The following is a 57671-nucleotide window of genomic DNA, read 5'->3' as shown; positions in this document are numbered from 1 at the left end:
ATCGCTGAACAACAGGCCGGGGCGCGGCTAATCGTGTCCTCGGTACGCCGCTTGCCGGCCGACGGCCTCGATCCGCGCATCAAAAGCCTGAATTATTTGAACCACATTCTGGCCAAAATCGAAGCCAACCATGCCGGTGCCGACGAAGCGATATTACTGAATGCCCAAGGGCGGGTGGCCGAAGGCACCGCCGACAACATCTTCCTCGTCCGCGACGGCCGCTTGCTGACGCCGCCGTGCAGCGAAGGCGCGCTGGAAGGCATCACCCGAGAATTGGTGTTAAAGTTGGCGCAAGACAATGGTATCGAAACCAGGGAGCAGCCATTGGGCGTGTACGACCTCTACGCCGCCGACGAATGTTTCTTGACCGGCACCGGGGCGGAACTGATTCCGGTCGCCAGTATCGATTGCCGATCATTGCCTGGTTGCCCCGGCCCGGTATTCCAACGCTTGCAACAGGCTTTTCGGCGGATCATAGACCAAGAGTGCGGAGTGGTCTTATGAATTTATTGGAAAATTTGCAGTTGCAGGCGCGATACAGCCAGTGGGTCAATCAGCGTCTGTACGACACCTGCGCTACTTTGAATGACGATGATCGCAAACAGGATAGGGGCGTATTTTTTCGTTCCATCCACGGCACCTGGAACCATTTGCTGCTGGGCGATTGCGTCTGGCTGGCCCGTTTGCAAGGCCAACCGGTACCTTACTAACGCTTGGATTTGCAGCTTTACGCCGATTTTGCCGAATTGCGGGTGGCGCAAACCGATTGCGACCAAGCCTTGCTGGATTGATGCTAGGCTTGCAAGCCGACGACTTGCAACGGCGCATCGCCTTGTCTAGCGGGCTGGACAAAGTGCTAAGCGTAGCGATTGTGTTGACCACTTTGTTCAACCACAAAACTTGCCCAAGGCCAGTTGCCGTTTCCCAGAGCCATTCAAGCCAGTGTCCGCGAAATTGTCCTGTTGGAAGAAGGAGAAGGCTGGAAGTTATACGGCAAGACCGGCTGGCAAAATGCGCCGGGTCCGGGAGTCGGTTGGTGGGTCGGATGGAGAAGCAAGACCGCGTTTACACCTTTGCATTGAATATGAATATGCGCAATGCGGCCGACGCCGGCAAGCTCGTAGAGCTGGGTAAAAGCGCGCTTAAAGCGTTGGGGGTAATGTGAGAACGACGACGCCTAACCGGACAACGATTGGGATGCCGGTAAATTTGCCGCGACGATTGTCGATGCGCCGTATCTTTTAGCACCTGGAGACTTACCATGATTGAACAATCAACTCTAAAAGACGCCGAACGCGTCGTTCGCGTGCTGATGGCGATCATTCTGCTCACTGCCGGCACCAGCAAGTTTTTCAGCCACGGCGGTTTTTTCGAATACTATGCGGGGTTGTTTCAAGGCGGACTGCGAATCCGGCTTCCCGCATGGCTGGTGAATGCTTATCTGCAGGCCATACCGTTCATCGAAATCGGACTCGGCTGCGTGCTTCTCAGCAATCGCCATAAAGTACTCGCCATTTACGGCTGGTTCGCCTTCATGCTAAGCCTGCTCATCGGTCACTACATCCTGCAAGAATGGTCTTCCGTCAATCAGATGCTCGACTATTTCTTTCTAGGATTGCTTTGCCTGGTATTGCCCAGGCATCAATCGTGGCTTAGACGGGACATTGCATGACTGACCGGCGGATCCGGACGCTAGGGTTTGCTCTAGGTGTGCAGCGTGAATTTTAGACCACTGACGCGTGTTGTCGCGGTCCTGCTTTTGCTTTCCGGCGCTGTGTTGACTGGCTACTATGCCAACGAAATCCGTGTTGCGCGTAGCGAGACGCCCAAAATTCTAGCCGTAGCCTGGCAAACCCACGGCAAACGGATCAGCTTACGGGATCTGCCGCTCCAACGTTTGCAATGGCTGCTGGCGATCGAGGATCCGGCCTTTTTCGAACACCATGGGGTGGACCTCTACACACCGGGTGCGGGCATGACGACGATCAGCCAGGGCTTGGTCAAGCTGTTATATTTTCCAGACGGATTTCAGAAGGGTATCGCCAAGATTCGCCAAACCTTGATAGCCCGGTACGCATTCGATACGCTGGTGTCGAAAGAAGAACAACTGGCGTTGCTGCTGAATACCGCATACCTGGGGCAAGTGAACGGTGTCGCGATTTATGGTTTTTCCGCCGCCGCCGAAACCTATTTTCACCGGAATTTTGCCGCCCTTTCGGATGGAGAATTCAAGTCGCTGGTAGCCATGCTTGCCGCTCCGGACCGGTTCGTTCCCGGTTCTTCCGCGCTGCTTGAGCGCACCGCACGAATCAACGCATACCTGTCGGGCGCGTACCAACCGGCGAGCGTTCTGGATACAGAGTACGACGGTAAGACTAAAGGCTCGCTCGGAGAAGAGATCTTTATGGCTATGCTACGGCTCATCACTGACGCAAAACCGCAGATTCAAGCCAATTCAGCGGTCGGACACAGCCAACCCGTAATTCCGTCAGGCCCGTCACATTAAGTCAGGCTCGGTGAGTCACATTTGAAATGGTCTAATAATCCCGGACGCTTCTAAAGGCAGAATTCATACTACTTAAAAAGGTGGTCATAAGTAACGACAAAAACGCCGGATTCAGGATCAACGTTTGTCATTAAAACCGTCAATGGCAAGGTTCGAAAAAAAGGCAAAGGCTTGAGCTTTTTATACAATGTCGCCACGGCTTCGATCGCCGCCGTACCGGTCAGTGCTCAGGAAGCTCCCTTCATTTTCAAGCTGTTGACTGCAGACTTTCAATCTGTGACTGTGCAAGGCCAGATGACGTATCGTGTGGCCGAGCCGGAAAGCATGGCCGAGATGCTGAATTACAGCCTGAAAAACGACGGTCTGACTTATGTTTCGGAAGACCCATTGAAACTGTCGGATATCAGCGGCGTCTGCAAGAGGCCGAACGGACGCTGAAAGCATTGGGCCGGTTTCAACTGCTGGAACGGCGTTTGCTGCCCAATTACCAGTTTGGACCAACTGATATCGTGGTCACCATCGGCCAGGATGGACTGGTAGCCAATACCCTGAAATATCTCGAAGGCCAGCCGGTCATTGCCATCAATCCCGATCCTGGCCGATGGGATGGGAAACTGCTGCCCTTCGAAATAGGGGAGTTACAATCAGCGGTGACGAAAACGATAGCCGGAAAATCGGCTTGTAAAACCATTACCTTTGCTGAGGCAAAGACCAATGATGGTCAACGCATTCTGGCAGTCAATGACCTGTTTGTCGGACCGAAAAGCCACACTTCGGCCCGATACCTGCTGTCGTGGAATGGCCGAGAGGAAACTCAATCATCGTCGGGCATCATTATCTCGACAGGCTTTGGCTCGACAGGCTGGTTTCAGTCGATCTTGGCAGGGGCCTTAGGCGTTTCCGGCAGCGAGTCCCATCCGCTTAAGAAGGGTTTTGCCTGGCATGAACAACGCTTGCAATTTACCGTTCGTGAACCGTTTCCGAGCCTGACTACCGGTACCAGCTTGGTATTCGGCGCCATCACACTCGCCACGCCGCTCAAACTGGAATCGCAGATGCCTGAAAATGGCGTGATCTTCTCGGACGGTATTGAAACCGACTACTTGGCATTCAATTCCGGTACCGTGGTGACGATCAGTTTGGCAGCGACTCAAGGGCAATTGATCGTTTGAATTTGGAATTTGACACATATTTAGGTATTTCAACGCCCCCGCCGGTTTCAAATTGAAACCAATCTGACGCCAACAACAAAAGACCAGCTTTGGCACTGATGGGTTTTTGAAGTATCAAATGCTCGGAACCGGCCATAGGACTAAGAGAAATAGTCAAATCTGGTGTACGGCTGAATTGAATCAGGCGGCCATCTGCTGGGTTTCTTCAGTTTTCCACGTTTCCGTGATGACAGCGATGCCGTCCTGAAAACGGATGCCCTCAATCACCTCTGGCAGGCGTTTAAATCCGCGTATCTTGCGCCAACTTTTTTCGGCGACCAGCGCCAGTCGGAACACCAAACCCAACAAGGTATTGCGGGACAGGCAATTCTTAGTGCAGGTCGTTCGATGGCAAATAAAATCAACAACTTGTTAATGCAAGTTTGGCTTTGAAGGAGGGTGAATGTTTTCTTCTGGGTTTTTGGACATCTTCTAATGGACTGTTCAATTTCTCGGCGCAAGCCCTCCCAACTGCATCATCCGGGCAAAAACGGACAGATTGCAAGGGTGCTTTTGACCTGTTGCTACGCCAACACTATGGTGGGGAAATTATTTCCGTTAGTCGTCTCCATTTCAAATAACCGGTTTCAAGGAACGTTAGGTTTCTATTGTCAACCGACTAAAGCGCTCAAGCGCTACCGGTTTTACGCCACTTAGTAACAAGACAAAAGCAACACGCGATTATGAATTGCATTTGAAATTAGGGGCGGAAATTCAAAGACGAAATTTCATTCAATATTGGGTTGGATAGAACCGGAGGCAAGATGTTAAACGAGCGACATTATTTTGATGGTTCCGCCAATGATGTTTTAAAGGTAGAAGGAGCCACTTCTCTGGCGGGTGTGTTGCAGCGACGCGCAGAATGTCATCCTCACCGGATTGCGTATACATTTTTGGATTATGGCGCATCAGGCCAGCATTCGCTGACCTATGGCGAACTGAATGCAAAATCCAGGCAATTAGCCGCATTGTTGCAGCAGATGGGTTTGCAAGGTGAGCGAGCCTTATTACTCTATCCGCCCGGCCTAGATTACATCGTAGCCTTTTTGCTTGCCTTTGTGCAGGGGCGATTGCTGTTCCGGCCTATCCGCCGAGTAATAATCGGCATATGCCCAGACTACAGGCCATTCTCGATGACAGCAAAGCCAAAATAATTCTTACCACCCAGCAAGTTGCCAAGAACATTCGTCATTTCCCCGGCGCCACGGGTAATTTGTTAGACAAGCATTGGTTGCAAACTGATGTCGTCGAACACAATGTCGATGCAAGCTCATGGCAGGCCCCTATCTTACAAGCGAAGGATTTGGCCTTTCTACAATACACCTCGGGCTCTACCGGCGACGCAAAGGGGGTGATGATTAGCCACGGTAACCTGATGGCTAATCAACAGTTAATCAAACGCCGATTTGGCCACGACGAACGGTCGACTGTGGTCGGTTGGCTCCCGCTTTATCACGACATGGGCCTGATCGGTAATGTCATGCAACCCCTGTATTGTGGCGCCAGTGCAATTTTGATGGCGCCGATGGCGTTTTTGGAAAAACCGCTACGCTGGTTGCAAGCCATTAGCGATTACCGTGCGCATACCAGTGGCGGTCCTAACTTTGCTTACGATTTGTGCGTCCAAAAAATCAATCGCGATGAATTGATGGGGATTGATCTGAGCAGTTGGCAATTGGCATTCAATGGCGCCGAGCCTATCAATCCGCTGACCTTGCAACGATTCAGCGACGCATTTAAGGCATGTGGATTCCAACGGCGTTCATTTTATCCCTGCTATGGCCTGGCCGAAGCAACATTACTGGCGACTGGCGGCGCTAAACAATCCCTTCCAAAGATTCGCGCATTCGATAAAGCCGCCTTAGAGCAAGGCATAGTCCATTCGATTGGTGATCATCAATTGAATGCCAGAAGCCTTGTAGGATGCGGAACCATCGATATTCATGATGGACAAGACTTGCGTATTGTCGATCTTGATAACGCCGCTTGTTGCCCGAATGGTCGAATCGGAGAAATTTGGCTGAGCGGTCCCTGTATCGCCCGGGGCTATTGGCAGAATCCTGACGTTAGCGGAAAAACATTTGTTTACGATGCCCATGGCCAACCCTGGTTACGCACGGGTGACTTGGGATTTATCGACGGTGGAGAATTGTTCGTTTCCGGGCGCCTGAAAGATCTGATCATTATTCGTGGCCGTAATTATTATCCGCACGATCTTGAGTACGCTGTCGAAGCTGCAACCGATGCTTTGAATCCTGCATCGACAGCGGCATTTTCGGTTGATGAAGGCGATGGCGAAAGGCTGATTGTGTTAGCCGAATTAAAACGAAATCGGGTCAGACAAGGTGATTATCGAAGCGAGTTCTCGGCTATCCGTGCCCGGTTGACCGAAGAATGCGGTATCCAAGCCGACCAGATTTTGTTTCTAAAACCCGGTGCCATTTTAAAGACCAGTAGCGGAAAACTTCGGCGAAACGCTTGCCGTGAGCTTTTTATCCAGCATGGGTTTGAATTTATCGCCATCGACAACTTACAAGTGACGAGTGAAATATCACAGTCTTTAGTGAGTGTTGATTCGGGGGCAAGCGAACGCCGCTTATTGCGCCAAGCGTTACTGGCGATAGATAGCGGCAACGCCGCCGATTTATTGGCGGGACATCTTGCGCTGAAAGCCTCGGCATTATCCGGATTGGCCGCAGGTACCGTCGAAACAAACCATACGCTATCGCAACTGGGCTTAGACTCGTTGAAAGCCGTGGAAATGAAATATTTCATTGACGAGTTGCTAGGCATCGATCTACCCATCACTGATTTACTCGGCAGCTCAACCTTATCTGTTTGTGCTGCAACTGCGCTGAGTCTGGCCAAACGTGCCGCCAACGCGCCTGTTTCGCTTGCCAACGCTGACATAGATGGGGCTTTGAACTCCGAGATGTCATACAACCAACAGGCATTGTGGACACGCGCGCAAATAGCGCCCAACAATGCATCGCATCACATGTTCATTGCATTGCAAATCAGGGACGAATTAAACCGCGAAGCGCTGGGGCGCGCACTGATTGAATTGCATCAGCGACATTCGCAATTGCGTGTTGGGTTTAAGCTAGGCACCGATCAACATCCGGTTTGTCTACCTCGTGATCGACTAGAGCCATGGCTGGAACAGGTTGACTGCCGTGATCACTCGCAGCAAATGAAGAATCTGCATAGTTTCTTCAACAAGCCGTTTGACCTAGAGCATGGACCGCTATTGAGATGCGGGGTATTCAGTTGTGATGATGACTATCCTGTTCTGGCATTTTGTGCGCATCATTTAATCGTCGATTTTCGTTCTCTGCAAGTATTGCTGACGGAGTTACAAACACTCTATTTAGCTCAAAGCGCCGGTCAGACATCTCTATTGCCATCCTCTACGTCGGTTTACTCGGATTATGTCGCATGGCAACGGAATTATCTGGACAGCGCTGCCGCCGAACAAGACTTGAACTATTGGCGGCGGCAGCTGGCTGGTGAGTTACCCAGGGTGGAGCTGCCAGGTGAACGATTATCTGCCGGTGCTGATTCAACCCAAAGCGCTGCGGAAACGCTACATATTTCGACTGAAACGTTGAATAAACTTAAGTGCTTGGCCGCAATTCATCACACCACGCTGTATACGCTGTTATTGAGTGTCTTTAAGACCCTGCTGTACCGCTATAGTGGTCAAACCGATCTAATCGTCGGCAGCCCAACCTTAGGACGACCCAAGCGCGAATTTGCAGATTTAGTGGGCTATTTCGTCAATCCAGTCGCATTACGTAGCCGACCTCATGGCGAACAGCCATTCTGCGATTACTTGGCTCATGTCAGTACCACCGTGCTGGAAGCACTCGATCATCAACATTATCCCTATGCGTTGTTGGTGGAAAAGGTTTTGCATCGCACTGCCAACGATATAGCACCATTTCGGACCTGGTTCGTGTTGCAATCCGCGGATGATCCTTTGGCGGCGGCACTTGCCTTGGGACAATCGAGTATTGCCGGCCAGTGGGGTGATGTTGCGGTTGCAACGGTTGCCTTGCCGGAAAGATCGGAAGAGTTCGATTTGGCCTTGTTATGCGCGGAAATTGATCAGGGTTTGAAGGTCGTGTTTAGCTATCGTTGTGACGTCATGAGCCGATTGACAGCACTGCGTATGCTGGGACATTTTCAATGTCTGCTGAACGGCATATTGGCGGAACCCACCGCCCGGTTGAGTCAATTACCGTTTTTGACTGTGCCGGAAAAACAGCAGCTGGCTGCATGGAATAGCACAACAACTTGTTACCCAGAGCACCCGAGCATCGTTGATCTATTTGAAGCGGCTGTAGATCGTCAACCCCAGGCAACGGCTTTGATATTTGGCGAGCAGCGAATTTCCTATGTCGAGTTAAATCAGCGAGCCAACCGGTTGGCGCATTATCTGATCGCACAAGGTGCCGGTCCGGAGCGTCGCATCGCATTAGGCATGCCCCGTTGCTCTGCCTTATTGATCGGCATGTTGGCCATCTTGAAAGCAGGTGCGGTCTATGTGCCGGTTGATCCAAGCTATCCCCAAGAACGGCAGACTTATTTGTTTCAGGATGCTGGGGCTGATTGGTTATTAACTGTGATGTCCTTGGCACCGGCTTTGGATTCCGGCCACTTAGTGAAAATCTGCGTCGACGAACCGCATGAGTTCGGCGCATACAGTGCGACTAACCCATCTGTTAAGCGATTTCCGACATCCGCTGCCTACCTGATTTACACCTCCGGTTCGACCGGTCAACCCAAAGGTGTGGTGGTCAGCCATGCCAATCTGTTGCATTCAACATTGGCGAGAAGCACTCACTATCGTGAACCGCTTGATTGTTACCTGCTATTACCGTCGTTTGCATTCGATAGCTCGGTGGCTGGCATTTTCTGGAGTTTAAGCCAGGGAGCTGCCCTTTGTTTACCTAACGACAACTTACTGAAAGAACCGCTTGGATTGGGTGCCTTGATTGAGCAAAACCAGGTCACTCACCTTTTAACCTTGCCTTCGTTATATCAAGTGTTACTGGAGCACGTTCCCAGCGTTGCTTTGCAAAGCCTGCATGCCGCCATTGTCGCAGGCGAAGCTTGCCCAGGCGTCTTGGCTGAACTCCATCACACGCGTTTACCGAACGTCGAGTTATTCAACGAATACGGTCCGACCGAAGCCACCGTTTGGTGCAGCGTATATCGCGTACAACCGACCGATTGCGATGCGACTCTGCCGATAGGCACTCCCATTGCCAATATGCGCATTCATATTGTCGATGCGGCGATGCAGCCTGTTCCAGTCGGTGTGGCAGGCGAGTTGCTGGTTGGCGGCGAGGGTATTAGCCGTGGTTATCTCGGCCAACCCGGTTTGACCGCAGAACGATTTGTACCTGATCCGTTCGCGCACAACGGCGGACGCTTATACCGAACTGGCGATCGGGTGAGGTATCGCGCGGACGGAAATATTGAATTTTTAGGGCGTTTCGATCAGCAAGTCAAAATCAGAGGCTATCGCATTGAACTCGGTGAAATCGAAGCCTGCTTATTGCGTCATCCAGGCGTGAATGCCGCCGCCGTCATCGTTCGAGAAGACACACCGGGTATGAAGCGTCTGGTCGCCTATTGGAGCGGTGATGCTTTGGTTCAGGATGCACTGAGGTCTCTGCTTAAGGATGGACTGCCCGACTACATGCAGCCATCGGCTTGGGTATGGCTTGAGTCCATGCCGTTGAATGCCAATGGCAAGCTGGATCGCAAAGCCCTGCCAATGCCGGAAATTCGGACCGACGATCAAGACACCTTTGTGGCGCCGCGCGACGAGGCAGAGGAAGCGGTAGCGTCTATCTGGCGTGAAGTCCTGGGTATTGATCGTTTGAGCATTCACGATGACTTTTTCGAGCTGGGAGGACACTCATTGGCGGGCGTGCAAGTGATGGCAAAAATACAGGAAATATTCGCAATCGATCTACCCGTCAACGTGTTGTTCGAGGCAACGACGCTAGCCAAATTCGTTGATCGCATGGCTGAGTGTCAGAGTGAGGAATGATGACGAATTGCATAGATTGTTGGGGCGAATTGGTTCGCATCCAATGGCTTGATAACAAATTAATGAATAGGAAACGGAAGCCATGAACGACAGAACCCTATACCGACTTGCTGACTCCACTGCAGTAGAAGCGCTGGTTGATCACTGGGTTGCCTGGCCGCACACTTTTTCGCCGGTCCCCTACAGCCTGCATATGCTGAATTATCAGAAGAAGAACCTGACCTCGTACCTGCAAAATCCGGAAATTCATCTTAAATCCAGCGCTAATCCAAAACTGCTGGGTGGTCCTTTTGTGAACGTACCGCTCGACAGAGTGGCCGACATTGCGCAAATGTTGGAACGTATGGGCGGTGAGCATGCGGAAAGTCTGCAAATGGCCGAAGATCTCATCGCTTTTCAGAATTTGCTGGATCGTGAAGCTATCGGGCAAAGTCTGGAAGTTTATTACCCTCTATTGCCTCAGTCATTACGCGGTTACGTCGAATTACTCTATGACTATAACAACCGCCCGATTGTCCGCTGTATCGAGAGCCTATTTTACAAAAGCCGGCATTATAAAAAGCACCTGCAATCGTTACGGCTTTTTACCCAAACCCACGACAGAGTCCGTGCGTATTATATGAGTACGCCACGCCTGCCCGATGACGATAGCGTATCTTGGCAGATTCCGTTTGCCGAGTCGGCCGTCGACGAATTATTCAAACTGGATAGTCAGCCTCAATCCCTGGGCTATATCCGGGAGGTTCTGGGTTTGGACGCTTGCGACGAAGATAAACTGATCCGTTTATTAACCGAGCAATCGGCGCGCACTGCCGAACCCTGGCAGGGTCCAGGTCCGCGCCTCCGATATCTTGGTCATGCCGGCGTTTTAATCGAAACCGCTGGTATTGCCGTGCTGATTGATCCCTTCATTGCTGTAAAACCCAGTCAGGGTGGAATAGACCGTTATAGTTTTCAAGATTTGCCGGCACATATCGATTACGTGCTAATTACTCATGTTCATCACGACCATTATGTCTTCGAAACCCTATTACGGTTACGGCACAAAATTGGTTGCCTAGTTGTACCTAAAAGTTCGGGCATTTTTTATGCCGATATCTCGATGAAACTGTTGGCCAGAGAATTGGGTTTTCAGCAGGTCGTTGAAGTTGATCCGTTAGACAGCATCTCGTTTACCGGTGGTGAGATCGTCGCGGTACCTTTCCTGGGCGAACACAATGATTTGCCTTTTGCGAAAAGCGCGTATTTAGTTCGCGCCGGGAACCGGAAATTGTTGTTTGCTGCCGATTCGAACTGCCTGGATAAGCACATGTACCAGAATCTATGTGCTGAATATGGATCTATCGACACGGTGTTTTTAGGCATGGAATGCATTGGCGCACCGCTCTCCTGGGTTTACGGCGCTTTATTACCTAAGCTGCCGGATCACAAGCACTGTCAGGCCAGACGCTCCAACGGCAGCAATGCCGAAGGCGCATTGCAATTACTGGAAGCCGTCGGCGCCAATCGCGTCTACGTCTACGCCATTGGTCGCGAGCCGTGGCTGCAATATTTCATGGCGCTGGAGCCGGAAGACGACGATGCCTACATTCGCGAAATCAACAAAATGTTAACGGTTTGTCATGAGCGTGGCTTTAGCGATGCCCGGCGTCTATATGGATGCGACGAGATTTTTCTAGGCCAGGATTAAGTCGGCTCTCTTTTATCAACTTAAGGATTCGACAAGACATGACGATCTCAACCGCTAACCCTGTTTCCGTAACAACTGATCGCTCGCGTTTGATTGCCCGCCTCGGGCAGAATACCACGGCTGACTCGATAGCGAAGCGCGCAGCTGGTGAAACGGCGCCTTTATCCTATTCGCAAGAGCGGCTATGGATTATGTCGCAATTGGAGCCGGACAATCCGATTTATAACGTTGCCGGAGCCGTGCGGCTTGATGGCGCTTTACGCGGCGAGCTGTTGGCGCAAGCCTTGAGCGAAGTGGTCCGGCGCCACGAAATTTTGCGCAGTCGTTTTTTGGCGTTGGAAGGGGGGCCCGGCCAGCAAGTCGAAACCGAAGCGCAATTGCCGCTGGAAGATTGGGATTTGTCGGCGTTGGCGGAAAACGAAAAAATGCCGGCTTTCGAGACGCGGGCGCAAGACTTCATTCGCCGCCCGTTCCGGCTAGACCTGCAGCCGCCGCTTCGGGGAGCATGGGTTGACTTGGGCGGCGAGCGGCATATTCTGTTGCTGGTCTTACACCATATGGTGTCCGATCGTTGGTCGGTCGCGGTGTTGATGCAAGAAGTCGCGACCCTTTACCAAGCCTTCGCCGAAGGCCGGCCGTCGCCTTTACCGGAACTGGCGATTCAATACGCCGATTATTGCGTTTGGCAACGCGGCCGCGACGCGCAACGGCAAAGCCAATTGGAATATTGGACGGCCAAGTTGGCCGGCGCGCCGCCGCTGCTGGAATTGCCCTTGGACCGTCCGCGGCCGCCGCAGCCTAGTTACAGCGGCGAAGTTTATCGCTTCGAATTAAGCGAGGATTTGAGCCGGCAAGTCAAGCAATTGGCCGGGCAACACAAGGCCACATTGTTCATGGTCATGGCGGCGGCGTTTTCGGCGCTGTTGCACCGCTATTCCGGCAGCCGGGATTTTTGCATCGGCTATCCGGTGGCCGGCCGCAATCGTAGCCAGGTTGCCAGTTTGATCGGTTTTTTCGTCAATACCTTGGTCTTGCGTTGCCGGGTCGACGACGAAATCTCTTTCGCCGACTGCTTGGCTCAGCTTCGCGAGCAAGCCTTACAGGACCAAAATCACCAAGAATTAGCTTTCGGCCAATTATTGGATGCCCTGAATCCGCCCCGCAACCCCAGCCATGCGCCCTTGTTTCAAGTGATGTTGGCGGTGCAGAACGTGCCGGCGGCGGATTTTCGGATGGGGAATTTGAATGTTTCGCCTTTGACGTTAAACAACGGCGCCGCTCAGTTCGATTTGACCTTGTTCGTCGACGAAGGGGAGGGGCGTTTAGCATGCAGTTTCGAGTATGCCAAAGACTTATTCGCCGCCGAAACGATAGAGCGGATGGCCGGGCATTTACGGGTTTTGCTGGAACAAGCGGCGGCCGAGCCGAAGCAATCCTTATGGCAATTGACGGCTTTGCCGGCCGAACAGTACCGCAGGATCGTCGAGGAATTTAACACCACGGAGCGCGATTATCGAAGCCGGCCGCGATTGGTTCATGCCTTGATCGAGTCTCAATCGGCCAAGACCCCCAACGCCGCAGCCTTACGTTTCGAGGCCGATTGCCTGAGTTATGCCGAGTTGAATGCCAAAGCCAATCGCTTGGCTCACGAGCTGATCGGGCGAGGCGTGGGGCCGGAAGTCCTGGTCGGCGTTTGTCTGGAGCGTTCGCTGGAAATGGTGGTCGCGTTGTTGGCTATCCTGAAAGCCGGCGGGGCTTACGTGCCGCTAGATCCCGATTATCCGGCCGAACGGCTGCGATTTATGCTGGCCGATTGCGAGCCAAGATTGCTGATTGGCCGGCAAAGTTTATGCGGAGCTTGGCCGGAGCCGGCGCTTGCCGGCGTTAGGAAGCTGTTGCTCGACGATGCCGATACCCAGGCCGCGATCGCTTTACGTTCCGATGTCAATCCCGATGCGGCGGCCATGGGCTTGGCGCCGGTCAATCTTGCTTACGTTATTTATACCTCCGGTTCGACTGGCCAGCCCAAAGGAGCGATGAACCAGCACGACGCGGTAGTTAACCGTTTGTTGTGGGCGCAAGACCAATATCGGCTGACGGCTGGCGATAAGGTGATGCAGAAAACGCCCTTCAGCTTCGACGTGTCGGTTTGGGAGTTTTTTCTGCCGTTATTGGCGGGCGCCGAACTGGTGCTGGCTCGCCCCAAAGGCCATCAAGAGCCCGACTATTTGCAGGACTTGATCGAAGTGGCCGGCGTGACGACCTTGCATTTCGTGCCGTCTATGCTGCAGGCCTTTTTGCCCGGTTTGGATGCGGCAAAATGCCGTTCCTTGCGGCAAGTGCTATGCAGCGGCGAAGCCTTACCGGCGGCTTTGACAGCAAGGTTTCACGAAGCCTTGCCGAACGTGGCCTTACATAATCTGTACGGGCCGACCGAGGCGGCGGTCGACGTGACGGCCTGGCCGTGCCAACAAGACGATGGCGCTACGCCGCCTATCGGCCGGCCGATTGCCAATACTCGGTTATACATTCTCGATTCCGCGTTGCAGCCTGTGCCGTTGGGGGTTATCGGCGAAATTTATATCGGCGGCATTGCGGTCGGTCGCGGTTATTGCCGCAAGCCGGCCTTGAGCGCCGAGCGTTTTCTACCCGATCCGTTTGCAGAAGGGGCGCGGCTTTATAAGACCGGCGATTTGGGGCGCTGGCGCGCCGACGGCGGCATCGATTATCTAGGCCGCAACGATTTTCAAGTCAAGTTGCGCGGTTTTCGCATCGAATTAGGGGAGATCGAAAGCCGTTTGGCAGCCTGTGACGGCGTCGGCGAGGCGGTCGTGGTAGCCCGTGGCGATCGTTTAGGCGACAAGCGTTTGGTGGCTTATTTGACCAGCCGTTCCGGCGGCGAATTATCGCTTGGCAAATTGCGCCAGCAGTTGGCGGCCGATTTGCCCGATTACATGTTGCCGGCGGCCTTCGTGCTGTTGCCTTCCTTGCCGTTGAACGCCAATGGCAAGCTCGATAGAAGCGCTTTACCGGCACCGGACACGGAGACTGTATTAGGCCGGGAATACCAAGCGCCGCAAGGCGAGGCGGAAGCGGCTTTGGCCGAAATTTGGCAAGACTTGTTGGAACTCGAGCGTGTTGGCCGTAACGATCATTTTTTCGAATTAGGCGGCCATTCCTTGTTGGCCTTAACGCTAGTCGAGCGCCTGCGGCAACGAGGTTGGAATTTGCCGGCCCGCGAGGTATTCGCCCGGCCGCTATTGGCGGATCTGGCGGCAGCGATCGCCGAGGATGAGGCGACCGACTGGATACCGCCGAATCTTATTTCCGATGCTTTTTCATTATCCGCTAATACGCCGACGGAGGAATTCCGGCTATGAGTTTGAACGCTGTTTTTTCGCTGCTGAAATCCCGGAATATCGCCTTATTGGAAGAAGAAGGCGAACTGGTGATACGGGCCCCGCAGGGGGCGATGGACGAAGACTTGCTGGCGCGGTTGAAACTACATAAGCAGGGTTTGCTGACTGCCTTGCGTAACGGCCGAGATGTATCGATTACGCCGCAAATGCTGACCCTGGTCGAATTAAGCCAGGAAGAAATCGATGCCATCGTCGCAAACGTCGACGGCGGTGCCGCCAATATTCAAGATATTTATCCCTTGGCGCCGTTACAGGAAGGTATCTTGTTTCATCATTTGCTGGAAAGCCAAGGCGATCCTTACGTTACGCGGACCCAAATCGTCTTCGAAAATCGGCGCTATTTGGATCATTTTCTCGCGGCCTTGCAAACCGTGATAGAGCGGCACGATATTTTACGCAGCGCTATGCATTGGCAAGGCTTGCGGCAGCCGGTGCAGGTCGTGCAGCGCCGGGCGAAATTGCCGGTACACGACTTATACGGCGGCGACGCAGAAGCCCGTTTGTCGGCGACAACGGACCCCAGACAGTGCCGGATGAATTTGCAACAAGCGCCTTTATTGCAGGTTTACATCGCCGCCGAGCAGGACGGTTTGGGTTGGCGTTTGGTGTTACTGAATCATCACTTGATCGACGACAACTATACCTTACAGTTGGTGTTGTCGGAAATTCGCTTGTTGCTGGCCGGGCGCGGCGACGAGTTGCGGGCGCCTTTGCCGTATCGCAATTTTATCGCCAGGATGCGCCGCACTTCGCAGGCCGAACACGAGGCTTATTTTCGAGAGCAACTGAGCGACGTTTATGAGACTACTGCGCCGTTCGGTTTATTGAACGTGCAAGGCGACGGCGGTAAAGTCGAAGAAGCGACCTTGCGCTTGGACACGGAATTATCGCGGCGGATACGCGATACGGCGCGCAGTTGCAGCGTTAGTCCGGCCGGTTTGCTGCATGCCGCTTGGGCGGTGGTGATGGGGCGTTGCAGCGGCCGCGACGACGTAGTGTTCGGTACGGTTTTGTCGGGGCGTTTGCACGGCGGTGCCGGCGCCGAGCGTGCGGTGGGAATGTTCATCAATACCTTGCCGATCCGCGTGCCGTTAGGGCGGCACGCTTGCCGCGAGGTGGTTGCGTTGACGCATCGGCGCTTGAATAGCTTATTGGCTCACGAACAAGCCTCGTTGGCGACGGCGCAACGCTGTAGCGGCGTGCCGTCCGGCACGCCGCTGTTTACGACCTTGATCAATTATCGGCATGCGGCCATCGTCGAGGCGGACGATAAGGCCTTGATGGCCTGGGAGGGGGCGCGGGTCTTGTTCAGCGAGGAGCGCAGCAATTATCCGTTGACGCTGGCGATCGACGATTTCGGCGATGATTTCGCATTGACCGTGCAAGCGGCGCCGGGAATCGATCCTTTGCGTATCGCCGACTATATGAGAACCGTTGCCGAGGGTTTGGACGATGCTTTACGCCACGATCCCGATAAAACGGTTGCCGAAATCGCCATGTTATCCGCGGCCGAGAAGCGGCGATTATTGTTCGATTGGAACGCGACCGAAGTCGACTACCCTGAGTCGTCTTGCTTACAGGCCTTATTCGAAGCTCAAGTCGAGAAAACGCCGAACGCCGTTGCATTGAGCTTCGAAGACAACAGTCTGACTTACGCCGAACTGAATGCTAAAGCCAATCAACTAGCGCATTATTTGATCGAGCACGGCGTCGGCCCGGACGTGCTGGTGGGTATCTGCATCGAGCGTTCGTTGGAGATGGTGATCGGCCTGCTGGGCGTCTTGAAGGCAGGCGGCGCTTACGTGCCGCTCGATCCTCACTATCCCGAAGAACGGCTGCGTTACATGCTGGACGACGCCAGTGTCAGCCTGCTGTTGACCCGTTCCGGTTTGGCGGAGTTAACGGATTTCGATCGGCAACGCAGTTTTTATTTGGACGCCGATTGGCTGCAGGCGGCGTTTTACCCGGCACACAATCCCGCCGTTCGCAACCGGTCGCAGGACTTGGCCTACATCATCTACACCTCGGGCTCGACCGGCCAGCCCAAAGGTGTGGCGGTGGCGCACGGCAATGCGCTGCATTCGACCCAAGCGCGGTTTGCTTATTATGCCGATCCGGTTCGGGCCTATCTGTTGCTGTCGTCGTTCGCCTTCGACAGCTCGGTGGCCGGCATCTTCTGGACGCTGGGGCAGGGCGGTTGTTTGTGTTTGCCGAGCGAGGAGGCGGGTAAAGACCCTGCGGCTTTGGCCGCTTTGATCGAACGCCAGCGGGTTTCGCATCTGTTGGCCTTGCCGTCGCTGTACGGCTTGTTGCTCGAACAAGCCCCCGAACGAATGAGTAGCCTAAAGGCCGCCATCGTCGCCGGCGAAGCCTGCGCCACCGAAGTCGTTAAGCGTCATTTCGCTATTTTGCCGGTAGTCAAACTCTACAACGAATACGGCCCGACCGAGGGCACGGTGTGGAGCAGCGTTTACCAAGTCGGTTTGGACGACCTCGATCGGACGTTGGCGATCGGTAGGCCGGTCGCCAACGTCCGCCTGTATATTCTGGACAAATCGCTCAATCCGCTGGCGGTCGGCGTCGCCGGCGAACTTTACATCGGCGGCGCCGGCATCGTGCGCGGCTATCTGAACCGCCCCGAGCTGACGGCCGAACGTTTTATCCCCGATCCCTTCCTGGCCGACGGCGGCCGTTTATACCGAACCGGCGACTTGGCTCGCTACCGGGCCGACGGGGCGATCGAGTTTTTGGGGCGCATCGATCACCAGGTAAAGATTCGCGGTTTCAGGATAGAACTCGGAGAAATCGAAGCCGAGCTGCTGAAACAGCCGGCGGTCAAAGAGGTGGTGGTCGTGGCGCGCGAAGAGCAACCCGGCGACAAACGCTTGGTGGCTTATCTGGTGGAAGATCAGCATGGCACCTTGGTCATCGACGAATTGAAAGTCCAACTCAAACAAGCTTTGCCGAACTACATGGTGCCCAGTGCCTTCGTGGTGTTGGAGGAGATGCCGCTTTCTGCCAACGGCAAATTGGACAGGAAAAAACTGCCGGCCCCGGACATCGGCGAACAATTGAAAAAGCCATACGTCGCGCCGCGCACCGAAACCGAAACCCTGTTGGCCGAAATTTGGCGGGAAGTGTTGGGCGTGGAAAAAGTCGGGGTCGAAGACGATTTCTTTGAATTGGGCGGGCATTCGTTGTTGGCGACCCAGCTGGCGTCGCGGGTGGCTAAATGCTTTTCGATCGATTTGCCGCTGCGCAGCGTGTTCGAGGCCGGCAACGTCGCTACGTTGGCGGAAATAATCGACGACGAAAAACGCGCTCATCCGGGCGTCGCAATGAATGAGGACAAATTTACCATCGCGGCGGCCATGCGTTCGGCGCCCATCCCATTGTCCTTCGCCCAGCAAAGGCTATGGTTTCTGGATCAACTGGAGCCTGACAGTCCGCTCTACAACATTCCGGTGGCGTTGCGTTTGTCCGGCCGTTTGGATCTTGCCGCCTTGAGGCAAAGTTTTAGCGAGATCGTTCGTCGCCACGAAGTATTGCGGACGATATTCGAGACGAGCGAGGACGGCGAGCCGGTGCAAAAAATATTGCCGAGTTTGACGCTCGAGATCGACAGTGTGGATTTGACCTCTACCGACCGGCCCTGCGTTTGGCAGGCGCTGTGCCGCGACGAAGCCGCCAAGCCTTTCGATTTGCGCCGGGGGCCGTTGATTCGGGCCGGCTTGCTGATGCTGGACGACAGCGGCGACAGCCAGGACGCCATCCTGATGCTGACCGTGCATCACATCGTCTCGGACGGTTGGTCTTCGGCGGTCTTGGTCAAAGAGTTTGCCGCGCTGTACCGGGCTTTTGCGCGGCATCAAGCCTCGCCGCTGGCCGAATTGCCGATCCAATACGCCGATTTCGCCTGCTGGCAACGCCATTGGCTGAGCGGCGAGGAATTGGATAGGCAAATAGGCTACTGGCGCGAGCGCTTGCAAGGCGCGTCCGGTGTCTTGGAGCTGCCAACCGACCGGCCAAGGCCGGCGCTGAAGACTTACCGGGGCGCTCATTTCGGTTTCGAAATCCCGCCGGCATTGGCTTTGCCAGCCAGAGCCGTGAGCAATCGATACAACGTTAGCTTGTTCATGCTCTTGCTCTCGGTATTCAAACTCTTGTTGAGCCGCCATAGCGGCCAGACCGACCTCTGCGTCGGCACCCCGTTCGCCAACCGTAACCGCCAGGAAATCGAAGATTTGATCGGTTTCTTCGTCAACACCCTGGTGTTGCGTAGCGACTTATCGGCCAATCCGCCCTTTGCCGAGCTGTTGGAGCAAATCAGGGCGACGGTATTGGACGCGCAAAATCACCAGGATTTGCCGTTCGAAAAGCTGGTCGAAGCCTTGCAACCTACGCGCGATCCCAGCCGCAGTCCGTTGTTCCAAGTCATGTTCGTGCTGCAAAACCGCGACAACCTGACCTTGAGTTTGCCTGATGTGGAGGTCGCCGTGCTCGAAGACGACAGTCGAACCGCCAAGTTCGATCTGACCCTGCACATCCAGGACTGGCCGGACGGTCGCTTGGGCGGCAGCTTCGAATACAACAACGATTTGTTCGACGCCGAGACGATGGCAAGATTGGCGCGGCATTACTTGATACTGTTGCAAGCGGCGCTCGAGTGTCCGCAAACGCGGATTTTTGAATTGCCGTTGCTGACCGATGGCGAAAAACGGCAACTTTTGCAAGAGTGGAACGCTACCGAAGTAGAGTATCCGCAAGGCCGTTGCATTCACCAGTTGTTTGAGGCTCAAGTCGAGAAAACGCCGGATGCCGTTGCATTGAGCTTCGAAGATAGCAGCCTGACTTATGCCGAACTGAACGTCAAAGCCAATCAGCTGGCGCACGCTCTAATCGATCGGGGCGTCGGCCCGGATGTGTTGGTGGGTATCTGCATCGAGCGTTCGTTGGAAATGGTGATCGGTCTGCTGGGCATTTTGAAGGCCGGCGGGGCTTACGTGCCGCTCGATCCTCACTATCCCGAGGAACGGCTGCGTTACATGCTGGACGACGCCGGCGTTAGCCTGCTGTTGACTCGGCAAGGCTTGACGGAGATGTTGGCGGGGAATAATCGAGGCGTAGGGTACGCACCGCGTGCCTTGGCTGAACCCGGTGTTGGCGCCGGACCGGTACGCGGTGCGTACCCTACGGACGACGTCGGCCGGCGCCCTCTCCCTCTCCCAGCGGGAGAGGGCCGGGGTGAGGGGGCATTAAAAACGCTATGTCTGGACAGCGATTGGCCGGCCATCGCCCCATGTCCTGAGCATAACCCCGAACCGTGCAACCACCCGCTGGATTTGGCCTACATCATCTACACCTCGGGCTCGACCGGCCAGCCCAAAGGTGTGGCGGTGGCGCACGGCAATGCGCTGCATTCGACCCAAGCGCGGTTTGCTTATTATGCCGATCCGGTTCGGGCCTATCTGTTGCTGTCGTCGTTCGCCTTCGACAGCTCGGTGGCCGGCATCTTCTGGACGCTGGGGCAGGGCGGTTGTTTGTGTTTGCCGAGCGAGGAGGCGGGTAAAGACCCTGCGGCTTTGGCCGCTTTGATCGAACGCCAGCGGGTTTCGCATCTGTTGGCCTTGCCGTCGCTGTATACTTTGTTATTAGAGCAAGCGTCCGAAAAATTGAAGAGCCTGAAGGCCGCCATCGTCGCCGGCGAAGCCTGCGCGACCGAGGTGGTCAAGCGTCATTTCGCCGCTCTGCCGGCCGTCAAACTCTACAACGAATACGGCCCGACCGAAGCCACGGTGTGGAGCAGCGTCTATCAAGCGAGTTTGGACGACCTCGACCGGCCGCTGGCCATAGGCCGGCCTATCGGCAACGTCCGTCTCTATATCCTCGACAGCTACCTAAATCCGGCGCCGGTCGGTGTGGCCGGCGAGTTATATATCGGCGGCGCCGGCATCGTGCGGGGTTATCTGAACCGTCCCGCCTTGAGCGCCGAACGCTTCATTCCCGATCCGTTCCAAGCCGGCGGCGGCCGCTTGTACAAAACCGGCGACTTGGCCCGTTACCGGGCCGACGGCGCGATCGAGTTTTTGGGCCGCATCGATCACCAAGTCAAAATTCGCGGTTTTAGGATAGAGCTGGGCGAGATCGAGGCTCGGTTGCTGCAACACCCGGACGTCAAGGAAGCTGCTGTGTTGGCGAGGGAAGATCAACCGGGCGACAAACGACTGGTGGCCTATTTGGTGGAAGACCAGCTTGGAACCTTGGTCATCGATGAATTGAAAGTTCAACTCAAACAAACTTTGCCGGACTACATGGTGCCCAGTGCCTTCGTGATGTTGGACGAGATGCCGCTTTCTGCCAACGGCAAATTGGACAGGAAAAAACTGCCGGCCCCGGACATCGGCGAACAATTGAGAAAACAATACGTCGCGCCGCGCACCGAAACCGAAACCCTGTTGGCCGAAATTTGGCGGGAAGTGTTGGGCGTGGAAAAAGTCGGCGTCGAAGACGATTTCTTCGAACTGGGCGGGCATTCGCTGCTGGCGACGCAGTTGGCCTTTGCCGTTCAAAATAGGTTGCGACTGCCATTTCCGGTCAAAGCCGTGTTCGAAAAACCGACCGTAGCGGAGCAAGCCGGCTGGTTAAGCGGCGAGGCTGACGAAGAAAGTCTCGATCTGCAGGTCGAAGCTGGGCTGGGTAGCGATATTCTGCCCTTGCCGGCCAAACCGGCCGAGCTTGGGCAATCTCGCGCTCTGCTGCTGACCGGAGCGACCGGATTTCTCGGCGCATTTTTGTTGGCCGATTTATTGGAACAAACCCAGGCCCATGTTTATTGCCTGATCCGCGCCGCCGACGAAGCGCAGGCCTTTAGCCGACTGGAAAAGCAATTGGCACGTTATGACTTACTCGAGCGCATTGATTGGCGGCGAGTGATTCCTGTGTGTGGGGATTTGGCGTCCGAATGCCTGGGGCTTAGCGAAGATCGTTACCGAGAAATCGCCGCCGGCGTCGATGCGATCTTCCACAACGGTGCATTGGTCAATTTCGTTCAGCCCTACCGGGCCTTGAAGGCCGCCAACGTGTCCGGCAGCGTCGAAGTCTTGCGTTTGGCGGCGACGGAGCGGCCGAAAGCGATTCATTACGTTTCTACCTTGTCGGTATTCGCCGGCAATCCCTCGAATCCGCAAGGTTTTACGGAAACAGACGAACCACGACTTAGCGACGCATTGGTCGGCGGTTACGCGCAAAGCAAATGGGTGGCGGAGGCCATATTGCGCAAGGCAAGCCTGCGAGGCTTTCAGGTAGCCGTCTACCGGCCGGCGACGGTTGCCGGCGACAGCCGTAACGGCGTCTGGAATACCGACGATTTTTTATGCCGCGTCTTCAAGGGCTGCATACAGATGGGCCTGGCGCCGGAAGTCGACAGCCGTTTGGACATGGCGCCGGTGGATTTCGTCAGCGGGGCGATCGTGGCCTTGGCGCAAGAAACTGATGTTGCCGGCGGCGTTTTTCATTTGAATCATCCCCATCCGCCAACCGCAAATGCCTGGTTCGATTGGTTTATTGCCGCCGGTTTTCCGTTGTGCAAGGTATCGACTCGGCAATGGCGGGCGGCAACGCTCGCCGCCGCGGAAACGATAGCCGATTTTGCGTTGGCGCCGTTGCTGACGCTCTTTGCCGAGGAGGCGGAGCCGGACGGGGCAGCGGATAGTGACGAAGCCGCAGGCTACGACTGCTCGGCAACGCAACGCAGGCTTGCGGCGCGAGGCATGGCTTACCAACCCATTGAAGATACCTTGCTGGCGCGTTACCGCGACTATTTTGTACGTAGCGGATGGATAGACGCCGGCAAGATCGAAAAAAACGGCGAATGACGATGGGGAGAACCGGGTGTGCAGTCGTCTTCCGAGTGTAAAGCGAATGCAACAGCCTGGGCTTCGGGTGGACGCTTTGTAATTCATTCTTTAACCATCGGATCAAATCATGAGTCATTCAGGAAAGCATTGCGATTTCAAGGCTAGCCGGCAACAAAAGGGAAATAGGCCGCGGCATGCCTTGAAGGCGGTTGCGCTGTTGTGCGCGATGGCGGCTTCGAGCGGGGCGATTGCGGAAAATGCCGGCAGCGGCGAGGTTTACAAGTTCAATATCTCCGCCGGCGACATGTCCGCGTCGCTGAACAAATTGGCGGAAACCGCCAACGTAGAGCTCAGCTATCCGGCCGCGATGGCGAGCGATATGAAATCCAATGGCCTGAAGGGCAATTACACGGTCGAGCAGGCGTTGCAACAACTGTTGAAAGGCAGCGGACTGAATTACCGGGTGGCCGGTGGGAATTCGATTACCGTGGAGAAGGTGGCTGTGGCGCAAGCGAACGATGCGACGACGATGGCGGCGGTGACGGTGACAGGGGCTAGGCCGGGATACGATGCGGCCGATCCTTACACCAAAGATTATGCGGTTCCCAGTTCCAGCGCCGCCAGTAAGACGGAAATGGCATTGATGGAAACGCCGGTCAATATCCAGATTGTGCCTCGCACCATCATGGATGACCAGCAAGATATCGAAATCACGGAAGCTTTAAGTAGGAATGTCAGCGGCGTACAAAGAAGCCCTGACTATGGGGATCTTTACGAAAACTTTAATATCCGGGGATTCAGCACCAATTTTTCCACCTATCGTAATGGGTTGCGGCGTTATACCAACTATTCCGATCCTGCGAACATCGAGCAAGTAGAGGTTATTAAAGGCCCGGCAGCGGTGCTTTACGGGCAAATTCAACCCGGCGGCATGGTCAACGTCGTCACCAAACAAGCTCTGGATAAACCCTATTACTCTCTGCAGCAACAGTTCGGCAATTATGATCAATACCGTACGACGGCTGCGGCCACCGGCCCCATCGACGACGCTAAGACACTGAAATATCGGTTCGACGCGTCCTACCAGGATTTAAGCTCGTTCAAGAAATACGTGGGGGACGAGCGGGTATTTATCGCGCCCAAACTGAGTTGGACGCCTAATGACCGATTCGAGGCCAATGCCGAGTTGGAGTTCAAGCACGATAAACGTGTGAATGACAACGGAATACCGACGATTGGTAATCGTCCGGCGCCGGTAGCATTTAATACCTACCTTGGCGATGTGGCGAAAGGCCCCACCATGAATTCCGTGCTGACGGCATTTGATTGGTCTTACAAATTTAATAACCAATGGAAAGTGACGAACCGGTTTATGCACGAGGATTGGGATATCAATTATTTCGACCTTCAGCCTCAATATATGCTCAACGCTACAATGTTAAGGCGATTTCCAATAACTGGCGTGGCCTATCATGATACTTATGGAACCAACCTGGATTTAATTGGAAATGTCGAGTTGTTCAACACAAAACACGAATTGTTAATCGGCGGCGATTTCTCGAGAAGAACCCGAAAAGCCGATAAAAACCGATTCGCGTGTTGTAACGGGAACAACACCGGCGGAACGGTTGATATCTACAACCCGGCTTATAATACCGTTGACTTGGCCGCTATTTATTCTTCGCCTTACGACTATGCGGTGAGAGAGAAAGAAGAATGGTTTGGCGTGTATTTTCAAGATCATATTACCTTGTTTGAAAAGCTCCATATCTTGGGCGGCGGCCGCTACGATTGGGCAACTTTTGGACGAGGCTCCGATTTTGCTACGGGTAGCTATGATGTGGCGAGCGCCAATTATAAAAGCACCGACAATCAAAAGTTCAGTCCGCGGGTTGGTATTTTGTATCAGCCGATGTCATGGCTTTCTGTTTACGGTAACTATACCGAATCCCTTGGTAGTGCAAATACCGGAATGGTCTATGGGAACCAATCCATTAAGCCTGAAATTGGTGAACAATTCGAGGCCGGCTTTAAAACAGAATTTTTCGATCAGAGACTAAGCAGCACCGTATCTTTCTATCATCTGACAAAACAGAATATCCAGCTTTCTGATCCTATTCATACCGGTTTGACCGTGACAGCCGGAGAGGCTCGAAGCCAAGGAATTGAGGCCGACCTTAAGGGGCGTGTCACCGATGATTTAAATCTGATCTTAACCTATGCCTATACGGATGCCAGAATAACTAAGAATGGTGAAAATTCCGATGAGGCATTGGGGAAGCGTCTAATAAATGTGCCGGAGCATCAGGCAAGCTTATGGGGAACCTATCAATTTACTCCGGAGTTTAAAGCGGGTATCGGCGGAGTTTTAGTGGGTTCGAGAGCGGGGCAAACATGGACTGACTTAGAGTTGCCAGGTTATGCGCGAATGGACATGATGGCAGCTTATGTAAAACCGATCGGTAAAACTCGCCTAACTACACAGTTAAATATCAATAATGTGCTGGACAAAGAATATTATGCCGGTGCGACTCGACAAGGGGCAAGTAATACTATTACCGGTAATCCTATTACCGTAATGGGATCATTAAAGTTGGAATATTAATTTTAATCCATAGTGCCGAGCTTTATAGTTCAGACATTAGTTTCGAAAAGCGTATGAAGACCTATCGCAACAATATTCGAAAATTCTGGCTTAAACTGCATTTGGCGCTGGCGCTTAGCGTCGGTCTGTTGTTCGTGATTCTGGGTTTGACCGGTTCCTGCAATGTATTTTATTACGAGTTGCGGGAATGGAATCTTGCTAAGCCCATGGCTTTATCGAATCAGCAGCCTTTACCGCTGGATCATCTTCTGCAAATCGTCCAAACCGAACATCCGCAGCGCCAAGGTAGTTGGTCCTTGTTGTTGCCGGGCTACGGAGCCGATTATTTGCTGGCCGAATACCTCAATCCCGAAGAAACCCGGAGCGAAATGTTCGCGCCTCTGGAAGTATTGGTCGATCCCTACACTGGCCGCATCGCGGAGCAGAGTTTCTGGGGGCGAACCCTGCCCAGCAAGCTTTACGAGATACATGCCGCTTTAATGCTGGGGACGTTGGGCAAGGAGGCCGGCCAACTCGGCTTTAACACGGTTAGCTCGCTGGGGGCTCTATTGTTTCTATCTTGTTTGAGCGGCCTGTATTTATGGTGGCCGCGCACCGGTAAATTCAAGAAGGCATCGACTATCAAAGCGCATGCCAGCTCGGAGCGATTTTATTATGACGTACATAAAACCGCCGGATTTTATGGCTCTTTGTGTTTGCTCATTCTGGCCTTTACCGGATTTGCTTTCGGTTATGAAAATGTTTTTCGCCCCATTGTGGCATTGTTTTCGCCAGTTGCTAAAGAGCATTTGCAAGTGCCCGAATTGAAGTCGACTCGACTAAATGCACAACCGCCGATGACGGTCATGCAGGCCGTGGCTGTTGCAGACCGTATCTTTCCTGGCGCGGAATTACGCATGATCAATACGCCTGACGGCCCGGACGGCGTCTATATGGTCGCCAAGAAACAAGCCGGCGAAGCCAACCGCAAACGGCCGCGCAGCAAAGTTTGGATAGACCAATACAGCGGCAAGGTGTTGGCCGTGCAAGACCCCAACCGCTTTACTGCCGGCGAAACGTTTTTCAATTTGTTGTGGCCTCTCCATGATGGGCAGGCGTTTGGTCAGCTTGGACGCATTGTTTGGTGCATGGTTGGTTTTTTGCCATTCATTTTGTATGTCAGCGGTGTTTTGTGGTGGTTACGCAAGCGGAAGGCACAAAGAATGCGCACCAATACGACATAAGAAGCATATGTGTGGAAAGGGTTTTGGCGTTTAACTATGGAATTTAGGATGAAAAATAATAGTGCGAATCTGGCAACTACTTTTTCGGGTAGGCCGATTTTTATTTTATCGTGCGTTAGGTCAGGCTCTACTATGCTGAGGTATATTTTGGATACCAATCCTAATATTTGTAGCCCAGGACATTTAAACTTAGGTTTATTATGCTCAGGATTGTATAAGGCTTCTTATTATTCTATAGGAAGTTTGCCTGATATTAAGACTGAAGAGCAAAGGGATGTATTCGCTATTCACGAATCAAGAGCGATTATTCATCAATTGATGGATAAGTATGTGCAAGGAAAAGGAGGGAAACGCTGGTGTGAGAAATCAACAGATAATGTCGATTATGCCGGGCTTCTCGAAAAACTTTTTCCTGAAGCACAGTACATATGTCTCTATAGAAGCTGCTTGGATGTAGTCTATTCATGTATAAAGACCAGTCCCCTAGGGTTTATGGATGAGTTGTCACCCTATGTTCAGAGACAGCCTACAAACTTTGTTGCTGCAGTCATTGAAAATTGGTTGGAAAAGACAGAAAAGCTTATTCGTTTCGAGGAGAATTACCCCGATAAATCTATCAGGGTTAATTATGAGTTCTTGGTCAATAATCCTCGGGATGAATTGTATCGTTTGTTTGCTTTCTTGGGTGAAGATTGGAATAGCGAGTTGTCGAATTCTATATTCAAAGTGTCGCACGATCAAGGGCCTGGCGATAGTAAAGTCAAGTTCTCCTCTGAAATCAGAAGAGATTCTGTTGGAAATGGAGTTCAAATACCATTTACGGCAATCCCCGAAGCTTTGGTGAATAGGGTTGATGCTTTGCATCAAAAATTGGGTTATCCGGTGTTAGAAGATTTGTATCGCTATAGCTCTGACTGTGTTGGTTATGACAGTGTAGATTATGGCGGCTTATTTGAAAATCTGATTGTTAGTATTCAAAAAGTAGAAAATAAAATTACAATTCATGGGGTATGTAAGTTAATTGTTTCTGGGTTAAAAGGTCGAGTCTGGAGGATTGAAGCGAATACCGGAGAGCTTCGCTTTCTCAATGGCGATGGTCCAAGTGATTGTGTTGTTTCCACCTCATATGTAGTGTTTTGTAAATTATTGTCGAAGGAAACGTCCGTTCTAAAATCTTACGAAAATGGAGAAATAGCCGGAGATGGAAATATCAGTTTGGCTTTTGAGTTTGGGAGGTTAATTTTTGGCGGGTAAAAAATTATATGGTATAGGAGGTTTTAGGTTTTTTATTTTATGATTTTGGAGATGGCATGTATATTTTGGGGATGTCTGGTGGTATTGATAGGATATTGGATAGCTCTATCTTGCCTCATATAGGCTTGGGTCATGATTCTTCGTCTCTTTTGTTAGGAAACGGAGTAGTCGCTTACTCCATTGAGGAGGAGCGGCTGAACAGAATTAAACATACCAATAAATTATGTTCGTCGTCGGCATTTTTTTGTTTGAAGTCTACGCATAAAACACTGGAAAGTTTGGATGCCATTGCTATTTATGCAAGTGAAAGTTTTTTAACTTCAAAACTCAAAGAGTTTGGTTTGTACGTGCCTGATTTAAGTGTTTTCTGCGATATTAAACATTTATATCAATTTATTTTCGAGAGAGAGTTCGGCGTCTTGATTGCTAGGGATAAGTTTTATTTCGTCAATCACCATTTAGCCCATGCCGCAGGTTCGTATTATTTATCCGGTTTCGATAAGGCTTTGATTTTAACCATAGACGGCGAAGGCGATGATGTATCTTCGATGGTTATCGATGCCAACGGCAAGAATTTTAATGTTTTAAAAAGTAAATCGGTTGCCGATTCGTTGGGACATTTTTATTTAAAAGTGATTGCCTTTTTGGGTTACAAGGATTTTGACGAATACAAAGTCATGGGCTTGGCGCCTTATGGCAACTCCGCCGTTTATCGGGACAAACTTAGCCGTTTTTACGAATTATTAGCGGACGGCGATTACCGTATTCATGCCGATCGTATTTTGGAGTTGTACGAGGTCTTAACGCCGAGGAAACGCGGGAAGCTTTTTCTCAAGTGCATATGGATATTGCGGCGGCCCTGCAGGAGGCGTTAGAGTCTATCGTCTTCCATGTGCTTCGCCATTATCAAGTTTTGACTGGCCATACCCGTTTGGCAATCAGCGGAGGCGTCGGGCAGAACAGCAGTATGAACGGCAAAATTTTAAATTCGGGTTTGTTCGAAGAAGTTTTCGTGCCGTCGTTTGCTGGCGACTCCGGTTGCGCTTACGGCGCGGCGGCCTATGTGGCGCACCAATTGCTGCCCGATTTACCGTTTAAAAAAGTAACTCATGCTTATTGGGGGACGCCGATTCACGAGGATGAAGTAGCCGAGGTCTTAGCGCCGTGGCAGGATTTCGTGACGATCGAAAAATTGCTTGATCGCTCGGAACAAGTGTCGGATTTGATTATCGACGGCGCGGTGATCGGTTGGGTGCAAGGCCGCTCAGAATTTGGTCCACGGGCTTTGGGCAATCGCAGCATTATTGCTGATCCGCGCGTGGCTTCGCATAAGGAAACCATTAATGCGATGATCAAGATGCGGGAAAGTTATCGACCATTTGCTCCATCAGTGTTGGTTGAACGTGTCCGCGATTTTTTTGAGGTGCCGGGTAAGCAGGAAGATTTTCCTTTTATGTCTTTTGTCTTGAATGTCAGACCAGAGTGGCGAGAACAGTTGCCGGCTATTACCCATGTTGATGGCAGCGCCCGATTGCAAACGGTTAACAAAGATGATAACCCGCGTTATTGGGAGTTGATAGAAGCCTTCGGCCGTAAGACTGGTATTTCTATTTTGTTGAATACTTCGTTCAACAATAACGCTGAACCTATTGTCGATAGTATTGATGATGCTGTTGTCTGTTATTTGACATCAGGTTTGGATTATCTCGTCGTTGGCGACTATTTGGTCACCAAAAAAGACTGGGGCAGCGACCAAATGGCAACACTAATAGTCACTTTGCCGAAAGCGGCTATTTTAAATCGGGAAGATAAGTATTTAAATCATACCGAGCGTGGATTTAGTTATTTCCTAACTTGGAATTATGACACTACGCGGCGCTACGCGCTTTCGGATGTTTGGTACTATGTTTTGCAACAAGCTGATGGTTTACTTACACTTCAGGAGTTGATGATTAATCTGGGATTTTCGGGGGAACAGCAAAGTCAGATTTTTGAAGAGTTACCGAGTTTGTGGTCGGATCGCTTGATTATTTTTCATCCGGGAAGTGTTGCAAATTAACGGTGTATTCTGTCGATATTTGGTTTGAGTGCTGGAACGGTTGATCCGCTTCTGAGTTCAGGTCGTTTTAAAGATCTAGGTAAGGCTGGGAGACATAATGCCCACTTTATGCAAGTGATTAAGTATATGGGCTAAACATTCCTCAATATTCATCTGATCCGTATTGATCACTATCTCCGGGTTTTCAGGTGGCTCGTAGGGGGATGAAATACCGGTGAAGTGCGCTATTTCGCCGAGTCTTGCTTTTCGATAGAGTCCTTTAACATCTCGTTGCTCACAGACCGTCAAATCGCAGTTGCAGTAAATTTCTATAAAATCCCCTTCGGCTACCGTACGTCGGGCCAGCTCTCTTTCTAATCTGAAAGGCGAAATGAAAGCCGTTAGGGTTATGGTTCCGGCGTCGAGCATTAATTTGGCAACTTCCGCAATTCGGCGAATGTTTTCTTTTCTATCTGAGTCTTCAAAACCTAAATCTTTTGAAAGACCGTGTCGGATGTTATCACCATCCAATACAAACGTACTGCATCCTCGTTGATGAAGTTGCGCCTCCACTGCATGGGCTATGGTTGATTTGCCCGCCCCAGACAAACCCGTAAACCACAAAATGACCGACCGATGTCCGTTCAAGGATTCCCGGTGTGATCGTGATACTTGGGAATGATGCCAGACAATGTTTTTGCGGTATTCCATGCGCATAAATCCAATCGATAGTGATGTGGTAATGATGAAAGCCATTAACGACTTTTCTTTACAACGGAGACGATTATTGCCGTTAAGTTACTCAGTAAACTGCCTTTTTAGAGGTGGGAGCGCGGACAAGGTAAGCAAAAAAGTGGACGTTTTTAGAAAAAGGGCACCTCCATATGCCCTTTTTTCTTTATTCCAACCCGGCCTCCCGCATATGTTGCCGCAGGCTTAGCGGCCGCATGTCGGTCCAAACTTCCTTGATGTAATCCAGACATTCCTGCTTTGGCCCTTTGGGGCCGACGGCGCGCCAGCCGTTGGGGATTTCCTTGTAGTCAGGCCAGATAGAATATTGTTCTTCGTGATTGACGACGACTTGGTAGGTGGTGGTGTCTTCTTCTTCGTCCCAGCTCATTGGGCCCTCCGGATTCTGTTGAAAAGGCGGTTGGTTTTAGGAGGTCTCGCAAAGTCCATTGCCTGAAAAGTTTTGTTAATTAGAACGGCTCGGTTCTTTACCGGCAACGGTTATTGCTTCTACGTCAGTCGATGGTAACTGCGGCGAATTGGCGCTGCTGTTTGTTCGACCATCGAGGCGGAGTGATTCCGTGGAGAAGACGACTTTGGTGGCTATTTTCCTCAGTCGTTGCTTAAATCGGCTTGGCGATTTTTGAACTGTTTGCGGCAGTGGAGCAGCGCTCGGGCTAACAGTTTTTCGACCGCGCTGTCGGAAATGTTCAACTCCACCGCGATTTCCGCGTAGGTCATGCCGTATACCCGGTTCAGCACGAATGCTGTTTTGGCCCGTTCGGGCAGTTCGTCGACGATGCTAGAAAAAATCGCCAGCTTTTCGTTGACCAGCGCCAAGTGTTCTTCCGAGGGGGTTTCTTCGGCGATGTCCAGCGTGGGTTCGGTGCTGTAGACGTGTTTCTCGGTGACCTTGCGGTGCTTGATGTGGTCGTAAGCCAGATTGCGGGCGGTGCGGAATAAAAAGCCGCGCGGATGCTCGATGACTTGTTTTTGCGATTCCCTGGAAAAAATGATGAAACATTCCTGTACCAAATCTGCGGCGATTTCCGGGCAATCGACTATGCGCGCCAAGTGCTGTTGTAGTTCCGTTTGATGATTTAAATATACGGACTCGAGATTCATATTAACTCCCTCTGGCTAATCGGTTGGGCTGCCTGGCGTTGGATTGCCGGGGCGGCTCTGGCGGCGTTGACAAATCCGGGTGCGCGCGATTGCAAGCAGTGCCGGCGACCAAGTGTGGGCCGGGCTGACTGTTGGGGGGTGGGGCGGTTCCGGATATTATGCTACCGCCTCAAGCAGCAGGTTTTACGCCAACTGACAGTTTAGCCAATATCAAGGGCTTAGCCATCGCCGACGTCGGAGTTGGACCGTCAATGCGCGAAATGGCTTAATAAAAAATAGGCATATAACATAGATTAATTTTGTGACCCCTTGGATATGCCTCATTCCGGTCGGCACCGGGATGGGGTGGATTTGTTTTATAGGCGTCTTCTAATATAAGCCGTAGCCGGAAATTGCTAGCTTTCGACCTTGGCTTTTTCTCAACCGGTATTTATGGGGTCAGTATGCTGAAGTTTTTATGGCGTTCGTCTTGGGTCACGATGGCAGGCGTGATGTTGACGGGCATTGTCGCAGGTTTGAGTAACGCCGCCCTGCTGGCGTTCATCAATACCCGGCTGGCCGGCGGCCTGACCGACTTTGCCGATCCGGTCTGGTTTGCCGGTTTGGCGTTGACGGTTTTGACTAGCCGATTTGTATCGCATTACTGGCTGAACCGTTTCAGTACCAAGACAATCCGTGACTTGCGCCTGCACATCAGTCGCCTGATCTTGCACGCTCCCTATCCCGACTTACAGCGGCTCGGTAAAGCGCAATTGCTCGGGCATTTGACCGAGGACGTGACGGCTATTGCCGGCGCCAGCGAGCTGTTTCCGGTTTTATGCATCAACTTCGCGATCGTCGCCGGTTGCATGGCTTATCTAAGTTGGTTGTCCTGGCAATTGGCCGCGGTCTTGGCAGGGGTGATTTTATTCGGGATTACCACGTTTCAGCTTTGCAAGAACATCCCGACCCACTACGTGCGCGGAGCCCGAGAAGAATACGATCGCTTGAGCCAAGGTTTCTGCGCACTAACGGAGGGCGTACGCGAATTGAAGTTACACCGGCATCGTAGCGAGGCTTTTGTCGCCCGATCGCTGGCAGCTAGCGCCGAAGCGTACCGGCGCGACAGCTTGCGGGCGGCGGCAGCCTATTTGGCGATCAATCAATGGACACAACTACTGTATTTCCTAACGATAGGCGTCATTTTGTACGGATTTCCGGTCTGGCGCTCGGTCGGCGCGGAGGTGATCAGTGGCTATATTTTGGTGTTTTTATTCATGATGTCGCCATTGACGATTTTGACCAGCAGCTTGCCGGCGTTCAGTCGGGCCAAGGTTGCGTTACACAAGGTTTTACAGTTGGACGATAGCTTGGCGGGGACGCTAACAATTGATTTGGCGGAGCCGGACGGACCGCACTTCGACAGGTTGGCGATGCGCGGCGTGACCCACGCCTTCCACCGCGAGAAGGAAAACCGCCAATTTCGGCTAGGGCCTATCGATCTGGATTTCCGTCCGGGCGAGCTGGTGTTTCTGGTGGGAGGCAACGGCAGCGGTAAGACCACGCTGGCGATGTTGTTGCTGGGTTTGTATCACCCGGAGCAAGGCGCGGTCATTTGGAACGATAGCGTGATTCACGCCGGTAACCGCGATGTCTACATGCAAAATTTTTCGGCGATCTTCGCCGATTTTTATTTATTCGACGCGTTGTACGGCGTGGATGTCGCTAACCGGCAAGCTTTGATCGACGATTATCTGGCGCGCCTGCACTTGAGTCACAAGGTCGAAATCGTCGATGGCGCCTTTTCGTCGGTGAACTTGTCCCAAGGTCAGCGCAAACGCTTGGCTTTGTTGGCGGCGTATTTGGAGGACCGGCCGTTTTATGTGTTCGACGAATGGGCGGCCGACCAGGATCCCGAATTCAAACAAGTGTTTTACGCTGAATTATTGCCAGCTCTGAAAGCCAGAGGCAAGACGGTATTGGCAATTACTCACGACGATAAATATTTTCATCTGGCCGACCGCTGCATCAAACTCGAAGAAGGGCGAATTACCGCAATCGAATATCCGCAGGCCTACCGGCAAACGGCTGGGGCGGAGACGGGGGCCTCTATCGAGGCATTGGCGTCGAGCGACGGGGAATTCGATGAGGCGAGTTACCAAATGGGGGCTATACGTCGGTTCAGCGGTATTCGCGCTGGCGACCGTCGCCGCCGGCCTGGGGTATTGGTGGTTGGCGCGCTCGCTGCCGGACTTGGATGGGGAGCGGCGCTTGCCGGGGCTTGTCGCGCCGGCAAGCATAGTCACCGATCGCCACGGCATACCGCTCATCAGCGCCGATAGCCGCGTCGACGCGGCGCGAGTGTTAGGGTATCTCACCGCGCGCGATCGCTTGTTTCAAATGGATTTGATGCGTCGTAAAAATGCCGGCCTATTGGCGGAAATCTTTGGCGCTATGGCATTGCCCAGCGACATTCAGGCGAGAACCTACGGATTTTCGGATCTGGCTCGGCGAGTATTGACCAAGCTGCCCCAGGCGCATCGCGACTATCTGGAAGCTTACGCCGACGGCGTCAATAGTTACTTGACGCAAAATCCGGTTTTGCCGTTCGAGTTCGATGTATTGAGTTATCGGCCGGAGCCCTGGAAGCCGGAGCACAGCCTATTGATTGTATTGGGAATGTTCGAGAATCTGACGGCCAGGGTAGAGAGCGGCGAACGCATGCTCAGCGTTATGGCGCAAACCTTGCCCGTCGACGTTGTGGAATTTTTAACGCCGGATAGCGATCGCTATACCGATAGCCTAATGCGTCATACTCTGTCGCTACGTCCTCCGAGGCCGGTGCCGGTTGCGGCGCTGCAAACGCTGCTGGCCCGCCGCGACGCAGCAACCGGGTCGTTGGCGGCGGCGCTGGCCGAAACCCTGGCCGGTTCCAACGCCTGGGTGGTGGCCGGCGCCAAGACCGTCGACGGCCGGGCGATTCTCGCCAACGATATGCATCTGGGTATCAGCGTGCCCAATATTTGGTACCGGGTGGAGCTCGATTATCCCAAAGTGCGGGCGGCCGGATTGAACTTGCCGGGTACGCCAATTCTGGTGGTCGGCAGTAATCGCCACGTGGCTTGGGGCATGACGAATCTGGCCGGTGATTTTCTGGACCTGGTCCGGCTGGAAATCAATCCGGACGATGCCGACCAATACAGGGTTGGCGCGGAGTGGCGGACTTTCGGCGAACGCCGCGAGACAATTTCCGTCAAGGGCGGCGAGTCTAAGATCGTGACGGTTAGGGAAACGATTTGGGGCCCGGTGGCCCGGCAGGATTTGTTGGGTCGGTCGGTCGCGATTCATTGGGCAGCATTGGATGCGGATGCGGTCAATCTGGAGATCATGGCGTTGGAGCAGAGCGAAACGCTGAGTCAGGCTCTGGATATCGCCAACCGCGGCGGCGGTCCCCAGTTGAATGTGCTGTTGGCCGACGATGTAGGCCATATCGCCTGGACCGTCACCGGTAAGATTCCGCGCCGCTTTGGCGGTGATGGCGCGGTCAGCCGTTCCTGGGCGGATGCTCAAACCGGCTGGCGCGGCTACTTGGCACCTGGGGAGATGCCCAGGGTCATTGACCCGCCGGAAGGCTATTTACTGAGCGCTAACGAACGGCGTTTTGCCGCGGATTTTCCGGTTCCTGTCGGTCATCAATTTGCACCGGGTTTTCGTGCCTACCGAATTAATCAGCGTTTGGCTCAGATGACTCAGCCTAGCGAATGGACGCTGTTTAATCTGCAACAAGATACCGACACCGAGTTTTACGCCTACTACCAACAGCTGGCGCTGCAATTGTTGACGCCCGAGGTTCTGGCGCAAAGACCGGCCTTATCAGGATTGAGAGACTATTTGTTGAGCTGGAACGGTCGGGCCGATACCGGCAGTTTGGGCTTGCCGGTGTTGATCGAGTTTCGCAAGCAATTGATCGACACCGTATTTACGCCGTTTTTGAGCGCCTGTAAGCAGGCGGATCCGAGTTTTGTTTACGCATGGAGTTATGTCGACACGCCGCTGCAAGCGCTGCTGAATGCCCGCCCGGCGGTTTTGTTGCCCGATCCCGGCGCGCGGAGTTGGGAGGCGTTTCTGTTGGCGCGCCTGGAGGCCAGTGCCGCCGCCGTTGCGAGCCGTTTTCCCGGTCTGCCGCTGATGGAACTGACTTGGGGGCGGCAAAACGTAGTCGGTCACGCCCATCCGTTTTCCAAGGCCGTTTCCGCATTGGCGGATTTGTTGGATATGCCGCGCCAGCCTCTGGCCGGTTGCGGCGGCTATTGCGTCAGGGTCACCGGACCTGACTTCGGTGCCAGCGAGCGTTTGATCGTGTCGCCCAACCATTTTCAGGAGGCGATTTTGCATATGCCCGGCGGCCAATCCGGGCATCCGTTATCGCCGTATTACCGCGATCAACAACCTTATTGGTTGGCGGGCTTGCCGCTGGCCCTGACAGTCGGCAGACCGGAGCACACCTTGCTGTTTAATCCGGTACCGGCAGCGGGACAAAACTCGGCGGCGGCAAGCCCGATTCGTTAAAATGTAATTTAAATTAAAGCTTTGACGTCCGTTGAGACCCGTTTGGGGTAAGGTTGAGCGGGGTGTAAAATCCCGTTGGACCTTACGGTTTTTTTATCCGATGAGTACAGTGCCTTGGAATCCGAAATTGAAGATGGCATAGACGAACAGGCCGTCGCTTGGTTCGTTCGGTTGCGCGCCGATAACGTCAGCGGGCAAGACGAAACATTGTTTCTGGAATGGTTGGAACAGGCCGAAACGCATCGTAGCGCGTTTTACGAAATTTGTTTGCTGTGGGGGGACCCTGATTTTTTACACTGCTTGATCGGCAATGCCAAAAAACACGGTATCGCGCCGAGTCTCAAAAAAACGTTACATTGAGGCTTGGCGGTATCCTGTATTGGTTGCCGCGTTGGTGGTGTTGGCCGTGGGGGTGGCGAGACCGCTGCGCGTGGCCTTGAAAGCCGATTACAGCTCGGCATTGGGCGAACGTAAAACCGTGAAACTCGCCGACGGTTCAAAGGTGATGTTGAATACGGGTAGCGCCATAGCAGTTGAGATAGCCGGCGAACAACGCATGGTTGAACTGCTGCAAGGCGAAGCTTATTTTGACGTCAAACCCGACCCCAATCGGCCGTTTATCGTGCGAGCCGACCGTTCGACGACGCGCGTGTTGGGGACGCATTTCTTCGTCGATCGCCAAACCGACGGCGACAGAATCAGCGTGTTGTCCGGCCGGGTGGAGGTATCGGAACCCCGGCGTTGGAAGGAGGCGCTGGTATTGCGCGACCGGGAAGCCGTCACGGTTTACGATAACGCCATCGGCCAGCCGCAAACGATGAACTCCGCCCTGTCCACGTCGTGGATCGACGGCTATCTGGTTTACGAAAACGAAACCCTGGAAAACGTGATGCGGCAAATTAACCGCTATCACGCCGGTACAGTGTATTTTAAGGATGATGATTTGCGGCAAATACGCATCAACGGCCGGCTCAAAATTCGGCGGTCGCGCGAGATGTTCGATGTCTTGCGGCATTCCATGGCGCTGAAAATGACCTATCTGACCGATTGGTTGGTAATCGTCGGCTAGGTTTGCGCGAAAGTCGGCAGGTTTCTTTATCCTAGTTCGAATGAAGAAAACGTGAGCGGGGTTGCTGCAGTTGTAAAAGACCTGAGGTTTTTACGTTCTTGCTGGTCCTAGGGCGTTGCGGCCCAGTGCATAGCTGACCTAGATTTGTACTCCGGCCGGGTCGTTTGAGCCGCTCCGGTTGGTGGGAACAGCGGGTTGGAATCGCCGATGGTCGGCCGGGCTAAAAAGACTCGGCGTCGAGTACCGCCGGTGCTTAAGCGAGTTGGCGAAACGAAAGGAGGCGCATGGCGTTTGATTTGGCGCGCGACTCGACGCGTTCGGCGAAATCGGGCACACTGACCGTCAGACCAAATCAAGCGGCCAGGAGCGTGGGCGATGACGACAGAACCTTGCACGTATGTAATCTTTGGAGCGACCGGGAATCTGGCGCGGTTGAAATTGATGCCGGGCTTTTACCATCTGGAGCTGGAGAACAAGTTGCCGGATGGTTGTCGGATTGTCGCGGTCGGTCGGCGGGGCTGGGATAGGGCGACCTGGTTGGCCGAAGTGAAGGCGATGTTGCGCGAGCGGGTGCCGGACGACTTGGATGACTCGGTGTTTGCCAGGTTCGCCGAGCGCCTGGACTACCATCGCGGCGACATGGATGATCCTGCTTGCTATCAGTCGCTGGCCGAGGTCTTACAAGGCCAGCCCCAATTTTCTAAAAATATTGCGTTTTATTTGGCGATTAGTCCCGGCGACTTCGGTAACGTCATTGAGGCCTTGAGTCGGGTGGGGCTGTTGAGCGAAGACGACGGCTGGCGGCGGGTGATCATCGAAAAACCGTTCGGCTACGATTTGGAAAGCGCCCAGGCCTTGCAAAAGCGCTTGAGTCGCTATTTGAGCGAGGATCAAATCTACCGAATCGATCATTACCTCGGTAAGGGCATGGTGCAGAACGTATTGGTGTTCCGCTTCGCCAACGTGATGCTGGAACCTTTATGGAACCGCAATTACATCGATCACATTCAGATTACACATGCCGAGGATTTGGGTATTGGTAGTCGCGGCGAATATTACGATAGCGCTGGGGCGTTGCGCGACATGTTGCAAAGCCACTTATTGCAGTTGCTGACGCTGGTGGCGATGGAGCCGCCGGTTTCGATGGACGCCGAGTCGCTACGAGACGAAAAGGTCAAGGTGTTGAAATCGATTCGGCCGATTCCCAAGTCGGCGGTGCATGCTCATACCTTTCGAGGTCAATATGCCAGGGGCAATATCGGCGGCCAGAAAGTGCCGGGATATTTGGAAGAGGCCAATATTCCGGCGGACAGCAGCACCGAAACCTACGCGGCGATCAAGTTGTTGATCGATAACTGGCGTTGGCGCGGCGTGCCGTTTTATTTACGGACCGGCAAGCGCATGGCCAAGGGTCAGTCGTCGATCGCGATTTGCTTTCGTCATCCGCCGCTGCAATTCTTCCGCGATACCCACGTGCATTGCATGACGCCGAATTGGGTATTGATGGGCATCCAGCCGGACGAATGCATACGCATCGAGATGACCGTCAAGGAACCGGGACTGGAAATGCGGACCCGCACTACCAGTTTGGATGCCAGTTTCCGTCATCCCGACGAGCGGCGGGTCGATGCTTACGAAGATTTACTATTGGATGTGATGAAGGGCGACCGTTCGCTGTTCCTGCGATTCGACGAAGTCGAATACGCTTGGCGCATCGTTGATCCGATCTTGCAAACCTGGGCGATAGAGCGCGATTACATTGCCACCTATTCGGCCGGTTCCTGGGGGCCCGACGACGCCAAGCGCTTGTTCGAGAAAGAAGGTCAGTATTGGCGCAGTTCCTTACTGCCGGAGTGCCGCTGAGGTCGCGCGCCCGCTTTTTAGTCCTTGGGATAGACCAACACCCATTCGATGCGCGGTCCGTTCATCTCCTTAACGACGATGTCGAAGCGGTTGAAGGCGATGCGTTCGCCGACATCGGGAATGTCCTGCAGTTGTGCCAGGATCATGCCGCCCACCGAATCGACGTCGTCCAAATCCAGTTCTTCGTTTTCGACGTCGACGCCCAGTATCCGCTCCAGCGAGAAGATCGGCAGGCTGCCCTTGCCTAGCAAACCGCCGTCTTCCAGACGGGTCCAGTCGCTTTGCGAGCGGGCAAATTCGTCGCGAATCTCGCCAACCAAGGCCGACAGCAGATTGTCCAACGTAATGTAGCCTTCCGGTTTTTGGCCTTTCTGGCCGACCACCGCCAAGTGCGGCGCGCCCTTGGTAAAGCGCCGGAACAACTCCAACGCCGGTAGATGCGCGGAAATGTGCTGGATTGGTCTGAGATAGGCCTGCAAGTCGTCCAGCGGCTGACCTTGCTGTTGGGCCAAAAACAAATCCTTCAAATGCACCAAGCCGAGCAGGTCGATCCGATTGTTGTCGAAATAGGGATAGCGGCTGTAGCCGCTGTCGCAAATGGTCTGCAGGATTTCCTCGGTGGGTTGACCACGGTATAGCGCTTTCACTTCGTGGATCGGGCGCATCAAATCCGAGACTTCTAGCTTTCCGAAATCCAGCGATTTCGCCAGTACGTTGCGCTCGTCCTTGGTGAAGCCGCCGCCGGCGCTGCTGGAGCGCAGAATCAATTTAATTTCGTCGGTCGAATAATGGCTGTCGTGATGGCCTTCGCTGCACAAGCCGGCCAGATGCAGCACCAGATTAGAACTGGCGTTCAGCAACCAGATTGCCGGATACATGATCCAGTAAAAGGCGTAGAGCGGTCCGGCACTCCACAACCCAATGCCTTCGGGGTTGCGAATCGCCAGCGATTTGGGGGCTTGTTCGCCGACGACGATGTGCAGAAACGAGATCGTGCAGAAGGCAATCGCAAACGACACATTGTGGATAATTTCGGCGGAGGTAACGCCCATTTCGGCGAACATCGGTTTCAATAAGTCGGCGAAGGCCGGTTCTCCGATCCAACCCAAGCCCAGCGAGGCGAGGGTGATGCCGAGTTGGCAGGCGGATAGATAGGTGTCGAGTTTTCTATGAACTTTGGCGAGAATTCGGCCGCGCCAGCCGTGGGTTTGTTCGATGGCTTTGATACGGGTTTGCCGTAATTTCACCAAGCTGAATTCGACGGCCACGAAAAAACCGTTCAAACCGACCAGTAGCAAGGCGCCGGCAACCAAAACAAGAGTGTTCATACATTTTTGAAAACCACAACGGAATAGCCATTATAGCCGATCGCATCGCGACGCCGACGCTTGCGCGTTGCTTTGCGCCGGTCCGCATCGCCTCGCAAGGCGATAGCGGCTATGGGCGTCGAGCAGGGTAGCGGTCAATGTTGGTGGTTAGGTGGACGGGCTCGGACCAGGCGGCTGGTCATGTGTCGTCGTTGGAGTAGTCAAGCTAAGTCCGCTGACTGGCGATACCGGTGCCGATTTTCAATTCGGCCAGCCAGTTGATAAAGCGTTCGACATCGTTACCGCGATAAATGGCGCCGTGTTGAGGGCAAAGCATGTCGATCTTGAGGCGGCTGACGCGTTCGCACCAGTCCAGCTTGGCCGACTCAGAACCCATCCAGCGCCTATGAAAGCCTTCGGCGTATTGGATGTGGCTATCGAAGTCTTCGACGAACAGCCCTGCGTTCGCGCTCGGCAACAAGGCTGCCCCGACATCGCCGGAGAACAGTATGCTCGCTTTGCGGTCGTAGAGTTGAAAGTTGCCAGAGGAATGCAGGTAGTGCGCAGGGATTGCTTCCAGTTCGAGGTTGCCTAACAGAAAGCTCGTGCCGTCGTCGGGTAGCGCGATAAACGTATCGGCATTGCCGCCGAAATGAGGGACGAAGCTAGTCCACAGCCGGCTCAGATAACATTTCAGTTTGGGGTTGAATTCCAGCCATAGTGCTAGCGAGGAAATGATATCCGGGTCTTGGTGGGATGCAAACAGGCCTACGATTTGGTTGGGGTTGAATTCGGTATCGATCGCCGAAAACACGTCGGGAAAAATCTCCATGCCGCCGGGATCGGTGAGTATCGCCTGCTCGCCGTTGAGGATCAGGTATTCGTTGGTATCGATCAAGTAGCTGGCCTTGGTTGGATCGCGGGCGATGGCGACCCATTTGTGGGGACCGTGTTCGTAGATAAATTCGAGTTTTTTCATGAGTTCAGTGCTCCAGCGAAGCCCGTAAGGTCGTCAATAGCGAAATGATGTTGAGCACCGTTTTCTCGATTTGTTCGGCGATTTCGTTCAATACTTGACGCATATCACCACCGTGCGCGGCTTCGATTTTGGCCGACCTCGCCAAGGCGTTGCCGGCCTTGCACAGTTGTAACGTGCGCTTTGAATAGCGGTTTAGTTTTTCGATGTCTTCCGCAAACTCGTCGGTTACCGACAGCAAGGCCGCCGATTTGTTTTGCAGCGGGAGTTTCATCGTCTGTTCGCCGCGCGGACTTTTGGTTAACGTCGTCATCAACAGATGACGCTCGCGGCTGAGTTTTTTAAAGATGGCGGCTTTTTTGGACATCGCATAAGTTAACTGGCTGAGCTGAATCATCGCGGTTTCCAGCTTTCGACTGAACTGTCTTAGTTCCGAACTGACCACACCGAAACCCAGTAGACGCTGGCCGGAGGCTTTCGAGATCAGCATTGAATTGATGGCAACCAGATAAGACGCGGAAGAAATCCGCAAGATTTCCTTGATGTGTTCGTTCAGCGAGACTATCCGTTGCATGTCCAGCTGCGCGGAAATCGAATTTATCGGCATGGCGCTTAGTCTCCTAGTCAAATTGGCGGGGCATTCTACGCTACCGCGGGTAAGTGGGTTGGATCAGGTGGCGAATGTTTGAGCTGGCCCTGATTTTCACGGCGAACGAGTCCGGTCTTTCCAAGGGCAGACAGCATTGCCTATTCCCTAAGTCCGTTTACGGAATCGTTTGTCTCGACGTGTCGGCCTGCAAGGGTTACCGCGTCGTCGGAGGCAGATGAGCCGGATGATGACGCGCCGGTAAACCGTAGGCTAAATTTTAACGGTTCGACCTTCGGCGGCGGCTTGCAGCGCGGCGACGATGATGCGGCAATTGGCGCGGGCGTCGTCCAGCGACAATGCCGGGTCGCGGTTATTTAGCACGCAATCTGAAAAATGTTCGATTTCCAGCCGGAAATGGTTGCTGTAAGGTAAACGCTCTTCGGCTTGACGGCCGTCTTCGGTCCACCAGGAAATCACCGGCACGTCGCCCGGCAGCTGCCAGACGACGTGGCATTTGATGCCGCCATGGGTGCCGATGATTTCGTATTCGCAACGACGAGCCCGCTCGAAGCTGAAATCGAAGTGACCGTAGCGGCCGTCGCCGAAATCGACAATGCCGCTAGTGACACTGTCGGCGCCGCTTTCGACGTATTTGGAAACGGCGCTGACCGCCAGTGGTGCTTGCCGGAAAAACAGCCGGAGGCTGTGAATTGCGTAGCAGCCGATATCCCACATCGCTCCGCCACCGTGCGCGGTGTCGTCGGCCAGCCGATAAAGGCGGGCCGGTCTCATCATGAACGAGTAACTGGCCCTGACCGAGCGGATCTCGCCGATCAAACCGGCGTTTATCAATTCAAGAACCCGCTGATGCTGCGGATGGAAACGATACATAAAGCCTTCCATGACTTTGACATTGTAGCGGCGGGCGGCAATTTCGATGGCATCGATATCGGCAATCGTCAGCGCCATCGGTTTTTCGCATAATACGTGCTTGCGGTGTTCGATAGCCCGCAGAGCCCATTCGGCGTGTTCTTGATTCGCCATCGGCAAATACACCGCTTGCACGTCGTCGTCTTTAAGCAGGGCATCGAGATTGTCGTAACACTGTGCTCCGGTCGGCTTTGGCGCGTATTTGGCTAGCGTTTCGGTGGCGGCGCCGGGGCGGCGGCTGGCGATCGCCACCAATTCGGCGTTGTCGGCTTCGACGATGGCCGGCAGCAGACGTTCGTTGATGCGTGCGGCGCCGAGGATTCCCCAGCGTAGTCGGGTCGGATTGTTCATCGTGTTTGCCTCGGATGAATCGACATTGATGGATCAGATTAGCAGTTTGCCCGCCGACCGCAAGCCGTCGGGTTTTGGATGGCGGTCGGCGAAGCTTGGCGGCGGTCTTTTGAATGAATACCAATGCATAAGTTCCGCACGCCCAGCTCGTGAAGAAACCCCCGTGCATAAAAAAGGCCGAAGCGTTTCGGGCTTCGGCCTTGGGTTCGGTCGGCGGGGCCGTATTAAGCCATCGCGCGCAGTTTATCGTTCAATCTGCTTTTGCTGCGGGCGGCTTTGTTTTTATGGATCAAGCCTTTATTGACCGCGGAATCGATCACCGGCACGGCCGATCTGAAGGCCGCTTGCGCTTGTTCTTTGTCACCGGCCTTGACGGCGGCGATAACTTTTTTGATGAACGTGCGGAGATTGCTGCGTTGTCCGGCATTGCGAATACGGCTTTCCTCTGCCTGACGCGCTCTCTTTTTAGCTTGTGGTGAATTAGCCATAGGGGTATCAAGTCGTTGGGTTGGTTAGGAACCGCGCATTATCTTTTTGGATGCTATGATTGTCAACTTTTAATTGACTCCGGACCGGCGACAGGATACGCAGTGAGCAAGCAATTATACAAGTCGACGGCGATAGTCGGCAGCATGACGATGATATCGCGAGTCATGGGCTTTATCCGGGACATGTTGGTCGCAAACCTGTTTGGCGTCAACGCCGATACCGATGCCTTCTTCGTGGCGTTTCGGATTCCGAATTTATTGCGGCGTTTGTTTGCCGAGGGTGCGTTCGCCCATGCCTTCGTACCGGTACTTGCCGAATATAGCGGGCAAGGCGAACGTTCCGCGTTGCGAGGCTTCATCGATCGTACCTTCGGTACGCTGGCGGGGTTGTTGTTTTTAATGACGTTGTTGGGCACGATGGCCGCGCCCTTGCTGATACTCTTGGTGGCGCCGGGATTCGTCGCCGATCACGCTCATTTCGTGCCGGCGGCGGAGATGCTCAGAATCACATTGCCGTATCTGTTTTTCATCTCGCTGGTAGCGTTCGCCGGGGCAATCCTGAACGCGGAGGGCCGATTCGCGGTCCCGGCACTGACGCCGGTCATCTTGAATCTGGTGATGATCGCGGCGGCGGTCTGGCTGGCTCCCCATCTGGAGCGGCCGATCACCGCATTGGCTTGGGGCGTATTCGCGGCGGGGATTATGCAGCTGTTGTTTCAAATTCCGTCGCTTTGGCGGATTGGTTTGATGCCGAGGCCGCGCTGGGCTTACCGCGATCCGGGCGTACAGCGCGTCGTCAAGCTGATGTTGCCGGCCATTTTCGGCGTCTCGGTGGCCCAGATCAACATGCTGGTTGGTACGTTGATCGCCTCCTTTCTGGCGGCCGGTAGCGTGTCCTGGCTGTATTATTCCGACCGTCTGGTAGAGTTCCCGCTCGGCATTCTCGGCGTCGCGTTGTCGACGGTGATTTTACCGAATCTATCGAAAAACCATATCGCCGCCGACCGTGCCGCATTTTCGGCGGCTCTGGATTGGGGGTTAAAGCTGGTGGTGCTGATCGGCGTGCCGGCCACCCTGGGATTGACCCAATTGGCCGAGCCGCTATTATCCACATTGTTTCAATACCATGAGTTCGGTGTCGAAGACGTGCATATGACGGGCAGAAGCCTAGCCGCCTACGCACTGGGTTTACTGGCTTTGATGTTGATCAAAATCCTGGTTCCGGGTTTTACCGCTCGCCTGGATACCCGATCGCCAGTGCGCTTCGGGATGAGTGCCGTCGCCGCGAACGGGGTGTTGAATCTGTTGTTGGTGCCGTTTTTAGCTCACGCCGGGGTGGCGCTGGCCGCCACGCTCGCCGCCTATCTGAATGCCGGGCTGTTACTGAACGCCTTATTGCGGAACGGCACCTATCGGCCGCGGCCGGGCTGGTTGGCGTTCGCCGCTAGGATTGTGATCGCGTCCGCGACGATGTCGGGCTTTTTGATTTACTTTGTCCAGCCGGAAGTCTGGTTCAGCTGGGGCGCCGGCCAGCGCGGCCTGCAACTCGGCGCGGCGGTCGGCGGGGCGATCGCAGTGTATGCGGCGGTGCTTTTGATCTGCGGTTTGCGGCCGAGGGACTTGAGTTTTTCCGTCGCGCCATCATAGTCATGTAGAATAATTGGGGTTCGACGAAGTCGAATAAACGTTTAATTCAGTCAACTATCTATGAAAACGAAAACAATCGGTTTTATCGGCGGCGGCAACATGGCGACCAGTTTGATCCGCGGCCTGATCGCCAGCGGCCACTCGCCCCGGCAGATCTGGGTATCGGACACTTCGGCTGAGCTGTTGAACGCTCACGCCGATCAACTGCACGTGAATACCGCCCGCGATAACGCGACCGTCGTTAACGAAGCCGAGGTCGTCGTGTTGGCGATCAAGCCGCAAGTATTGCGTGAGGTGGCGCTGGAAATCGCGCCACTACTGAAACACAAGCATGGGTTGATGGTTTCGATCGCCGCCGGTATCGGACAGCGGAGCTTGGCGTTATGGCTGGGCGGCGACACGGCGATCGTGCGCTGTATGCCCAACACGCCGGCCTTGGTTTTGACCGGCGCCACCGCATTGCACGCCAACGCCAATGTCAACGACGAACAAAAAGACTTGGCCGAGAACATCCTGCGAGCGGTTGGGCTGACGTTGTGGGTGGATGACGAAGCCGAATTGGACACGGTCACCGCGGTATCCGGCAGCGGTCCAGCCTATTTCTTCCTGTTGATGGAAGCGATGGAAGCCGCCGCGTTGCAAATGGGCCTGGACGAACGCAGCGCCCGCCTGCTGATTCAGCAAACCGCGCTCGGCGCGGCGAAGATTGCTCTGGAATCGGCCGATTCGCCGGCCCAGTTGCGGGCCAGGGTGACCTCGCCCGGTGGCACCACGCAGCGCGCCGTCGAAACCTTCCAGCAGGGAGGCTTCGAGGCGCTGGTGTCCAAGGCTTTGCACGCGGCGCGGGATAGATCGGTTGAAATGGCCAAACAATTGGGAGCCGATTGATGGGAAGCAATTACATGACCGATCCGGTGGTATTCCTGATCGACACGCTGTTTTCGCTGTACATCCTGGCGGTGATGTTGCGGTTTTTGCTGCAGTGGACGCAGGCGGATTTTTACAATCCGGTCTCGCAGTTTCTGGTGAAAGTCACCCATCCGCCGTTGCGGGTGATGCGCCGCTTCATACCGGCATTCGGCCGCATCGACAGTTCGTCGCTAGTGCTGGCCTTGCTGTTGCAAATGTTGGCGAACTTTGCGATTTTGGCGGTCAAGGACTTGTCGGTCGGTTTTGTCGCGCTAGCCTTGCTGTCGTTCGCCGATCTGCTGAAAATGATCCTCGATATTTTCGTGTACGCGATTTTCGCGGCGGCGATTCTGAGCTGGTTCGCGCCCGGCAACTATAGCGGTGCGTCGTCGATACTTTACAGCTTGACCGAGCCCTTGCTGAACGTCTGCCGGCGGGTGATACCCGATTTAGGCGGCATAGACCTTTCGCCGTTGGCCGCGCTAGTGTTGCTGCAACTGGCTAAGATGATGGTATTGCCGCCGTTGCATCAATTGATCGCGATTTTGGGCTGACGAGGCGGGCGGCGATGCGCGGCACGTTGAAAACCACCACGTTGGTCGCGCTCGCGGCATTATTGCTGGTTGGTCCATCGGTTCAGGCCAAGAAGATGTATCGTTGGGTCGATGAAAACGGCAATGTCTATTTTTCCGACCAAGTGCCGCCGGACCAAGTCCAGCATAAGCGGGAAACTCTGACCGAGAAAGCCAGGATCGTCGAGACTGTCGAAAAAGCCAAGACCGCCGAGGAATTGGCCCAGCAAAAGCGTCTGGACGCGTTGCGCAAGGAACAGGAAAAAATCGTCGCCAAGCAGGCCGCCAACGACAAGGTGCTGCTCAGCACGTTTCGCAGTCTGGACGACATGGAAAAGGCCCTAGGCAACAAATTGGCTAGCTTCGACGCCAAACGTAAGGTCATTGAAGGTAATATCGAGCGATTGCAGAGCCAGTTGCTGAAGCAGGAACAGCAAGCCGCCGAACACGAACGCAACGGCCAGAAAGTGCCCGGCAAACTGCTCGACGAGATTGCCGCGACCAAGCAGCAAATCGGCCAGTCCAATCAGGAGTTGGCCGATCACCATAGCGAGCGCCAAAATACCGAAAAAGCCTTTCGGGCCGACATGGCGCGTTTCCAGTTTCTGACTCAGGCCAATGCCGACGCCAAGGCCGCCAATTCTTCGCTGGCCGCCAGCAACGCCGGCAACGAATTGGGTTTGTTTGTTTGCCAGGACGCCGAACAATGCCAAAAAGCCTGGAAACTGGCCGGCGAGTTTGTCGCGGCCAATTCCAGCACAGGGCCCGATGTGGAGACCGAAAAATTGATCATGCGGGCCGCGCCGCAACAGGATGACGATTTGAGCCTGTCGGCTTCCTTGCTCGAGCAGGGCAAGGTCAGACAGATATTCCTGGATATTCGTTGCCGTCAGTCCAGTTTGGGCAACGAGCTTTGCAACAGCGCCAAAGTCAAGAGTTTGCGGCAAAGCTTCGCGCCGTATCTGCAATCCGGCTTAGCGGCGCAGCAATAAGGTACCAACCCCCTGGTCGGTAAACAACTCCAGCAACACCGCGTGATCGACCCGGCCATCAATGATATGCACGCTGTTGACGCCGCCTTTTAGCGCGTCGGTCGCGCAGCGGGTTTTAGGAATCATGCCGCCGGAGATGGTGCCGTCGGCGATCAATGCATCAATGTCCGGCATTCTCAAGCCGGTCAACAGCTTGCCTTGCTTGTCCAGGATGCCGGCGGTGTTGGTCAGCAACATCAACTTTTCCGCTTTCAGCACTTCCGCGACCTTGCCGGCCACCAGATCGGCATTGATGTTGTAGGAATGGCCGTCCGCGCCGACGCCAATCGGCGCGATCACCGGTATGAAGTCGCTATGCACCAGCATGTCCACGACAGCCGGGTCTATGCTGCTAACCTCGCCGACATGGCCTAGATCGATGATTTCCGGCGCATCGTCGACATTGGCGCCGGCCTTGGTCATGGCGATCTTGCGGGCGTGGATGAAATTGCCGTCCTTGCCGGTCAGCCCGACGGCCTTGCCGCCGTGCATATTGATCAGATTGACGATTTCCTTATTCACCAAGCCGCCCAGCACCATTTCGACGACATCCATCGTTTCGCTGTCGGTGACGCGCATGCCGTCGACGAATTCCGAGGTCTTGCCGAGCCGGGTCAACAGATTGCCGATTTGCGGACCGCCGCCGTGGACGACGACCGGATTGATGCCGACCAATTTCATCATCACGATGTCGCGGGCGAAGCTATGTTTCAACGCGTCGTCGACCATCGCGTTGCCGCCGTATTTGATGACGACGGTCTTGTCCTTGAATTTTTGGATATAGGGCAGGGCTTCGATCAGAACGTGAGCGATTTGGTGTGGGGTGTTTTCTTTCATGAATGAGCTTAATTAAAAAGGTAGGTCTAGGTCGGGTTTGATTTGTAGCAACAGCTGTTTGAACTGATCTTGAATCCGGCGTAGCGCATCCTTGGTGTCCGCCTCGAAGCGGGCGGTCAGCGCCGGCGTGGTATTGGACGCGCGAATTAGTCCCCAGCCGTCGGCGAATTCGATGCGCAGTCCGTCGATGTCGATGACCTTAGCGTTTGGGAAGCGGGCATTGCCGGCCAATTGGGTCATCACGGCCGCCGCTTCGCCCTCGGCGAGCGGAATCAGCAACTCCGGTGTGCTGATGCTGTCGGGCAGATCGGAGAACACGTCGCTGCTGGAACGCATGTCGGCCGACAGAATCTCGATCAAGCGCGCCGCCGCGTACAGGCCGTCGTCGAAGCCGAACCAGCGGTCGTTGAAAAAGATATGACCGCTCATTTCGCCGGCCAGCGCCGCGCCGGTCTCGTGGAGTTTGGCTTTCATCATCGAATGGCCGCTCTTCCACATCAACGGCCGGCCGCCGCGCTTCCTGATTTGCTCTTCCAAATGCTTGGAGCATTTGACGTCGAAAATCACCTCGGAGCCAGGCTTGCCGGCCAGCACGTCACGGGCGAACAACATCAATTGCCGATCCGGCCAGATGATTTTGCCCGACGAATCGACCACGCCCAAGCGGTCGGCGTCCCCGTCGAACGCGACGCCGACATCGGCGCCGTAATGCTTGACCGCGCCGATCAGGTCGGCCAAATTCTCCGGCTTGCTGGGATCGGGATGGTGGTTGGGAAAATGGCCGTCGATATCGCAAAACAATTCGACAATATCGCAGCCCATGGTTTTCAACAGCATCGGCGCCAGCAAACCGGCGGCACCGTTGCCGCAATCGACGACGACCTTCATAGGACGGACCAGATGCACGTCGTCGGCGATCGTGCCGATATATTCGTTGCTGAACGCGGTATTCAGCTCGACCTTGCCGAGTTCGGCCTGGTGAAAGTCGCGGGCCAGCGTGCGCTGCTTGAGCTGCTGAATCGCCGGGCCGGCCAAGGTTTCGCCGTTCAGTACCAGTTTCAGTCCGTTGTAGTCGGGCGGATTGTGACTGCCGGTGATCATGATACCGGTGCGGCCCTCGCAATGGCGGGCGACAAAATACAGTAGCGGCGTTGGCACCAGGCCGATGTCCAGCACGTTGCAACCGGTCGAGCGGATGCCGGCCACCAGGGCTTCGGCCAACGCCGGACTGGACAGCCGGCCGTCGCGGCCGACGACGACGGTGGGCACTTGTTGTTCCAGCGCCAGACTGGCGAAAGCGGCGCCAATGTCGCGCACGCCGTCCTGGGTCAGGCCGCAGCCTACAATGCCGCGAATGTCGTAGCCGCGAAAACTGTCGGCGAAGTCGTTGCGCGCGGGTCGTGGCGGCGGCGCGGATGGCTTGGGCGCCGGGCTGGAGGCCGGCGCTGGGTGTGGGGCCAGACCGGGTTCGGTGTCGGCCGGTTGGCCTAGCGAAACCGGCGCGGTATTCAACGCGATCGGCGCCGTATTCAGCGAAATCGGCGCGGTGGCGACCGGTCTTACCGCCGACTGAGGCGCTTCTTCGACGAAGTCGATGTCGAAGGATTCGTCGAAAAAGTCGTGATCGTCGGCGAAACCGGTGCCGGTCGGCTCCGCCGTCTGTTCTTGTTGCAAGATGCGCTTGAATTGCGCCAGCGCCGAGATGATCGGCTGCATTTCTTCGAGCAATACCGGGTAGTTGCCGACCTTCTTGCCGGCCATCATGTCCTTGGCGGCTTTTAAAATCACGCTTTGGTCATGATGCAGAAAGTCGTGCAATTTGCGGTAGCCGATAAAGAATCCCAGGCAGGCCAACATGGCCGGAATCAGGACAATGCTGGCGAACAGTACGGTGTTGCCGGCGCTGTCGCCGCTACCGATCCAGAGATCGAGTTGCCAGCGGGTGTTGGTCAACGGCAGGGATTGCGGTTCGTCGAGTTTGGCGGCCGGGTTGCCGGCACTGGCAATCACGCTCTGGTCCTGTTTGATTTCGATCAGGCCCGCATTGAAAATGGTTCTGGACAGGAGTTGCTGAACCAGATCCGGTTTCAGGCTGACCAGTATGGCGCCCAGCGTCTGCTGGTTGGCGACGACGGCGCTAGTGATCGCCAGATGGCGGTGTTCGCCCTCGCCTTGCACCATCGGCTTTTGTTTGGCCGTCAACGTGGCGCGCACCATTTCCAGATCGGCGAAGCCCATGTTCGGCGTTTGCGTCAGTTCCGGCTCGCTGACGGTGGCCGGCAGAATGCGGACCCGCAAGGCCTGAGGTATCGCGTCTTGCAGCCGGGCGGCCAGCTTGTCCAAATCGGCGCGGCCTGCGCCGGCGGCCAGGGCATTGGCGACTTCGGGCGACTGCGCCAGACCGTCCACCACTTTTTGCAGGGTGTCGATCTGACTGGCAACGCCGACCGACATTACGCCGGCAATCGCGGTGACGCTGGATTGCTCGGTATCGCGGACGTTGGCCGCCGCCAGCCAGTAGCCGGCGGCACCGGTGACCAGCACCATCAAAGCCGCTATCGCGGCCACTATGCTAAATATTCGGCCCATCGCGGCGGCTCCGGATTTTAATGACGGCCGCTGTGGCCGAAGCCGCCGGCGCCGCGTTGGCTGTCGGCGAATTCGGCCACGCATTCGAATTCGGCCTGGACCACCGGAACGAAGACCATTTGGGCGATGCGCTCGCCGACTTCGACGGTAAACGTCTCGCTGCCCCGGTTCCAGCACGATACGAAGATTTGGCCTTGATAATCCGAATCGATCAGGCCGACCAGGTTGCCGAGCACAATGCCGTGTTTATGGCCTAGGCCGGAGCGCGGCAACAATACAGCGGCCAGATGCGGATCGTCGATGTGAATCGCCAGGCCGGTCGGGATCAACGTGCTGGCGCCGGGTTGCAGCGTCAGCGGCGCGTCCAGGCAGGCCCTCAGGTCCAGGCCGGCCGAACCGTCGGTGGCGTATGCCGGCAGCGGAATGTCGTGGCCCAGACGGGGATCAAGAACTTTTAGTTGAATTTTTCGCATGAAAATGTTCCGCGATCAGAGTGATGAGTTGCTCGGCCAGGGCGGATTTTTCGGTCATCGCCAAGCTCTCGGCCCCGCCCGGCCAATAGACTTGCAGGGCATTGCGATCTCTGTCGAAACCGCCGTCTTCACGGCCAATCCAGTTGGCGGCGATCATGTCCAGATTTTTGGCGATCAATTTGCCTCGGGCGTAATTTTCCAGGTCGTCGGTTTCGGCGGCGAAGCCGACCACGAACGGCTTGGGCTTTAACGCGGCGACATCGGCGACGATGTCCGGATTTTGGGTCAATGCTATCACCGAGGCGCCCCGCCCCTTTTTTAATTTGACGGGGGCGATCTCGCTGGGTCGGTAATCGGCCACCGCCGCCGCGCCGATGTAGATATCGGCTTCGCCCATGAGAGCCATGACCGCCGCGTGCATGTCGGCGGCGGTTTCGACGTCGATGCGCTCGAGGCCCGGTGGTGTCGGCAACGCTACCGGGCCGCTGACCAGCGTGACTTGCGCACCGGCCCGAGCCGCCGCCGCCGCCAATGCGTATCCCATCTTGCCGGAACTGCGATTGCTGATAAAGCGCACCGGGTCCAGCGCTTCGCGGGTTGGGCCGGCGCTGACCACCAGTCGCGCGCCTCGTAGCGGTCGGTCCCGATCGTCCGCCAACAGGCAGTCGCAAAGCTCGGCGGGCTCCAGCATCCGCCCCAGTCCCAGTTCGCCGCAAGCCTGCTCGCCGCTGGCAGGTCCCAACACGCGAACGCCGTCGGCCGCCAGTGTAGCGAGATTGCGTTGGGTGGCGGGCTTGGCCCACATGGCTTGGTTCATGGCCGGTGCGACATAGACCGGACAGTCGGCGGCCAGCAGCAGCGTGGACAACAAGTCGTCGGCCAGACCGTGCGCCAATTTTGCCAGCAGATCGGCACTGGCCGGGGCGACGACGACGATGTCGGCCGAGCGCGCCAGATGAATATGGCCCATCGCCTGTTCTTGACCGGCGTCCAATAACTGAAGGTGAACGGCGTGGCCGCTCAGCGCCTGGAAGGTCAGCGGGGCGACGAATTCGCGGGCGGCGGCGGTCATGACGACGCGCACGTCGCAGCCTTGCTTGCGCAACAGGCGAACCAATTCCGCCGCCTTGTAGGCCGCGATACCGCCGCAAACTCCCAGTAATATGCGTTTGTTAATCGTCTTGCCCCAAAACGGTAAAGAGTTGGAATTATGGCAAACTCCCCGGATTCTTCTATGCTTGACCCGTTTTTTCCGGCCGGGAGCGACAATGAGCATCAAGGATTGGTCGGCGGACGAACGTCCCCGCGAGAAGTTGTTGCAGCGCGGCGCGGCGGCCTTGTCCGATGCCGAATTGCTGGCGATTTTCCTGCGTACCGGTATCGCCGGCAAGACGGCGGTGGATATGGCGCGCGAGCTGTTGCGCGATTTCGGCTCGTTGCGGGGGTTGCTGGCCGCCGACCGCCAGCGCTTTTGCGAAAGCAAGGGCCTGGGCGATGCCAAATACGCCCAGTTGCAAGCGGTCATGGAAATGGCGCGTCGGCATTTTTCCGAAGTGTTGCAGCGCGGCGACGCGCTGACTAGCCCGGATGCCACTCGCGCCTACCTAAGCGCGCAATTGCGCGGTTACGATTTCGAGGTGTTCGCCTGTCTGTTTCTGGATAATCAGCATCGGGTCATCCAGTGGGAAGAATTGTTTCGCGGCACGATAGACGGGGCCAGCGTTTACCCGCGCGAAGTCGCCAAACGCGCGCTCTACCATGCGGCGGCGGCGGTGATCTTCGCCCACAATCATCCGTCCGGTATTAACGAGCCCAGTCAGGCCGACCGCTTGCTCACCGATAAGCTCAAACAAGCCCTCGGCCTGTTCGACATACGCGTACTGGATCATTTTATTGTCGGAGACGGCTTACCCTATTCGTTTGCCGAGCATGGCTTGATATGATATGACGCCGGGAAAGTCGGACGCGAGACTCGACTAGGGTGGCCGAGTCGAATCTCGGGAATCTTCGGGCATGCGCCGCTTGGACAGCATGAAGTCAATATCGATGGATTATAAGGATGAATGAAAAACGCAGGAGATTGCCCGCGCGGATGCTATACGGTGTCAGTTCGGTTTACCTGGGATTGGCATTTTGGGTTGCCGTTGCCTTCGGCACCTGCGGCACCTTACCGGCCGCGCTCGGTGTGGCCGGGCTTTTGACGCTATCGGCCGCGATCAAGAATTACCAGGGTGGCGGCGTGTTTCTAGGCGGTACGTTGGCGTTAATGTTTTGCGTGGGTTTTGGATTGACCCCGCTACTGGATTATTCGCAACGCAAGGAAGATACGCTGTTCGTCAGCCTTGGCCTTTGTATAGGGTTCGCGCTGCTTGCCGCCTGCTTGTTTTGGTTCGGACATCAGCGACATGTAATTAAGACGCGGCCGAACGCTGCCGAATCGGACAGTGACGACTCGGCGCCTGCGGGCGGACGGCCGATGCTTGTTTCTTCGAGCAAACCTCGCGCGGAGGCCTCGCTTTATCCGCCGACGCCAGTCGGGCGGGTGTTCTGGCTGTTGTTTTTTAGTTTGGGACTCTATGCTTGTTTCCTGATGTACCGCATCGTCAAGGATTTGACCGAAGTCAGCGAAACGCGTCTAAACCCGACGCGTTGCGCCTGGATGATGATGGTGCCCCTTTACAATTTGAACGTGTTCTATCAGGTGGCGCGGCGAGTTAGTCGCGTCGCGGGAAATCAGCGTTTCCGGTTCGGAGCCGCGCCCGGTACTTTGTTGGTGTTGATGATCGCCGGAGAACTCTTCGGCTGGCTGGCCCCAGGTTTTTTGTTACCGATCATGGTCGTTATCGGTGCCGTCCCCTGGTTGATATTGCAAGAAAGGATGAACCAGTTGCGCCGCAGTGCTGGGTTACCGTGGCGTGAGGAGCCGGATCGCTACAGTTGGCGGCAACGCGCCGTGTTGTTAGCGGGGTTGCCGTTCATGGTTTTCGCATTGTACCTCGGCAGGGGCGAGCTAGCGTTCTACACTGGGGAGCGTCTGCGAGCCGAACAAGTTGTCGCCGGTGTCGCGTCAAACTATCGTTTGACAATTCCGAGCGGAAAATGGCGACGGGCAAATTCCGGGAGCTTCCCCGACACCGATATGAAGCTGCTGACTTCGGCGGAAGACGAGTGGGTTTTGGTCAGAGTCCGACCCAGCGAACGGCAATCGCTGGATTACTATGTCGATCGGCGTCAGGCGTCGATTGCCGGGGACTGGCGCGATTTCAAGATCGAGGAGACCCGGACCTTGATATGGGCTGGCGAACTGCAACCGATGTCGTTGGCTCGGTATAGTCAAAACTCGCCTTTCACGTTTGGCGCCCACGAGCTTTATGTGGCAACGCTCGTTGCTCGCGACCAGGTGATCGAAGTCATCGGCCAGGGCCAAAAACAGTCGGCGGCCGACGTAGGGGCCTTGGTGCGAAGTTTTCGTTTGGCAACGGCTGGCAACGAATCATGAATAAAGCACTGGGACTGTTGTTGATGCTGGGTTGGGCGCTAGCGTGCGCGGCCGGTGGAACGGAAAGCAAATTGCGGCAAATCGGCTATTCCGCGAACTTGTTGCGTTGCCTAAAAACCGCGCGTCATTCCAGCTATCGGGAGTTGGCGCCAACGCCGGATCGCGTCCACGCTTTGGAAAGCGCCGGCTATGGTAGTGTGGCCTTGAGCGAGGAGCATCAATTCAAACTGTTGAAGAATGGTCAAGTCGAGGAAACCGTGACCGAGACGTGGTTGTATCTAACCAGCAGCGCCATCGAGAACGACGGCAACTTGGGGTTTTGGTTCGATGCGGCATCGCAACGCGCGGAAATTCAGGCCGCTTACGTGTTGCAGCCGGAAGGTGTCTCCACCGACGTCGAGCCGGATCTTTTGCAAATCAATACCGACAATTCACCCAATATTTTCAACGATAGTCTGTTCGTGACGATTCCGCTCACTCCGCTGAAGCCAGGCAGTATCGCCGTGCTGCGCTATAAAATCGTAACTGCGTCCAAAAAGGTACCGTTGTCCTGGTCGCGCAATCTATTTTCAGCCTATTTTTACCCGGTGGAACGCTTCCAAGTCGATGTCAGCTGGGACAGCGACGCGCGCAAACCGACGTGGAGGACAGATGACAGCAATCTGGCTTGTCACGAGGAGACTGCCGCCTTGCATTGCGCGACGTTGGGCGCGGTCGCGCCGCTGCCCTACGATCAACAAATGCCCGCTCCGCAAGATCTGTTGCCGGTTTTGACGCTGGCGGAGCCCGACGATTGGCCGGCGATTTCCGCGCGGATCCGCACGTTGACCGATTCAGCATTGGCAAAAGACCAGCGCTTGGACGCCGAGATCGGGCGGCTGAGTAACGGGGTTGCCAATCCCCGTCAATTATTCAAGCGCGTTGCGGCGTTCGTGGCGCGGGATATACGCTACGTTGGCCTGGAGCACGGCCACGGCGGCGTGATCCCGCGTCCCACTTCGGCGACGCTAGAGCGTCGCTTCGGCGATTGTAAGGATAAGGCCATGCTGTTCGTCGATCTGGCACGCCGCGCTGGTCTGGACGCATACCCGGTGTTGACCTCAACCAAGCGCAGAGCACTGAACAAATTGTTACTGCCGTCTTCGAGCTATTTCAATCATATGATTGCTTGCGTCAATTTCGGTAAAGACCAGGAGCAATGCACCGACTTGACCGATCCCGAGACCGCCGGCAGCCGCTTGCCGCATACGCTGCATGGCGCGGTGGCACTGACGGTCGGTCAAGACGGCGCAGCACCGCGCAACCTGCCCAGCGAGCCTTTTACGTGGGTGGCCAGCGTAAAGGCCGAGAATCGGTTGACCGAAGCCGGCAGCGTTGTCGAAACCTTGGTCAGGCGCTACGAGTCGCATTGGGCCGCCGGATTGCGGCGGGTCTTGGCGGCTAAATCCAAAGCCGAGTCCGAGCGTTGGCTATTGGAGGATTTTCGGGCGGTAATGGGCGACCAAGTCGCGCCCAGCGTTTCGGTGCAAGGACTTGAAACTTCCGAAGCCGGGATCGCGTTGAATTCGGTGACGGAATACCCCAATTTGTTTACGCTCGGACAGCTGACTTCCTATCAGGAGAGCGACTCGTGGCTGCGCGATTTGGCAAACGACGCCAAAACCTCGAATCGGCACTATCCCTATCGTTTTGAAGGGATTGATTACCGTAGCGAGTTGAGTTTTCGGGTGCCGGCCGGAAGACGTGTCGCCAGCGGAGGCCCAAAAATCGATTACGTGTCGGCTTGGGGCGAGTTGCATCGGCATGTCCGTCAGGATGGCGAAGTCGTGACCGCCTATACCCGTTTGGAAATGCCAAAAGCCGAGATTCCGGTTGCCAAGATCGCCGAATACAATCGATTTTTAGAATTGGTCGGCTACGAGTCCCGGTTTAGGTTCAGTCTAAGCGGAGGTTCGCAACAGTAACTGTCCCCGCCGTGAGCGGGACGCGGACGGGCGCTGCCCATCGCGGCGGCCGTCAGGCGGATGGCGGTGCGCAGTATAAATCTAGGTTTATAGTGCAGACGTTGTTGCCGCGCGAGTCGGGTAATCCGCCCAACAGACAGGGGCTTTCGCAAGATACCCACCGGGCAAAAGTACACCCGGCGCCGGATATCGCCGGCCATCAGCCGAACAAAAGCAGTCGGCGTCGGGGACTTAGCGATCGGAAAGGCCGAATTACTTGGGCTGTGGAGGATTTGAAATAAAGATGCGACAAATTGCCGCACTTTT

The 57671-nt window shown here is 54.9% G+C and carries 39 protein-coding genes and 2 pseudogenes (1 of these 41 cut by a window edge); 28 read left to right on the top strand and 13 right to left on the bottom strand.

The features are described 5' to 3' along the window. The 6 genes from ilvE to ACP4CD_RS11400 all read left to right on the top strand — a co-directional run. Window positions 1–504, top strand: the 3' portion of a protein-coding gene (ilvE, locus tag ACP4CD_RS11425) for a branched-chain-amino-acid transaminase (protein WP_426994619.1). Its footprint begins 375 nt before the window's first position; only the last 504 of its 879 coding nucleotides appear in the window; the start codon falls outside the window, past its left edge; it ends in the stop codon at window positions 502–504. After that, entirely contained in the window at window positions 501–710 is a 210-nt protein-coding gene (locus ACP4CD_RS11420; protein ID WP_426994618.1) for a DinB family protein, read from the top strand. Before ilvE ends, ACP4CD_RS11420 begins: the two co-directional genes overlap by 4 nt. A gap of 551 nt (window positions 711–1261) precedes the next feature. After that, entirely contained in the window at window positions 1262–1672 is a 411-nt protein-coding gene (locus tag ACP4CD_RS11415) for a MauE/DoxX family redox-associated membrane protein (protein WP_426994617.1), read from the top strand. A 45-nt stretch (window positions 1673–1717) separates the two neighbouring features. Then, window positions 1718–2506, top strand: a complete 789-nt coding sequence (locus tag ACP4CD_RS11410) for a transglycosylase domain-containing protein (protein WP_426994616.1) — start codon at window positions 1718–1720, stop codon at window positions 2504–2506. 129 nt (window positions 2507–2635) lie between these two features. Further along, window positions 2636–2944 (top strand): SPFH domain-containing protein, encoded by a 309-nt coding sequence (locus ACP4CD_RS11405; RefSeq protein WP_426994673.1) that lies wholly within the window; start codon window positions 2636–2638, stop codon window positions 2942–2944. A gap of 5 nt (window positions 2945–2949) precedes the next feature. After that, window positions 2950–3678 (top strand): sugar kinase, encoded by a 729-nt coding sequence (locus ACP4CD_RS11400; protein WP_426994615.1) that lies wholly within the window; start codon window positions 2950–2952, stop codon window positions 3676–3678. 180 nt (window positions 3679–3858) lie between these two features. Here the strand turns inward: ACP4CD_RS11400 and ACP4CD_RS11395 are convergent. Beyond that, window positions 3859–4074 (bottom strand): annotated as a pseudogene (locus ACP4CD_RS11395) (IS256 family transposase); the annotation flags it as partial. A 407-nt stretch (window positions 4075–4481) separates the two neighbouring features. On the opposite strand from ACP4CD_RS11395, the pseudogene ACP4CD_RS11390 reads away from it, so the two are divergent. From ACP4CD_RS11390 to ACP4CD_RS11345, 10 genes and pseudogenes are all read left to right on the top strand, one after another. After that, window positions 4482–6493: pseudogene (locus tag ACP4CD_RS11390) on the top strand (fatty acyl-AMP ligase); the annotation flags it as partial. Beyond that, the gene (locus ACP4CD_RS11385; protein WP_426994672.1) at window positions 6479–9784 is read left to right on the top strand and encodes a non-ribosomal peptide synthetase; all 3306 of its coding nucleotides are present in this window, start codon (window positions 6479–6481) and stop codon (window positions 9782–9784) included. The pseudogene ACP4CD_RS11390 and the gene ACP4CD_RS11385, both read left to right, overlap by 15 nt. Window positions 9785–9866: 82 nt before the next feature. After that, window positions 9867–11474, top strand: coding sequence for an MBL fold metallo-hydrolase (locus tag ACP4CD_RS11380; RefSeq protein ID WP_168032094.1), 1608 nt, complete (start codon window positions 9867–9869; stop codon window positions 11472–11474). After that, window positions 11444–14854, top strand: a complete 3411-nt coding sequence (locus ACP4CD_RS11375) for an amino acid adenylation domain-containing protein (protein WP_426994614.1) — start codon at window positions 11444–11446, stop codon at window positions 14852–14854. Before ACP4CD_RS11380 ends, ACP4CD_RS11375 begins: the two co-directional genes overlap by 31 nt. Then, entirely contained in the window at window positions 14851–22767 is a 7917-nt protein-coding gene (locus ACP4CD_RS11370) for an amino acid adenylation domain-containing protein (RefSeq protein WP_426994613.1), read from the top strand. The genes ACP4CD_RS11375 and ACP4CD_RS11370 overlap by 4 nt, the downstream gene beginning before the upstream one ends. A gap of 109 nt (window positions 22768–22876) precedes the next feature. Continuing rightward, window positions 22877–25354 carry a TonB-dependent siderophore receptor gene (locus tag ACP4CD_RS11365; RefSeq protein WP_426994612.1) on the top strand — a complete coding sequence of 826 codons (2478 nt, stop codon included), beginning with the start codon at window positions 22877–22879 and terminating at the stop codon, window positions 25352–25354. Window positions 25355–25407: 53 nt separating this feature from the next. Then, complete coding sequence (locus ACP4CD_RS11360; RefSeq protein WP_313728767.1) at window positions 25408–26577, top strand: PepSY-associated TM helix domain-containing protein; 1170 nt, start codon at window positions 25408–25410, stop codon at window positions 26575–26577. A 48-nt stretch (window positions 26578–26625) separates the two neighbouring features. Beyond that, window positions 26626–27831, top strand: a complete 1206-nt coding sequence (locus ACP4CD_RS11355; protein ID WP_426994611.1) for a sulfotransferase — start codon at window positions 26626–26628, stop codon at window positions 27829–27831. A gap of 56 nt (window positions 27832–27887) precedes the next feature. Then, window positions 27888–28706 carry a carbamoyltransferase N-terminal domain-containing protein gene (locus tag ACP4CD_RS11350; protein ID WP_426994610.1) on the top strand — a complete coding sequence of 273 codons (819 nt, stop codon included), beginning with the start codon at window positions 27888–27890 and terminating at the stop codon, window positions 28704–28706. After that, on the top strand, window positions 28673–29890 hold the full coding sequence (locus ACP4CD_RS11345) for a carbamoyltransferase C-terminal domain-containing protein (protein ID WP_426994609.1): 1218 nt from the start codon (window positions 28673–28675) through the stop codon (window positions 29888–29890). The genes ACP4CD_RS11350 and ACP4CD_RS11345 overlap by 34 nt, the downstream gene beginning before the upstream one ends. 75 nt (window positions 29891–29965) lie before the next feature. Here ACP4CD_RS11345 and cysC read toward each other — a convergent pair whose 3' ends face one another. The 3 genes from cysC to ACP4CD_RS11330 all read right to left on the bottom strand — a co-directional run bounded on the left by cysC (window position 29966) and on the right by ACP4CD_RS11330 (window position 31723). Next, complete coding sequence (gene cysC, locus ACP4CD_RS11340) at window positions 29966–30625, bottom strand: adenylyl-sulfate kinase (protein ID WP_426994608.1); 660 nt, start codon at window positions 30623–30625, stop codon at window positions 29966–29968. A gap of 142 nt (window positions 30626–30767) precedes the next feature. Continuing rightward, the gene (locus ACP4CD_RS11335) at window positions 30768–30989 is read right to left on the bottom strand and encodes an MbtH family protein (RefSeq protein ID WP_064025298.1); all 222 of its coding nucleotides are present in this window, start codon (window positions 30987–30989) and stop codon (window positions 30768–30770) included. Between the two features lie 221 nt (window positions 30990–31210). Further along, entirely contained in the window at window positions 31211–31723 is a 513-nt protein-coding gene (locus ACP4CD_RS11330) for an RNA polymerase sigma factor (protein ID WP_064025296.1), read from the bottom strand. 443 nt (window positions 31724–32166) lie between these two features. Between ACP4CD_RS11330 and ACP4CD_RS11325 the strand changes: the two genes are divergently transcribed. The 5 genes from ACP4CD_RS11325 to zwf all read left to right on the top strand — a co-directional run bounded on the left by ACP4CD_RS11325 (window position 32167) and on the right by zwf (window position 39203). Further along, a complete protein-coding gene (locus ACP4CD_RS11325; RefSeq protein WP_426994607.1) occupies window positions 32167–34044 on the top strand; it encodes a cyclic peptide export ABC transporter in 1878 nt (625 codons plus the stop codon). Further along, window positions 33935–36271 (top strand): penicillin acylase family protein, encoded by a 2337-nt coding sequence (locus ACP4CD_RS11320; RefSeq protein WP_426994671.1) that lies wholly within the window; start codon window positions 33935–33937, stop codon window positions 36269–36271. Before ACP4CD_RS11325 ends, ACP4CD_RS11320 begins: the two co-directional genes overlap by 110 nt. 114 nt (window positions 36272–36385) lie before the next feature. Next, window positions 36386–36631 (top strand): FecR/PupR family sigma factor regulator, encoded by a 246-nt coding sequence (locus ACP4CD_RS11315; RefSeq protein ID WP_426994606.1) that lies wholly within the window; start codon window positions 36386–36388, stop codon window positions 36629–36631. Window positions 36632–36650: 19 nt separating this feature from the next. Next, entirely contained in the window at window positions 36651–37340 is a 690-nt protein-coding gene (locus ACP4CD_RS11310) for a FecR family protein (protein ID WP_426994605.1), read from the top strand. 375 nt (window positions 37341–37715) lie between these two features. Continuing rightward, window positions 37716–39203 carry a glucose-6-phosphate dehydrogenase gene (zwf, locus tag ACP4CD_RS11305; RefSeq protein ID WP_064025288.1) on the top strand — a complete coding sequence of 496 codons (1488 nt, stop codon included), beginning with the start codon at window positions 37716–37718 and terminating at the stop codon, window positions 39201–39203. 17 nt (window positions 39204–39220) lie between these two features. Here the strand turns inward: zwf and ACP4CD_RS11300 are convergent, their stop codons facing one another. The 5 genes from ACP4CD_RS11300 to rpsT form a co-directional block, all read right to left on the bottom strand. Next, window positions 39221–40531 (bottom strand): hemolysin family protein, encoded by a 1311-nt coding sequence (locus tag ACP4CD_RS11300; RefSeq protein WP_064025286.1) that lies wholly within the window; start codon window positions 40529–40531, stop codon window positions 39221–39223. Between the two features lie 205 nt (window positions 40532–40736). After that, complete coding sequence (locus ACP4CD_RS11295) at window positions 40737–41489, bottom strand: MBL fold metallo-hydrolase (RefSeq protein WP_426994604.1); 753 nt, start codon at window positions 41487–41489, stop codon at window positions 40737–40739. 4 nt (window positions 41490–41493) lie between these two features. Then, window positions 41494–42093 (bottom strand): hypothetical protein, encoded by a 600-nt coding sequence (locus ACP4CD_RS11290; RefSeq protein ID WP_064025282.1) that lies wholly within the window; start codon window positions 42091–42093, stop codon window positions 41494–41496. A gap of 252 nt (window positions 42094–42345) precedes the next feature. Beyond that, window positions 42346–43356, bottom strand: coding sequence for a Gfo/Idh/MocA family protein (locus ACP4CD_RS11285; RefSeq protein WP_426994603.1), 1011 nt, complete (start codon window positions 43354–43356; stop codon window positions 42346–42348). Between the two features lie 224 nt (window positions 43357–43580). Next, window positions 43581–43844: a 30S ribosomal protein S20 gene (gene rpsT, locus ACP4CD_RS11280; RefSeq protein ID WP_064025278.1), complete on the bottom strand. Its 264-nt coding sequence runs from the start codon at window positions 43842–43844 to the stop codon at window positions 43581–43583. Window positions 43845–43946: 102 nt separating this feature from the next. On the opposite strand from rpsT, the gene murJ reads away from it, so the two are divergent. From murJ to ACP4CD_RS11260, 4 genes are read left to right on the top strand one after another with little or no spacing between them, the layout of a single operon-like run. Continuing rightward, window positions 43947–45491, top strand: a complete 1545-nt coding sequence (gene murJ, locus ACP4CD_RS11275; RefSeq protein ID WP_071157223.1) for a murein biosynthesis integral membrane protein MurJ — start codon at window positions 43947–43949, stop codon at window positions 45489–45491. A gap of 60 nt (window positions 45492–45551) precedes the next feature. Beyond that, the gene (gene proC / locus ACP4CD_RS11270) at window positions 45552–46379 is read left to right on the top strand and encodes a pyrroline-5-carboxylate reductase (RefSeq protein ID WP_064025274.1); all 828 of its coding nucleotides are present in this window, start codon (window positions 45552–45554) and stop codon (window positions 46377–46379) included. After that, the gene (locus ACP4CD_RS11265; RefSeq protein WP_064025272.1) at window positions 46379–46954 is read left to right on the top strand and encodes a YggT family protein; all 576 of its coding nucleotides are present in this window, start codon (window positions 46379–46381) and stop codon (window positions 46952–46954) included. Before proC ends, ACP4CD_RS11265 begins: the two co-directional genes overlap by 1 nt. 14 nt (window positions 46955–46968) lie before the next feature. Beyond that, window positions 46969–47964, top strand: coding sequence for a DUF4124 domain-containing protein (locus ACP4CD_RS11260; protein WP_064025270.1), 996 nt, complete (start codon window positions 46969–46971; stop codon window positions 47962–47964). Here the strand turns inward: ACP4CD_RS11260 and argB are convergent. Genes argB through coaBC form a run of 4 tightly spaced genes read right to left on the bottom strand, consistent with a single transcriptional unit; the run spans window position 47947 to window position 53178 of the window. Then, a complete protein-coding gene (gene argB / locus ACP4CD_RS11255; protein ID WP_071157229.1) occupies window positions 47947–48840 on the bottom strand; it encodes an acetylglutamate kinase in 894 nt (297 codons plus the stop codon). The two genes, ACP4CD_RS11260 and argB, sit on opposite strands and share 18 nt — an antisense overlap. Window positions 48841–48852: 12 nt before the next feature. Further along, the gene (locus ACP4CD_RS11250) at window positions 48853–51429 is read right to left on the bottom strand and encodes a phosphomannomutase/phosphoglucomutase (RefSeq protein WP_426994602.1); all 2577 of its coding nucleotides are present in this window, start codon (window positions 51427–51429) and stop codon (window positions 48853–48855) included. 17 nt (window positions 51430–51446) lie between these two features. Further along, a complete protein-coding gene (dut, locus tag ACP4CD_RS11245; protein WP_071157233.1) occupies window positions 51447–51902 on the bottom strand; it encodes a dUTP diphosphatase in 456 nt (151 codons plus the stop codon). Continuing rightward, the gene (gene coaBC / locus ACP4CD_RS11240) at window positions 51874–53178 is read right to left on the bottom strand and encodes a bifunctional phosphopantothenoylcysteine decarboxylase/phosphopantothenate--cysteine ligase CoaBC (protein ID WP_426994601.1); all 1305 of its coding nucleotides are present in this window, start codon (window positions 53176–53178) and stop codon (window positions 51874–51876) included. The genes dut and coaBC overlap by 29 nt, the downstream gene beginning before the upstream one ends. On the opposite strand from coaBC, the gene radC reads away from it, so the two are divergent. The 3 genes from radC to ACP4CD_RS11225 all read left to right on the top strand — a co-directional run bounded on the left by radC (window position 53171) and on the right by ACP4CD_RS11225 (window position 57365). Beyond that, window positions 53171–53845, top strand: a complete 675-nt coding sequence (gene radC / locus ACP4CD_RS11235) for a RadC family protein (RefSeq protein WP_064031008.1) — start codon at window positions 53171–53173, stop codon at window positions 53843–53845. The two genes, coaBC and radC, sit on opposite strands and share 8 nt — an antisense overlap. Window positions 53846–53961: 116 nt before the next feature. Beyond that, window positions 53962–55401: a hypothetical protein gene (locus tag ACP4CD_RS11230; protein WP_426994600.1), complete on the top strand. Its 1440-nt coding sequence runs from the start codon at window positions 53962–53964 to the stop codon at window positions 55399–55401. Next, window positions 55398–57365 carry a DUF3857 domain-containing transglutaminase family protein gene (locus ACP4CD_RS11225; protein WP_064031006.1) on the top strand — a complete coding sequence of 656 codons (1968 nt, stop codon included), beginning with the start codon at window positions 55398–55400 and terminating at the stop codon, window positions 57363–57365. The genes ACP4CD_RS11230 and ACP4CD_RS11225 overlap by 4 nt, the downstream gene beginning before the upstream one ends. The last annotated feature ends 306 nt before the right edge of the window (window positions 57366–57671 follow it).

The sequence above is a fragment of the Methylomonas stagni genome (assembly GCF_050154735.1).
In the GTDB taxonomy this organism is placed as follows: Bacteria; Pseudomonadota; Gammaproteobacteria; order Methylococcales; family Methylomonadaceae; genus Methylomonas; species Methylomonas koyamae_A.
The sequence above is the reverse complement of the archived record's forward strand: the minus strand, read 5'-3'. Positions and strand labels throughout refer to the sequence as shown.

Excerpts from the sequence above, each read along its gene's own strand:
- ACP4CD_RS11330 (WP_064025296.1), bottom strand. The coding sequence starts at position 31,723 with ATGAATCTCGAGTCCGTATATTTAAATCATCAAACGGAACTACAACAG.
- ACP4CD_RS11350 (WP_426994610.1), top strand. The coding sequence starts at position 27,888 with ATGTATATTTTGGGGATGTCTGGTGGTATTGATAGGATATTGGATAGC.
- ACP4CD_RS11290 (WP_064025282.1), bottom strand. The coding sequence starts at position 42,093 with ATGCCGATAAATTCGATTTCCGCGCAGCTGGACATGCAACGGATAGTC.
- ACP4CD_RS11420 (WP_426994618.1), top strand. The coding sequence starts at position 501 with ATGAATTTATTGGAAAATTTGCAGTTGCAGGCGCGATACAGCCAGTGG.
- ACP4CD_RS11295 (WP_426994604.1), bottom strand. The coding sequence starts at position 41,489 with ATGAAAAAACTCGAATTTATCTACGAACACGGTCCCCACAAATGGGTC.
- ACP4CD_RS11360 (WP_313728767.1), top strand. The coding sequence starts at position 25,408 with ATGAAGACCTATCGCAACAATATTCGAAAATTCTGGCTTAAACTGCAT.
- proC (WP_064025274.1), top strand. The coding sequence starts at position 45,552 with ATGAAAACGAAAACAATCGGTTTTATCGGCGGCGGCAACATGGCGACC.
- zwf (WP_064025288.1), top strand. The coding sequence starts at position 37,716 with ATGACGACAGAACCTTGCACGTATGTAATCTTTGGAGCGACCGGGAAT.
- ACP4CD_RS11370 (WP_426994613.1), top strand. The coding sequence starts at position 14,851 with ATGAGTTTGAACGCTGTTTTTTCGCTGCTGAAATCCCGGAATATCGCC.
- ACP4CD_RS11325 (WP_426994607.1), top strand. The coding sequence starts at position 32,167 with ATGCTGAAGTTTTTATGGCGTTCGTCTTGGGTCACGATGGCAGGCGTG.
- rpsT (WP_064025278.1), bottom strand. The coding sequence starts at position 43,844 with ATGGCTAATTCACCACAAGCTAAAAAGAGAGCGCGTCAGGCAGAGGAA.
- ACP4CD_RS11380 (WP_168032094.1), top strand. The coding sequence starts at position 9,867 with ATGAACGACAGAACCCTATACCGACTTGCTGACTCCACTGCAGTAGAA.
- ACP4CD_RS11365 (WP_426994612.1), top strand. The coding sequence starts at position 22,877 with ATGAGTCATTCAGGAAAGCATTGCGATTTCAAGGCTAGCCGGCAACAA.
- ACP4CD_RS11335 (WP_064025298.1), bottom strand. The coding sequence starts at position 30,989 with ATGAGCTGGGACGAAGAAGAAGACACCACCACCTACCAAGTCGTCGTC.
- ACP4CD_RS11385 (WP_426994672.1), top strand. The coding sequence starts at position 6,479 with ATGAAATATTTCATTGACGAGTTGCTAGGCATCGATCTACCCATCACT.
- ACP4CD_RS11265 (WP_064025272.1), top strand. The coding sequence starts at position 46,379 with ATGGGAAGCAATTACATGACCGATCCGGTGGTATTCCTGATCGACACG.
- ACP4CD_RS11250 (WP_426994602.1), bottom strand. The coding sequence starts at position 51,429 with ATGGGCCGAATATTTAGCATAGTGGCCGCGATAGCGGCTTTGATGGTG.
- cysC (WP_426994608.1), bottom strand. The coding sequence starts at position 30,625 with ATGGCTTTCATCATTACCACATCACTATCGATTGGATTTATGCGCATG.
- radC (WP_064031008.1), top strand. The coding sequence starts at position 53,171 with ATGAGCATCAAGGATTGGTCGGCGGACGAACGTCCCCGCGAGAAGTTG.
- ACP4CD_RS11225 (WP_064031006.1), top strand. The coding sequence starts at position 55,398 with ATGAATAAAGCACTGGGACTGTTGTTGATGCTGGGTTGGGCGCTAGCG.
- ACP4CD_RS11300 (WP_064025286.1), bottom strand. The coding sequence starts at position 40,531 with ATGAACACTCTTGTTTTGGTTGCCGGCGCCTTGCTACTGGTCGGTTTG.
- dut (WP_071157233.1), bottom strand. The coding sequence starts at position 51,902 with ATGCGAAAAATTCAACTAAAAGTTCTTGATCCCCGTCTGGGCCACGAC.
- ACP4CD_RS11355 (WP_426994611.1), top strand. The coding sequence starts at position 26,626 with ATGAAAAATAATAGTGCGAATCTGGCAACTACTTTTTCGGGTAGGCCG.
- ACP4CD_RS11285 (WP_426994603.1), bottom strand. The coding sequence starts at position 43,356 with ATGAACAATCCGACCCGACTACGCTGGGGAATCCTCGGCGCCGCACGC.
- ACP4CD_RS11375 (WP_426994614.1), top strand. The coding sequence starts at position 11,444 with ATGCGACGAGATTTTTCTAGGCCAGGATTAAGTCGGCTCTCTTTTATC.
- ACP4CD_RS11415 (WP_426994617.1), top strand. The coding sequence starts at position 1,262 with ATGATTGAACAATCAACTCTAAAAGACGCCGAACGCGTCGTTCGCGTG.
- ACP4CD_RS11345 (WP_426994609.1), top strand. The coding sequence starts at position 28,673 with ATGGATATTGCGGCGGCCCTGCAGGAGGCGTTAGAGTCTATCGTCTTC.
- ACP4CD_RS11260 (WP_064025270.1), top strand. The coding sequence starts at position 46,969 with ATGCGCGGCACGTTGAAAACCACCACGTTGGTCGCGCTCGCGGCATTA.
- argB (WP_071157229.1), bottom strand. The coding sequence starts at position 48,840 with ATGAAAGAAAACACCCCACACCAAATCGCTCACGTTCTGATCGAAGCC.
- ACP4CD_RS11230 (WP_426994600.1), top strand. The coding sequence starts at position 53,962 with ATGAATGAAAAACGCAGGAGATTGCCCGCGCGGATGCTATACGGTGTC.
- coaBC (WP_426994601.1), bottom strand. The coding sequence starts at position 53,178 with ATGCTCATTGTCGCTCCCGGCCGGAAAAAACGGGTCAAGCATAGAAGA.